The sequence below is a fragment of the Lyngbya sp. CCY1209 genome (assembly GCF_055795065.1).
Genome location: NZ_JAYFER010000540.1, coordinates 1 through 46,137, shown reverse-complemented (window position 1 = coordinate 46,137; position 46,137 = coordinate 1). Strand labels below are relative to the sequence as shown.

The 46,137-nt window shown below is 55.7% G+C and carries 42 protein-coding genes and 1 pseudogene; 20 read left to right on the top strand and 23 right to left on the bottom strand.

Annotated features, from left to right (window positions below; all coding sequences use genetic code 11):
* From AC0QHF_RS18440 to AC0QHF_RS18410, 7 genes and pseudogenes are all read left to right on the top strand, one after another.
* Positions 1-129, top strand: a pseudogene (locus tag AC0QHF_RS18440) (Uma2 family endonuclease); the annotation flags it as partial.
* A 183-nt stretch (positions 130-312) separates the two neighbouring features.
* Positions 313-510 (top strand): hypothetical protein, encoded by a 198-nt coding sequence (locus AC0QHF_RS18435; protein WP_324705702.1) that lies wholly within the window; start codon positions 313-315, stop codon positions 508-510.
* Positions 511-790: 280 nt separating this feature from the next.
* The gene (locus tag AC0QHF_RS18430; protein WP_324705701.1) at positions 791-1,849 is read left to right on the top strand and encodes an ABC transporter ATP-binding protein; all 1,059 of its coding nucleotides are present in this window, start codon (positions 791-793) and stop codon (positions 1,847-1,849) included.
* A gap of 122 nt (positions 1,850-1,971) precedes the next feature.
* Entirely contained in the window at positions 1,972-2,769 is a 798-nt protein-coding gene (locus AC0QHF_RS18425) for an ABC transporter permease (RefSeq protein ID WP_324705700.1), read from the top strand.
* A gap of 11 nt (positions 2,770-2,780) precedes the next feature.
* On the top strand, positions 2,781-4,457 hold the full coding sequence (locus tag AC0QHF_RS18420; protein WP_324705699.1) for a GldG family protein: 1,677 nt from the start codon (positions 2,781-2,783) through the stop codon (positions 4,455-4,457).
* Positions 4,458-4,598: 141 nt separating this feature from the next.
* Positions 4,599-5,273 (top strand): DUF4340 domain-containing protein, encoded by a 675-nt coding sequence (locus AC0QHF_RS18415; protein ID WP_324705698.1) that lies wholly within the window; start codon positions 4,599-4,601, stop codon positions 5,271-5,273.
* A 43-nt stretch (positions 5,274-5,316) separates the two neighbouring features.
* Positions 5,317-5,628 carry an MGMT family protein gene (locus tag AC0QHF_RS18410; protein ID WP_324705697.1) on the top strand — a complete coding sequence of 104 codons (312 nt, stop codon included), beginning with the start codon at positions 5,317-5,319 and terminating at the stop codon, positions 5,626-5,628.
* Between the two features lie 69 nt (positions 5,629-5,697).
* On the opposite strand, the gene AC0QHF_RS18405 is transcribed toward AC0QHF_RS18410, so the two are convergent.
* Genes AC0QHF_RS18405 through arsS form a run of 3 tightly spaced genes read right to left on the bottom strand, consistent with a single transcriptional unit; the run spans position 5,698 to position 8,177 of the window.
* Positions 5,698-6,417, bottom strand: a complete 720-nt coding sequence (locus tag AC0QHF_RS18405) for a TVP38/TMEM64 family protein (protein WP_324705696.1) — start codon at positions 6,415-6,417, stop codon at positions 5,698-5,700.
* Between the two features lie 24 nt (positions 6,418-6,441).
* Positions 6,442-7,179, bottom strand: coding sequence for a TVP38/TMEM64 family protein (locus tag AC0QHF_RS18400; protein ID WP_375341441.1), 738 nt, complete (start codon positions 7,177-7,179; stop codon positions 6,442-6,444).
* Between the two features lie 11 nt (positions 7,180-7,190).
* Positions 7,191-8,177 (bottom strand): arsenosugar biosynthesis radical SAM (seleno)protein ArsS, encoded by a 987-nt coding sequence (gene arsS, locus AC0QHF_RS18395; protein WP_324705695.1) that lies wholly within the window; start codon positions 8,175-8,177, stop codon positions 7,191-7,193.
* A 283-nt stretch (positions 8,178-8,460) separates the two neighbouring features.
* Between arsS and AC0QHF_RS18390 the strand changes: the two genes are divergently transcribed.
* Complete coding sequence (locus AC0QHF_RS18390) at positions 8,461-9,807, top strand: ion transporter (protein ID WP_324705694.1); 1,347 nt, start codon at positions 8,461-8,463, stop codon at positions 9,805-9,807.
* A 140-nt stretch (positions 9,808-9,947) separates the two neighbouring features.
* Here the strand turns inward: AC0QHF_RS18390 and AC0QHF_RS18385 are convergent, their stop codons facing one another.
* The 5 genes from AC0QHF_RS18385 to AC0QHF_RS18365 all read right to left on the bottom strand — a co-directional run bounded on the left by AC0QHF_RS18385 (position 9,948) and on the right by AC0QHF_RS18365 (position 15,760).
* Positions 9,948-10,226: a hypothetical protein gene (locus AC0QHF_RS18385; RefSeq protein ID WP_324705693.1), complete on the bottom strand. Its 279-nt coding sequence runs from the start codon at positions 10,224-10,226 to the stop codon at positions 9,948-9,950.
* Between the two features lie 357 nt (positions 10,227-10,583).
* The gene (locus AC0QHF_RS18380; protein WP_324705692.1) at positions 10,584-12,167 is read right to left on the bottom strand and encodes an NAD(P)H-quinone oxidoreductase subunit 4; all 1,584 of its coding nucleotides are present in this window, start codon (positions 12,165-12,167) and stop codon (positions 10,584-10,586) included.
* Between the two features lie 175 nt (positions 12,168-12,342).
* On the bottom strand, positions 12,343-14,409 hold the full coding sequence (locus tag AC0QHF_RS18375) for an NAD(P)H-quinone oxidoreductase subunit 5 (protein ID WP_324705691.1): 2,067 nt from the start codon (positions 14,407-14,409) through the stop codon (positions 12,343-12,345).
* A gap of 213 nt (positions 14,410-14,622) precedes the next feature.
* Positions 14,623-15,003: a thioredoxin family protein gene (locus AC0QHF_RS18370; RefSeq protein ID WP_324705690.1), complete on the bottom strand. Its 381-nt coding sequence runs from the start codon at positions 15,001-15,003 to the stop codon at positions 14,623-14,625.
* 43 nt (positions 15,004-15,046) lie between these two features.
* Positions 15,047-15,760, bottom strand: coding sequence for an NnrU family protein (locus AC0QHF_RS18365; protein ID WP_324705689.1), 714 nt, complete (start codon positions 15,758-15,760; stop codon positions 15,047-15,049).
* Between the two features lie 120 nt (positions 15,761-15,880).
* On the opposite strand from AC0QHF_RS18365, the gene AC0QHF_RS18360 reads away from it, so the two are divergent.
* The 3 genes from AC0QHF_RS18360 to AC0QHF_RS18350 all read left to right on the top strand — a co-directional run bounded on the left by AC0QHF_RS18360 (position 15,881) and on the right by AC0QHF_RS18350 (position 19,518).
* Positions 15,881-16,876, top strand: a complete 996-nt coding sequence (locus AC0QHF_RS18360; protein WP_324705688.1) for a LysR family transcriptional regulator — start codon at positions 15,881-15,883, stop codon at positions 16,874-16,876.
* 52 nt (positions 16,877-16,928) lie between these two features.
* A complete protein-coding gene (locus tag AC0QHF_RS18355; protein ID WP_324705687.1) occupies positions 16,929-17,933 on the top strand; it encodes a LysR family transcriptional regulator in 1,005 nt (334 codons plus the stop codon).
* Between the two features lie 193 nt (positions 17,934-18,126).
* Positions 18,127-19,518 carry a serine/threonine-protein kinase gene (locus AC0QHF_RS18350; protein WP_324705686.1) on the top strand — a complete coding sequence of 464 codons (1,392 nt, stop codon included), beginning with the start codon at positions 18,127-18,129 and terminating at the stop codon, positions 19,516-19,518.
* A gap of 194 nt (positions 19,519-19,712) precedes the next feature.
* Here AC0QHF_RS18350 and AC0QHF_RS18345 read toward each other — a convergent pair whose 3' ends face one another.
* The gene (locus tag AC0QHF_RS18345; protein WP_324705685.1) at positions 19,713-20,909 is read right to left on the bottom strand and encodes a HEAT repeat domain-containing protein; all 1,197 of its coding nucleotides are present in this window, start codon (positions 20,907-20,909) and stop codon (positions 19,713-19,715) included.
* Positions 20,910-20,943: 34 nt separating this feature from the next.
* On the bottom strand, positions 20,944-21,723 hold the full coding sequence (gene cobA, locus AC0QHF_RS18340; protein WP_324705684.1) for a uroporphyrinogen-III C-methyltransferase: 780 nt from the start codon (positions 21,721-21,723) through the stop codon (positions 20,944-20,946).
* 393 nt (positions 21,724-22,116) lie between these two features.
* Between cobA and AC0QHF_RS18335 the strand changes: the two genes are divergently transcribed.
* Both AC0QHF_RS18335 and AC0QHF_RS18330 read left to right on the top strand, forming a co-directional pair.
* A complete protein-coding gene (locus AC0QHF_RS18335) occupies positions 22,117-23,673 on the top strand; it encodes a ferredoxin--nitrite reductase (RefSeq protein WP_324705683.1) in 1,557 nt (518 codons plus the stop codon).
* Positions 23,674-23,738: 65 nt separating this feature from the next.
* The gene (locus AC0QHF_RS18330) at positions 23,739-24,581 is read left to right on the top strand and encodes a formate/nitrite transporter family protein (RefSeq protein ID WP_324705682.1); all 843 of its coding nucleotides are present in this window, start codon (positions 23,739-23,741) and stop codon (positions 24,579-24,581) included.
* Between the two features lie 62 nt (positions 24,582-24,643).
* Here the strand turns inward: AC0QHF_RS18330 and AC0QHF_RS18325 are convergent, their stop codons facing one another.
* The 5 genes from AC0QHF_RS18325 to AC0QHF_RS18305 all read right to left on the bottom strand — a co-directional run bounded on the left by AC0QHF_RS18325 (position 24,644) and on the right by AC0QHF_RS18305 (position 29,640).
* Complete coding sequence (locus AC0QHF_RS18325) at positions 24,644-25,084, bottom strand: hypothetical protein (RefSeq protein WP_324705681.1); 441 nt, start codon at positions 25,082-25,084, stop codon at positions 24,644-24,646.
* Between the two features lie 407 nt (positions 25,085-25,491).
* Positions 25,492-26,184 carry a manganese catalase family protein gene (locus AC0QHF_RS18320; RefSeq protein WP_324705680.1) on the bottom strand — a complete coding sequence of 231 codons (693 nt, stop codon included), beginning with the start codon at positions 26,182-26,184 and terminating at the stop codon, positions 25,492-25,494.
* A 112-nt stretch (positions 26,185-26,296) separates the two neighbouring features.
* Positions 26,297-26,968: a hypothetical protein gene (locus AC0QHF_RS18315; protein ID WP_324705679.1), complete on the bottom strand. Its 672-nt coding sequence runs from the start codon at positions 26,966-26,968 to the stop codon at positions 26,297-26,299.
* A gap of 50 nt (positions 26,969-27,018) precedes the next feature.
* Positions 27,019-28,494: a glycolate oxidase subunit GlcD gene (gene glcD / locus AC0QHF_RS18310; RefSeq protein ID WP_324705678.1), complete on the bottom strand. Its 1,476-nt coding sequence runs from the start codon at positions 28,492-28,494 to the stop codon at positions 27,019-27,021.
* 183 nt (positions 28,495-28,677) lie between these two features.
* Positions 28,678-29,640, bottom strand: coding sequence for a fatty acid desaturase (locus AC0QHF_RS18305; RefSeq protein WP_324705677.1), 963 nt, complete (start codon positions 29,638-29,640; stop codon positions 28,678-28,680).
* Positions 29,641-29,662: 22 nt separating this feature from the next.
* Here AC0QHF_RS18305 and AC0QHF_RS18300 point away from each other — a divergent pair, with 22 nt between their 5' ends.
* Entirely contained in the window at positions 29,663-29,791 is a 129-nt protein-coding gene (locus tag AC0QHF_RS18300; protein WP_324705676.1) for a hypothetical protein, read from the top strand.
* Positions 29,792-30,026: 235 nt separating this feature from the next.
* On the opposite strand, the gene AC0QHF_RS18295 is transcribed toward AC0QHF_RS18300, so the two are convergent.
* The gene (locus AC0QHF_RS18295) at positions 30,027-30,290 is read right to left on the bottom strand and encodes a hypothetical protein (RefSeq protein WP_324705675.1); all 264 of its coding nucleotides are present in this window, start codon (positions 30,288-30,290) and stop codon (positions 30,027-30,029) included.
* 275 nt (positions 30,291-30,565) lie between these two features.
* Here AC0QHF_RS18295 and thrC point away from each other — a divergent pair, with 275 nt between their 5' ends.
* Positions 30,566-31,657 carry a threonine synthase gene (thrC, locus tag AC0QHF_RS18290; RefSeq protein ID WP_324705674.1) on the top strand — a complete coding sequence of 364 codons (1,092 nt, stop codon included), beginning with the start codon at positions 30,566-30,568 and terminating at the stop codon, positions 31,655-31,657.
* 81 nt (positions 31,658-31,738) lie between these two features.
* On the opposite strand, the gene AC0QHF_RS18285 is transcribed toward thrC, so the two are convergent.
* Positions 31,739-32,278, bottom strand: coding sequence for a hypothetical protein (locus AC0QHF_RS18285; RefSeq protein ID WP_324705673.1), 540 nt, complete (start codon positions 32,276-32,278; stop codon positions 31,739-31,741).
* A 143-nt stretch (positions 32,279-32,421) separates the two neighbouring features.
* On the opposite strand from AC0QHF_RS18285, the gene AC0QHF_RS18280 reads away from it, so the two are divergent.
* Positions 32,422-33,717, top strand: a complete 1,296-nt coding sequence (locus tag AC0QHF_RS18280; RefSeq protein WP_324705672.1) for a YihY/virulence factor BrkB family protein — start codon at positions 32,422-32,424, stop codon at positions 33,715-33,717.
* Here AC0QHF_RS18280 and AC0QHF_RS18275 read toward each other — a convergent pair.
* The gene (locus AC0QHF_RS18275) at positions 33,697-34,296 is read right to left on the bottom strand and encodes a hypothetical protein (protein ID WP_324705671.1); all 600 of its coding nucleotides are present in this window, start codon (positions 34,294-34,296) and stop codon (positions 33,697-33,699) included. The genes AC0QHF_RS18280 and AC0QHF_RS18275 overlap by 21 nt on opposite strands.
* Positions 34,297-34,872: 576 nt before the next feature.
* On the opposite strand from AC0QHF_RS18275, the gene acs reads away from it, so the two are divergent.
* From acs to AC0QHF_RS18260, 3 genes are all read left to right on the top strand, one after another.
* Positions 34,873-36,837 (top strand): acetate--CoA ligase, encoded by a 1,965-nt coding sequence (acs, locus tag AC0QHF_RS18270; protein WP_324705670.1) that lies wholly within the window; start codon positions 34,873-34,875, stop codon positions 36,835-36,837.
* 273 nt (positions 36,838-37,110) lie between these two features.
* Positions 37,111-38,379 carry an L-lactate MFS transporter gene (locus tag AC0QHF_RS18265; RefSeq protein WP_324705669.1) on the top strand — a complete coding sequence of 423 codons (1,269 nt, stop codon included), beginning with the start codon at positions 37,111-37,113 and terminating at the stop codon, positions 38,377-38,379.
* A gap of 187 nt (positions 38,380-38,566) precedes the next feature.
* The gene (locus tag AC0QHF_RS18260) at positions 38,567-40,459 is read left to right on the top strand and encodes a GNAT family N-acetyltransferase (RefSeq protein ID WP_324705668.1); all 1,893 of its coding nucleotides are present in this window, start codon (positions 38,567-38,569) and stop codon (positions 40,457-40,459) included.
* Positions 40,460-40,550: 91 nt separating this feature from the next.
* On the opposite strand, the gene AC0QHF_RS18255 is transcribed toward AC0QHF_RS18260, so the two are convergent.
* Positions 40,551-41,648, bottom strand: a complete 1,098-nt coding sequence (locus tag AC0QHF_RS18255) for an acetoin utilization protein AcuC (protein WP_324705667.1) — start codon at positions 41,646-41,648, stop codon at positions 40,551-40,553.
* A gap of 486 nt (positions 41,649-42,134) precedes the next feature.
* On the opposite strand from AC0QHF_RS18255, the gene AC0QHF_RS18250 reads away from it, so the two are divergent.
* The gene (locus AC0QHF_RS18250; protein ID WP_324705666.1) at positions 42,135-43,403 is read left to right on the top strand and encodes an L-lactate MFS transporter; all 1,269 of its coding nucleotides are present in this window, start codon (positions 42,135-42,137) and stop codon (positions 43,401-43,403) included.
* Positions 43,404-43,670: 267 nt separating this feature from the next.
* On the opposite strand, the gene AC0QHF_RS18245 is transcribed toward AC0QHF_RS18250, so the two are convergent.
* The 4 genes from AC0QHF_RS18245 to AC0QHF_RS18230 all read right to left on the bottom strand — a co-directional run bounded on the left by AC0QHF_RS18245 (position 43,671) and on the right by AC0QHF_RS18230 (position 46,078).
* Positions 43,671-43,907, bottom strand: coding sequence for a hypothetical protein (locus AC0QHF_RS18245; protein WP_324705665.1), 237 nt, complete (start codon positions 43,905-43,907; stop codon positions 43,671-43,673).
* Complete coding sequence (locus tag AC0QHF_RS18240) at positions 43,885-44,904, bottom strand: hypothetical protein (protein WP_324705664.1); 1,020 nt, start codon at positions 44,902-44,904, stop codon at positions 43,885-43,887. Before AC0QHF_RS18240 ends, AC0QHF_RS18245 begins: the two co-directional genes overlap by 23 nt.
* A gap of 148 nt (positions 44,905-45,052) precedes the next feature.
* Entirely contained in the window at positions 45,053-45,367 is a 315-nt protein-coding gene (locus AC0QHF_RS18235; protein WP_324705663.1) for a hypothetical protein, read from the bottom strand.
* Positions 45,368-45,376: 9 nt separating this feature from the next.
* The gene (locus AC0QHF_RS18230) at positions 45,377-46,078 is read right to left on the bottom strand and encodes a hypothetical protein (protein WP_324705662.1); all 702 of its coding nucleotides are present in this window, start codon (positions 46,076-46,078) and stop codon (positions 45,377-45,379) included.
* Between the last annotated feature and the right edge of the window lie 59 nt (positions 46,079-46,137).

Sequence of the window (46,137 nt, the reverse complement as noted above, 5' to 3'; positions counted from 1 at the left end):
CCCCAAAATCGACGGGTAGAAATCTACCGCCCCGGACAAGAAGTCGAAGTTTTGGACAATCCAATAGAACTTCCCGGTGACGATGTATTGCCGGGATTTGTTTTGAGATTAAGTCGGGTTTGGGGATGAGAATTAACTGGCTTTCTAGCAGAGCGATCGCACCCCGATATGCACAAAAATCAAAATTTGTCAACCCCCACCCCGATTTTTGTAAAGTTCTGTAAACCAAACTCGTGCGTCGAAAGCGATGGCAAGACGCGGGGATATGGCTAATTTTGGGAAACTCGATCCGCCTCTCGGCTGCTATTTGGAATGGCGATAACTCGAAGTGCGATCGCGCCTTTTCCTGTTTTGGCGGGGATTTTGGCTTTTGTCGCGGGGGGAAATTCTGGAGGTGCCGGGAATCGCCGGGGCGGGGTGCGATCGCCGACCGACCGATTTCAGATACACCATTGGCAGTGTGAAAATACTACCACAGCCCTCAAAGCCTGTCAACTCGTTTTTAAATAAAAGTAATTCTCAATAAAATTTGAGATTGTGAAGTTTTGTTAAACTTTTGTGTTCGTAAATTTAAAACATTTTTCTTAAAATGATTAGTTTTATTTATATTCAATGTCTTTGGAGACTCGGAAAATTTCACCACAGAGGCACAGAGGACACGGAGAGGTTATTTGTTCTTAGCAACAGGGGGGCGGGCGGATCTGATATTATCTGTTGAGGAAAGTTCCGTCTTTGGGTACTCTCCAAACAGGAAAGCCAATTGGCACCGTCCCAAATTGAGCGACCAGCGATGATCGAAGTCGAGAACTTGTGCAAGGTTTACGGAACCACCCCCGCCCTTCAGGATGTTTCATTTTCCGTGAAAGCGGGGGAAATTTTGGGATTTTTGGGGCCGAATGGGGCCGGGAAGACCACGACGCTGCGGATATTGTCCGGCTACCTGCCCGCGACTTATGGAACTGCCCGCATCGCCGGATATGAAGTGCACGAACAATCGATGGCGGTGCGGGAGCGGATCGGGTACTTGCCGGAGACGCCGCCGCTTTACCCCGACATGACCGTTGAGGGGTTCCTGCATTTTGTCGCCCGGATCAAGCGGGTGGCGGCGGGCGATCGCAAAACCCGGGTGGAGGCGGCGATGCGGCGCTGCGGCATATTGGACCGGCGAAAAAGTTTGATCCGCAAGCTGTCGAAGGGATATCGGCAGCGGGTGGGAATCGCCCAGGCGATCGTCCACGATCCCCCGGTGATCGTCCTCGACGAGCCCACGGTGGGGCTGGACCCGCGGCAGATTATCGAGGTGCGGAACCTGATCAAAAGTCTGGCGGGGGACCATACCATTATCCTCTCGACCCACATCCTGCCGGAAGTGAGCATGACCTGTTCCCAGGTAGCGATCGTCAACCGGGGGCGGATCGTGGCGACGGGAACTCCCGATAACTTGATGGAACAGTTGACTTCGGGCGGGGGGTACGAGATCGAAGTTGCCGGACCGGTAGCCGAAGATGCGGTGCGATCGCTCTCGGAGGTGCCGGGGGTGCGATCGGTGGAACTGTTGTCGGAGTCGGCGGAAGAACCGCGGCAGCGGATACAGGTCATTTGCGAATCCCAACAGGAGCCCGGTCCGGAGTTGATCGCCGCCTGCGTCGCCCAGGGATTCAAAATTTACGAGATGCGGCGCACCCGGGCGAGTTTGGAGGATGTGTTCCTGACCCTCACCGCCCAACAGGAAGCCACCCTCGCCGCCTCCCCCCCCGAGGAGGAATCCGAGACGGCGGAATCAGTTCCCGTGGCGGAAGAGACTCCCGCCGAAGAATCCGAACCCGATGAGGAGAAAGAAACAACTTGAATTCGGAACAATGCCAAGAAACCGGGTTTCTAAGATCGATTCGGGTTTTCATGGCAGATGCGGGTAGAAACCCGGTTTCTCAACCCCACCGAACACACCCCACATCCCACACCCTATAAAAAATGCTTGTAATTTTCAGCAATATCCTCGCCATTTACCGCAAAGAACTGCAAGGTTATTTTGCCTCACCCCTCGCTTACACGATCGCGGGCATTTTTTGGCTGCTGACGGGATATTTTTTCGTCGCCATCCTCCTCGGACCCGAAGGGCTCATCCAACAAGTCGCCTACCGCGATCAGTTGGGACTGACAGATCCCATCGATCTGCCCTACGAATTCCTACAGGTCTTTTTGAGATTAATGGGTACCATGTCCCTGTTCGTGCTCCCGATGCTGTCGATGGGGCTCTATGCGGAGGAACGCAAACGCGGTACCCTGGAACTGCTGGCGACTTCCCCGATTACCAACTGGGGGGTGGCGACGGGGAAATTGTTGGGCGTCCTGACATTTTATATAACAATGGTATTGCCGCTGATGGCGTTGCAGGCGATCGCCCTGAGTGTGGCGACTCCTCCCATGTCCCCGGCGATTTTACTCGTCTCCCACCTGGGGTTAATTTTACTCGCCGCCGGGGTCCTCTCCTTGGGAATGTTCATTTCTTCCCTCACCGACAGCACCCTACTTTCGGCGATTCTCACCTTCGCTGTGGTGCTATTTTTGTGGGTGATGGATCTGATCGGTAGCGTGGTGGGGGGAGTGGTCGGGTCAGCCCTGACTCACCTATCCTTAATTTCCAATTACACCAATTTGGTGCAGGGGGTTATCGATCTGAGCAGTTTGGTGCTATTCGCGAGTTATGTCATTTTGGGGGTATTTTTAACCGCCCAGTCCATCGATGCGTTCCGCTTCCAGCGTTCCTAAGCAGCCGTCCTATGAAAAAAATTGCAAACAGTTGGAAGATCTTAAAATATCTGTTTTGGCTCGGTCCGATGTTGGCGATCGCGGGATTGTCGGCGGGGGTGGTGTCGGGAGTTTGGCAACCCGTGCCCCTGGCGCTGATTATCGCCGGGGCGGTGATCATCGGTCTGTGGTTTGTGCTACAAAATTACCTGCGATCGCAAACTTCGACACCGCTTCGCGATCGCACCCGGTCCGCCGAGGCGGGCACCAACGCCCTCACCGCCACGGTGTCGGTACTGGTGATTTTGGGACTGGTCAATTTTCTCGCCGTCCGCAACCCGGTCCGCATCGATTTGACAGAAAACCAGCAATTCACCCTCGCCCCCCAGACCCAGACGATTTTGGAGAATCTGAACCAACCTGTTAAAGTTTGGATTTTCGATCGCACTCAAAACCCCGAAACCAAAGCCCTCCTCGATCGCTACCGACAACAGGCGTCCGGCAATTTCATGTACGAATTTGTCGATCCGCAGTTGCAACCGGGGGTGGCGGAACAGTTCGGCATCCGGGACTTCGGGGAAATTTATCTGGAGGCGAACGATCGCCGCCAGTCAGTCCCCGTCGAAGGGTTGGAACCCCTGACGGAAGCCAAGCTGACCAACAGCATCGAACAAATTTTCAGCGATCGCACCCCCAAAGTTTACTTCCTGCAGGGGCACGGCGAACGTCCCCTCGGCGAGGGACAGGGGGGCCTGCAAGAGGCGATCGCGAGTTTGGAGGACAAAAACTTCATCGTCGAACCCCTCAACCTGGCAGAGGCGACGGAGGTCCCGGAGGATGCGGACGCGATCGCGATCGCCGGTCCGAGGCAGGAACTCTTCGAGGGGGAAGTCGAGGCATTAACCGCATATCTCAATAACGGCGGCAGCCTGTTTTTGATGATCGACCCGGACACGGACCCCGGCTTGGATAGCTTGCTCGAAGAGTGGGGCGTGAAATTGGACGATCGGGTTGCGATCGACGCCACCGGCAGCGGCCGGTTGGTGGGTTTGGGTCCGACGGTCCCCATCGTCCGCGAATACGGCGACCATCCCATCACCCGCGATTTCGGCAATAATATTTCCATCTATCCTTCCGCACGGCCGGTGGAAACTCGCCCGGTGGAGGGGGTGACGGAGAGCCCGCTGATTTGGACGGACCCGCAAAGCTGGGCGGAAGCTAATCTGGTGGAAGGACGGTTGGAATTCGACCCCCAAGCCGATCGCCAAGGTCCCCTTTCTTTGGGGGTGGCATTGACGCGATCGGTTGCAGAAACGGACACTTCCGAAACTCCGGAAGCCACAGAAACGGAAAATCCAGAAACTCCAGAAGCCGCCGCAACGGAAACTCCGGAATCAGAAACCGCCGACGAAGGGGAAACTTCGGAAACGGAAGAAACTCCGGAAGAAGCGAAATTGGTGGTATTGGGAAATTCTCAATTTGCCACAAACGGCTGGTTCGATCAGCAACTCAACCGGGATGTGTTTATCAATTCCATCACCTGGCTGAGTACGGATCAAGAAACCCTGTCCATCGGCGTCAAACCCGCCACCAGCCGCCGCATCCTGATGACTCCCCCGCTGAGTCGCTTCCTACAGTTGATGGCGATCTTTATTTTCCCCCTGGTTGCATTTGCGATCGCCGGCTTCCTCTGGTGGCGTCGGCGGTAATTGGGGAATCGGGAATCGGGAGTCGGGAATCGGAAATGGGTTATTTTTGACTTTCCCTACACCCTACACCCTACACCCTACACCCTACACCCTACACCCTACACCCTAATTAACAATGTTCAATTTCTCGGAGGTTTGCGTATGAAATTTCAGCGTTCGACGTTAATATTGGCGATCGCCGCCATCATTCTGGCGGGGGGAGTCTACATCTTTGAAATCCGGGGAAAAGCACGACAGGAAGAAATTCAGGCGAAACAGGATCAAATCTTTGATGTCTCCAAAGATGACATCCAATCTCTGACTATCCAAACCGAAGATAAAACCCTAAAAATCGAACGGGTGGGAGAAGACGAAACCGACGCGAAATCCCCCTGGAAATTGATCGAACCCGTCCAATCTCCGGCGAACTTGGCGAGGGTGGACGGGGTGTTAAACCAACTGGTGACGAGTCAAAGTAATCCATCCGATCCCGATTCCGGAGTCCGCAGTCTGACCCTCTCCAAATCCGAGTTATCCGATTACGGCTTAGAAGACTCCAAAAACATCATAGATATCCAACTAAAGGATAACACAAAACATCGATTAATTTTGGGAACATCCGACTTCACCGGCAATTCAATTTACGCGATCGCCGATCCCCCCGAAACCTTCCCCGAACAGGTTGCAATTTTGGTCATTTCCGAGGGTGCGATCGACGCCATCAGTCCCCCCTTAGAAGAGTGGCAACTCGCCGAAGAACCGGAAGAAACCCCCGAACCGGAAGCGGAACAACCCCAAGAATCATCTCCCTCTCCGACACCAGAAACCCCTCAATAAAATTCTCTCTGTGTTCTCTGTGCCTCTGTGGTAAAATTTCCCCATGTCCGCTTATACCGAAATATATGCGATCGTCCGCCAAATCCCCCCCGGAAAAGTCGCCACCTACGGACAAATTGCGGAACTGGCAAACCTAGCCGGAAAAGCCCGCGTAGTGGGATACGCCCTGCACAAAGTCGATTGGGAAACATCCGATATCCCCTGGCATCGCGTCATCAACGCCAAAGGCGAAATTTCCCATTCCCCATTCCGGCGGGGAACCGACTATTTGCAGCGATCGCTATTGGAATCGGAAGGCATCGCATTCAACGCCGAAAACCGAATTTCCCTGAGTCGCTACCGCTGGCAATCGTAACAATAAATCGGCGATCGGTGTTGGGATGGGAGCCCCAGAGTAAGAGGCGCCCAAGCGCTACAACTGATATTAAAACCATCGCTTCCGAAAAACCAGGGGAAACAGAAAGAACCCCAAAACGACGATCGCACTGAGGATAAACGACCAGCGATCGCCCCCCCGCAACGCCCGACTCCCGGCGATACCCAGCCAAGTGTAGGTCAGCGTACCCGGAATGATACCGAAAAACGTGCCGATCGCGTAGGGTTTGAGTCCGACGGGGGTCAAACCGAAGAGAAAATTGGCGAGGTTGAAGGGAAAAATCGGGGCCAGACGCACCGCCAACACGAATTGTAGCGGATTTTTGGCGATCGCCCGGTTGAACCGAATTAACGCCCGGTGGCGCCCGAATTTCCGTTCCGCCCAGTCCCGCATCAGATAGCGGGTTATCCAAAATGCCGCGATCGCCCCCAGCGTCGCCCCCACCACGGACCCAATCGCCCCCCAGGCGAAGCCGAACGCCAACCCCCCCGCCACCGTCAGGGGGACGCCGGGAACCCCCGCCACCGTCAACAGGACGTACACCGCCACGAACCAGACGATCGCCCAATTTCCCAGACTCTCCAACTGTCCCGCCAACGCCGCCCCGGTGAAACGGCCCCGCCAGGGACTCCCGTACACCAGCCACAGGAGGGCGATCGTGGCGAGGAGGAGCCAAAACCGACGTTTTGTCAAAATTCGCCAGAGCGCGTCTCCCAGCGCCATTAAAAGGCCGCTGATGCCCGATTTCCCTCCGATGTCTCTCCTCATCTCCCGACCTCCCCGACCTGCCGTTTACGACTCGCCGGACTCGGCGATTTTTTGGTCCAACGCTTGGCGGGCGATTTTGGTGACGTAGACGGTGACGGCAACCGTCGCCACCAGTCCCACCCCGTACAGGACCCACTCGGCGGGAGTGCGCGATCGCTCCCCGGTGCCCAATGTTGCCAAACTCCCCGCCAGAGAACCGATATAGACGTACATCACCGTCCCCGGCATCATGCCAATCCAGGAGGCGAAGAAATAGTCCCCCAGGGAAACTTGAGTCAAACCGAAGGCGTAGTTGAGTAAATTGAAGGGAAAGACGGGGGACAGGCGGGTGAGCCCGACGATTTTCCACCCTTCTTTGGCAACCGCATCGTCGATGGCTTTAAACCGTTCGTTTCCCGCGATTTTTTTCGCCACCCAATCCCGGGCAAAATATCGCCCCACCAAAAAGGCGGCGGTGGCGCCCAATGTGGAGGCGATGGAAACGTAAATCGAACCCCAAACCACGCCGAACAGAAATCCGGCGCCGAGGGTGAGGATCGAACCGGGGAGAAATAAAACCGTGGCGAGAATGTAAATGGCGATCAACACTCCCGGACCCCAGGCACCCAAACTGTCGATCCAGTCCAGGGCATTTTTGAGCAGATCTTGTATTCCGAGTAATTTTCCGAGCACGATTAAAACGGCGACTCCGATCGCAATTCCGACAAATTTGATGGCTTTCGATAAGCGCATTTTGGGTTTGATTGAAGGTGAGGCTTTCATGGCAGTCAAAATTAAATTAACGAACCGCCGCAACTCGACCCGCACCCCGCCGTGCAGCCGTAGCAGTAAGCTTCGGTGTGGACGGTTTGAATGAGATCTAAGCTGCCGGCATCCAACAGTTTTTTGACGGTCAAAGTTTCCCCCTCGGGGGTTTTGGCGGGTCGGTTTTCCATTTGGTTGAAATCGCAGTCGTAGACGTTGCCCAGATAGTCGATAGACAGCTCGTTCCGACACATCAAATTTTCGACGGTATCGGAATTGTAGTTTTGTTCGAGAAATTCCAGATAGGGGCGGTGGAGGTTCTGCCGTTCCAAAAATTGTTTGGTGCGGCCGATGGGGAGATTTGTGATCGTCAACAAATTGTTAAATTCGATGTCGAATTGATCCCGCAGGTAGACTTTATAATCCTCCTCCAATTGTTCTTGTCGGGGGGGGAGTGAAAAGTTGTTGGAAGTCGGCAAAGTGGGGTTGTAGACGAGATCTAAAATCAGGTTTTCGTCCCGTCCGTAGCCGAGTTGATTGAGTTTTTGGAGGGCGGCGATCGAGTCGTTGTAAACCCCCGAACCCCTCATGCGATCGACGTTATCTTCCAAGTAACAAGGGAGGGATGCGACGATGCGGAGTTGGTGGCGGGCGCAATAGTCGGGGATCTCTTCAAATCCGGCTACGAAATAGATCGTCAAATTCGATCGCACGATGACTTCTTTATGGTGCGATCGCGCCGCCTCCACCAAGGGTTTGAAACCGAAGTTCATTTCCGGCGCGCCCCCGGTCAAATCGACGGTTTTAATTTGCGGAAATCGGCGGATCAATTCGATCAGTTGGTCGCCAATTTCGGGGGTCAACTCCTCCGTCCGCTGCGGCCCCGCTTCCACGTGACAGTGGGTGCAGGCGAGGTTGCACCGCTTCCCCAGGTTGATCTGCAAAACGGTGACGGGACGTTTGGTTAAAGGAGAGCCGATTTTTCGGTGAAAGGGTGTAATGCTGGTTTGAATCATCGTTAAAATTGCGATCGTGTATTATCATTATCAATGATTGTATCAACTTACCTCCGAAAACCTCCCGCCGTCCGAGTCGAATCGGGGAAAATCTCTTTCCCGACTTTCGCCCTCTCCCGTCTATCCAAACTCAGCCAACTGAAATTCTCCTGAGAAGAGACTGAGGAGTTGCTGATGGTTGAGGACGGGGCAGAGGGCGACGGATGTCCGGTTCTTCGACATCGACCTGAAATGCAGTTGCACCTTGTTATTGTGCGGAATCGATCGCTTGTGAGAAGCCCAAATGCGCGTTTTACATCCCGAATCAAAACCGGTTACGCTGTGGGAATTTTTGCTAGTTTTGGCAATTTTATATAATTTCATCGTCGTCCCTTTCCGCATCGCCTTTCACGGAGTCTTGCATCGTTGGTGGATTGGGTTCGATTGTCTGGCGGACTTTATTTTTATTTTCGATATATTTTTGCGATTTCGGATCGCTTACATCGACCAAGGCGAGTGTATTACCGACCGAATACAAATTTCCAGACGTTACCGAAACGGAGATTTAAAATTGAGTTTGATTTCCAGCATTCCCCTGGATTTACTCGCTCAAATTCTTTTGCCCACCTTCTCCATCATGGCCCTGGGAATGTTGAGAATTCCCCGCCTGCTGAGGCTTCCACAATTTTTTAAGATCTTCCGGCGGTGGGAAACCAATGTCAGAGTCAACCCCGCGATCGTCCGCATGAGCGAGTTGGTTTTGATCATTTTTCTAATCGATCACTGGGTCGCCTGCATCTGGTTTTTGATCGGCAGTTCGGCGTTGATGTACGGGGATTCTTGGCTGTCCAATTCCAACTTGGAATCCGCATCGATCACCACCCAATACATGAAATCATTGTACTGGTCAATCACCACCCTGACCACCGTCGGATACGGCGACATCACCCCCACCAGCAATCTGGAAATTGCCTTCACTTTGGTGGTGATGATTTTGGGGGTGTCGATGTATGCGTTTATCATCGGCAACGTCGCCTCGGTGGTCAGCAATTTGGACGCGAGTCAGACCCGATTTCGGGAGAAACTCGACCAAGTGCAGTCCTATATGCGCGATCGCAAAATTCCCCCCAAGCTGCAATCCCGAGTCCGCGACTACTATCAATATCTGTGGGAATGCCACCGAGACACGTCCTTAGATCTCGGTTTTCTCGACGAAATTCCCAACTCCCTCAAAACCGAAATTTATCTGCATCTCTATTGCGAATTGTTGGAAAAAGTTCCCCTATTTAAAGATGCCGACCCCTGTTGTATCGAAGCCTTGGTCGTCAAATTGAAACCCCGCATCCTGCCCCCCGAGGATTACATCATCCGGGAAGAACAAATCGGACATGAGATGTATTTCATCAAGCGGGGGGAGGTGCAGGCCTTTTCCGAGAAGACCGGGAAGGTCTACCGCACCATGTCCGCCGGGACATTTTTCGGCGAAATCGCCCTCCTCTACTCCAGCCGTCGCACCGCCTCGGTGAAAACCCTGACTTACTGCGAATTGTTCGTGCTTTTAAAAGAAGATTTCGACAACGTTTTGGAAAACTACCCTCGCTTTGCTGAAAAGGTCAAGGAAATTGCCGAACAGCGGTACAACTCGAAATAATATCAGATCCAGTTATTGACCAAACAGACTGCGATCGGGTGTAGGGAGGGATTAAGGGAAAGGGGGAAAGGGTGAAAGAAAATTTTCCCGATCGCTGCGGCTACGGATGTTGTGTGGTTAATGATCAGGATTTGATAGAATTACTGCAGGTTTTCTAGGGGTGGATTGCCCGGTTGGGCGTTGATATCGAAACGATTTAAAATGTACAAAACTGCGGCGGCCACAAATAGTCCGACGACCAAACCGACGACGGTCAAAAACAGAAAAGAACGGCGGATTTGTTTGACGACCCGGGGATCTTGTTCCTGAAAGTATTCGTCTTCGATTTCCGAGTCGGAGGGGGCGTTGAGATTTTCCAGGCCGTTGGGGGATTGATAGTCGCGGCGGGAGTTGGGATTATTGTCGGGAAATGGATTCATGGAGTTTCGGGATGAGTTGGTTCTGCGAGTGATTTCATTTTAGCCAATTTTTCGCCTCGGGAAATCGACCGGAAGGCCGGAATTTTTGGAAAAAAAGGCCGCGATTCCCCGAACGCGATCGCATCCGGGCCAACCGGTGATGAAGGTCCAGAGTCTCCGAATCGGTGAGTGGTTGGATGGTTCCATCATCGTCAGATTTTCCGATGCAAGCTGTGACGGCCCGACGAAATTTCCGTGAATCTGGCGATGGATTCGGGTGCGAGCGGTTGGCGTTCCGAGGCGATCGCTTCATCCCCGCAAAAAAAATCCCCCCGGTCGCGGGGAGATTCAAAAATGAATTGAGAAAAACCCGAAATCTTACTCGCCGATTTTCGGGGCGACCATCGAAACGAAGGGGCGATCGCTTTTCGCGACCGGCGTCTCCTTCACCAGGGTCGGCATGGACTGCCGCATCAACGCCGTCAGTTGAGTCGTCGTCGAGTCATACATCTGCGTCACCACCTTCGGATAGAGCCCGATCCCGATCACCGGGACCAACAAACTGGCGATTACGAACACCTCCCGAGGTTCCGCGTCCACCAACTTCTCGTGGGAGACGAGTTCCTTGTTTTCCGGGCCGTAGAGGATTTCCCGCAGCATCGACAGCAGGTAAATCGGCGTCAGGATCACGCCCACCGCGGCCAGGAACACCACCAACACCTTAAACGTGGCGTTGTAGGCGTCGCTGGTGGCGATGCCGATGAACACCATCAACTCGGCCACGAAGCCACTCATCCCCGGCAGGGCCAGGGACGCCATGCTGCAGGTTGTCCACATGGCGAAGACCTTCTTCATCTTCTGGCCGACACCGCCCATCTCGTCGAGCATCAGGGTGTGGGTGCGGTCGTAGGTGCAGCCCACCAGGAAAAACAGACTCGCCCCGATCAGGCCGTGGGAGATCATCTGCAACATCGCGCCGCTGACGCCAATTTCCGTGAACGATCCCATGCCGATGAGCACGAAACCCATGTGGGAAATCGACGAGTAGGCGATTTTCCGCTTCAGGTTCCGCTGGGCGAAAGATGTCAACGCCGCGTAAACGATGTTGATCACCCCCAAAATCACCAAAATGGGGGCGAAGGTAGCGTGGGCATCCGGCAGCATCCCCACGTTCATCCGCAGCAGGGCGTAACCCCCCATTTTCAGAAGGATGCCCGCCAGCAACATATGGGCGGGGGCGGTAGCTTCGCCGTGGGCGTCCGGCAGCCAGGTGTGGAGGGGGAAGATGGGCAACTTCACCCCGTAGGCGATCAGGAAACCGCCGTAGAGCAGCAGTTGCAGCTTGATGGGAAAATCTTTGAGGGCGATCGTCGCCATGTCGAAGGTGACGACATCGCCGTAGAAGGCCATCGTCAGGGCACCGACCAAAATGAACAGCGATCCCCCCGCCGTGTACAGGATGAATTTCGTCGCCGCGTAGAGGCGCTTTTTACCGCCCCAAATGGATAGGATCAGGTAGACCGGGACCAGTTCCAATTCCCACACCAGGAAGAACAGCAGCATATCCTGGACTGCGAACACCGCGATCTGGCCGCCGTACATCACCAGCATCAGGAAGTAGAACAGTTTCGGCTTCAACGTCACCGGCCAGGCGGCTAAAATCGCCAGGGTGGTGATGAATCCGGTCAGGATGATCAGGGGCATCGACAGACCGTCGGCCCCCAGAGACCAACTCAGGCCCACTTGGGGGACCCAGGAATAGCGCTCCACCAACTGCAGGCCGGGGGTGCCGAGTTCGTAGCCGGTGCAGAAAGCGTAAATGATGATCGCAAAGTCGATCAGCCCCACGATCAGGGCGAACCAGCGCACGGTCCGGCCGTCCTTGTCGGGGATCAGCGGGACCAGCAGCGCGGCGACAATTGGAAACAGAATAATGATTGTCAGCCAAGGAAAATTAGCCATTGTCATCTATGTGATTGTCTTGTGTCCGTTGACAAGAGCCGGTTGGCGCGGGTCGGGGGCGAAGGGCGATCGCCGGTGCGATCGCGACCCTTGCCTGTGGGGGAATTAAGCTATATCTGGGACAAAAGGGAAAAACCGATTCCCCCCCGGTTCCAGAACGACCCGCGTCGGGCGATTAGCTGATGCCGGAGAAGACGACAAATCCCAGCACCGCCACGAAGACGATCAGGGCGTAGAACTGGGCGCGGCCGTTCTCTAAGTATTTCAGGCCTTCCCCCGTCACCAGCGTCACCAAACCCGTCAGGTTGACGGCGCCATCGACCACGCGATAGTCCACCTCCATCACCTGGCGGGCGAGACGGCGAGAGCCTTTGACGAATAGGAAATCGTTGATGTCGTCGAGATACCACTTGTTGAGGGAGAACTTGTAGAGGGGTTCGATCCGTTTGGCGATCGCCGCCGGGTCGATTTTCCGGGTCAGGTACATCATCGATGCCAGGGTGATGCCGATCAGGGCGATGCCCACCGAATTCCCCCCCATGATCAGAAATTCCGTCAACTCGAACTCGGACAACTGTTCCATCACCTCGGCTGTAGACTCGCCGGGGGCGTGGACGAACATCTCGAAATAGTTGCCGAAGGGGGTGCCGACGAGTCCGATGAACACCGAGGGGACGGCGAGGGCCATCAGGGCGAACGTCATCGTCCAGGGGGACTCGTGGGGGGTGTCGCTGTGGCCGTGGCCGTGGCTGTGACCGTGGTCTTCCCCTTCGAGTTCCTCGGGATTCATGGCGCCGGGGCCGAAGGCGTAGTTCGGGCCTTCAGCTTCGGCGAGTAACGCCTTCTGAATCGTCGTGTCAGCGCCCCGGAATTGGCCCTCGAAGGTGGTGAAATACATCCGGAACATATAAAAAGCCGTCATCCCGGCGGTGAGCCAGCCCACCAGCCACAGGGCGGGGTTGGCGGCGAAGGCGCTGCCGAGAATTTCGTCCTTGGACCAGAAGCCGGCGAAGGGGGGGATGCCAGAAATCGCCAAAGTCCCGATCAGAAAGCAGGTGCTCGTGATCGGCATATATTTCCGCAGTCCGCCCATCAGCCTCATGTCCTGGGCGAGGACGGGGTCGTGTCCCACCACCCCCTCCATGCCGTGGATGACGGAACCGGAACACAGAAACAGCATCGCCTTGAAGTAGGCGTGGGTCATCAGGTGGAACAGTCCGGCGCTGTAGGCCCCCACGCCCATCGCCATCACCATGTAGCCCAGTTGGGAGATGGTGGAGTAGGCGAGGCCTTTTTTGATGTCGTTTTGGGTGATGGCAATGGTGGCGCCCAAAAAGGCCGTGAAACAGCCCGTCCAGGCGATCGTGTCCATCGCCACGGGCAGGCCCTCGAAGACGGGGTACATCCTGGCGATCAGGAAGACACCGGCGGCCACCATCGTCGCCGCGTGGATGAGGGCGGAGATGGGTGTGGGGCCTTCCATCGCGTCCGGGAGCCAGACGTGGAGGGGGAACTGGGCGGATTTGGCCACCGGGCCGAGGAAGACCAGGACGGCGAACAGAGCCGCCAGGGGACCGGCGATGGAGCCGCTCTCCACGAGCTGTTCGAGGCGATCGCCCATGAGGCCGAAGTCGAAGGTGTTGGTGGCCCAGTAGAGTCCCAACATCCCCAACAGCAGGCCGAAGTCCCCGACGCGGTTGACGATGAAGGCCTTTTGGCAGGCGTCGGCGGAGGGTTTGCGATCGTACCAGAATCCGATCAGCAGGTAGGAACACATCCCCACCAGTTCCCAAAAAATATAGACCTGGATCAGGTTCGGACAGAGTACCAGACCCAGCATGGAGGAGCTAAATAGGCTCAGATAGGCATAAAAGCGAACATATCCCGGATCGTGAGCCATGTAGCCGTCGGTGTAGACCATCACCAACAGCGCGATCGTCGTCACGATCGCCAACATGACGGCGGTGAGGTGATCCACGGTGTAGCCCATGCTGATTTTGAAGTCGCCGGCCGCCGCCCACTCGATCATGCGGGTGTAGGGTTCGTGGCCGTTGATTTGACTCCAGAGCAGGGCGAAGGACAAAACCATCGACAGGCCGAGCAGGGAAATCAAAAAAATCGCGCTTCCCTGTCTGATGCGGTTCGTGGCTTTGTTGAACGTGATCAGCCCTATGCCCACCACCATTGCCCCGATTAAGGGCAACACTGGAATCAACCCGGCATATTGATAAAGGGGTTCCATAACTGATGAGAGCTTTATACTTCTTAACAAATGAGTCAAACGATCCCAATTGTGACACAGAGTCCGGCGCTTCTGATTAAAGTTCCATCTTTTTACAGACTTTTGGCCCGCGACGGGGGGGAGAAGGGGACTCGGGAGTCGGTATTAGGGAGTCGGGAGGCGACCGGAGGCGACCCCTGGAGCTCCAGGGAGCTTCCCCCACGCCCGCACACCCTAATTGACTTTCAGGTATTCGGGGGCCTCGATCGCCCGGACGTCGCCGCCGTTTTGGTAGTCGAGCATGAACGCATTGAGCGATCGCAACAGATCTTCGCGGCCGTGGAACTGTTCGAGTCGGTTCAGAACCCGTCCGTCGTCAAACAGGATCAAGGTGGGCAGCGTTTGCAGCCGGTAGGTGCTGGCCAATTTCAAACTTTGGTCGGCATTGATCCCCACCAACTTCACCTGACCTTTCCACTGGGCCTGAAATTGTCGCAGTTGGGGGACGATGAGTTTGCACAGCCCGCACCACGGCGCCCAGAAGTGAACCAGAACGGGCGTAGAAGCCCCCAAGACCTGTTTGGAAAACTGCTGCTCGCTGACCGATAAAAGCATGATGTGATTTTATTAACGAAGAATTTTATACCTTGGGATCATGCTACCAGCCTACGTTACCCGTGACACGAATTAATAGCGGATGAGCTTTCCAAAGCAGGAGGATGAAAATGGCGACCCCGAGGTAGGCGGGGCGCAAAAATTCCCCCAGGACGAAGGTTTGTCGCCCCTGGAGGATGGCCAAAAACGGAATCACCGAAGTTCGGGCTTTGAGGCGTTCAAAGGAGTCCCCAAACCGGGCCCGCAGCCGCCGGTCGCCGTGCCAGACGCCGAACAGGTGGTGCAGCACCAAACCCACGGATGTGAGCAATGTGAACGTCGTGCCGATCCAGAGGGTGTGAGCGACGCACCAGATCACCTGTCCGACCATTTGGGGGTGGCGGGTGATGCGGATGATGCCGGTTTCGTGCAGGTGGACTTCCGGCTTGGCGATCGCGGCAATTTCGAGCAAATTGAACGTGGAGGGATACAAAAATAAAAACGAGATCGCCGAGAGCACCCAGACGATGGGTTGGATGGCCGGGATGCCCTGGATCTGCCAAAGTTGCAGGCCGTCGTAGCGGTGGTTGAAAAAGTAAATAATCAGGGCTACCGCCAGGGACAGGCTGACGAGGGCGAAGAAAATGCGGTAGAGTCGGGCGCCGAAAACCTTTTCCAGCACGGGTCTGAGGGCGGCCAGACCGCTGTGGGCGATCGCGAAACACAGTAACAACCCCGCCATAATAAAATGGCTAGGACTCAGCCATTGATAAGACATTTTGACCTCTTCACCAGATAATGAAAGTTAACTCAAATACAGATCATCCCGCAGTATGCTGAAAGAAAGCGATCCCCGCTTGTTCGAGGGGCTTCTTTGCAGCCGATGAGGTTAAGCACCATGTCAGATCTTCCGTTCACGCTAGATCAATTACGCATCCTCCAAGCGATCGCGAGCGAAGGAAGCTTCAAGCGAGCAGCCGATCGCCTGTACGTTTCCCAACCGGCTGTCAGCTTGCAGGTGCAGAACCTAGAGCGACAGTTGAACGTGCCCCTGTTCGACCGGGGGGGGCGCCGCGCCCAACTAACGGAGGCCGGCCACCTGCTCCTCGGCTACGGCGAGAAAGTCCTCGCCCTGTGCCAGGAAACCTGCCGCGCCTTGGAAGACCTGCAAAATCTCCGGGGGGGGACGCTGATCGTCGGGGCGTCCCAAACCACCGGCACCTACCTCCTGCCCCCCATGATCGGGATGTTCCGGGCGAAATACCCGGACGTGGCCGTGCAACTCCACGTCCACTCCACCCGGCGCACCGCCTGGAGTGTGGTCAACGGACAGCTCGACCTGGCGATCGTCGGCGGTGAAGTCTCCTCGGAACTGGCCGGGTCCTTGGAGGTGCTCCCCTACGCTGAAGACGAACTGGCTTTGATCGTGGCGGTTTCCCATCCCCTCGCCGGGCGGGAGGTGATCGAACACGAGGATCTCTACGAGTTGCAGTTCATCAGCCTCGACGCCCAATCCACCATCCGCAAGGTGATCGACCAGGTACTCGGCCGCTCCGGGATCGACACCACCCGCCTCAAAATCGAGATGGAACTGAGTTCCATCGAAGCCATCAAGAACGCCGTCCAGTCGGGGTTGGGGGTGGCTTTCGTCTCCACCTCGGCGATCGAGAAGGAGTTGGCGATGGAAGTGCTGCGGACTCCCAAAATTGACCGGGTGACGATCAAGCGGATGCTCTCGGTCATCTACAACCCCAACCGCTACCGGTCGAAGGCGGCCGAAGCCTTTATGGAAGAGATTTTACCTCACTTCGCCAATCCGAAACCAGAGGCCCTCCCCGTGGAGATCGAGGCTTCGGAAGTCGGCGACCCCGCCTCAGAAGAGGTTCCCCTGTAGTCGGAATAGCCGTTCGACCTCTGTCCCCTATCGACGATTTTGTTTCCAACTCATGTCAGACGTTCCATTCACCTTAGATCAACTGCGAATTCTCAAGGCCATCGCCGCCGAGGGAAGTTTCAAACGGGCCGCGGACAGCCTCTATGTCTCCCAACCCGCCATCAGCCTGCAGGTCCAAAATTTGGAGCGACAACTCGACGTCCCCCTGTTCGATCGCGGCGGGAGGCGGGCCACCCTCACCGAGGCCGGACACCTGCTGCTGAGTTACGGCGAAAAGATCCTGTCCCTGTGCCAGGAAACCTGTCGGGCGATCGAAGATCTGCAAAACCTCCAGGGGGGGACGCTGATCGTCGGGGCTTCCCAAACCACGGGAACTTATTTGATGCCGCGCATGATCGGTCGGTTCCGGCAAAAGTATCCCGATGTCGCCGTGCAACTCCACGTCCACTCCACCCGCCGCACCGCCTGGAGCGTTGCCAACGGCCAGATCGACCTGGCCCTGATCGGGGGCGAGCTCCCGCCGGAACTGCAAGATTCTTTGACGGTGGAACCCTACATCGAAGACGAATTGGCTTTGATCTTGCCCAAATTTCACCCCCTGGCCGGCCGGGAGCAAATCGACCGGGAAGACCTCTACCAATTGCAGTTCATCGCCCTTGACTCCCAGTCCACCATCCGCAAGGTGATCGACCAAGTTCTGAGTCGCTACGATATCGATCCGCGGCGGTTGAAAATCGAAATGGAACTCAACTCGATCGAGGCGATCAAAAATACCGTGCAGTCCGGACTCGGGGCGGCGTTCGTCTCCACTTCGGCGATCGAAAAAGAACTCCAGATGGGGATGCTCCACCGGGCTAGAATTGAAGGGATGACGGTGAAGCGGATGTTGTCGGTGATCGTCAATCCCAACCGCTATCAATCCAAGGCGGCCGAAGCCTTCAGTCGCGACATTTTGCCCCGCTTTTCCAGTGCGGATGTCGGGCGGCATTCCGAAAATCCCAACCCGACGGCATCGGATCATTCCTTGCTGCCGACCCACCCATCCCCGGAGTCCTAGACGGTGCCCCGTCGGGTTTGTCGGTCAGAGAATCCCCACAAATGGATTTTGGCGATCGCTATTTTTGGATAAAATTCGGACAGCGCGATATCAAATCTTGCAACAAAAGACGGCAGACAAACTAGAGTTGGCTGGCAGAGCGGGGAGTGTCAAAAACGGCCTTTGAGATCCACTGACCCTATTCCCAAGTCGGATGAAAATTTACTGCACCCGCCCAAATTGTCCCCGGCCCGACAATTCCTACGCCGATCTCGACGATCGCACAACCTTGAAGACGGTCCAACAAAAATACTGTAGCGCCTGCGGGATGCCGCTGATTTTGGACGGGCGCTACCTGTGCGATCGCCTGCTGGGGCGGGGTGGCTTCGGAGCGGCATTTTTGGCCTGCGATCGCCGGTCGCCCACGATGCGGGCCTGCGTGGTGAAGCAGTTTCTCCCCGCCGGGGACCTCGACCCCCAACAACTGGCCACCGCCCAGGGGTTATTTGAACGGGAAGCCCTGGTCCTCGACCGCCTCGGCCACCAACATCCCCTCCTCCCCGACCTGCTGGCCTATTTTCCCCTGGAAGCCCCGGGCTGGCAATCTTCGATCCCCCAACAGTTTTTTTACATTGTCCAGGAATACATCGACGGCCGGGATCTGGAGGCGGAATTGGTCGATCGCGGGCCGTTTTCGGAAGCCGAAGTGGTGGAAGTCCTCGCAGAAATTCTCAAAATTCTGGAGTTCGTCCACGGCCAGGACGTGATCCACCGGGATATCAAACCCTCCAATATCATGCGCGATCGCTCCGGGAGGCTGCACCTGCTCGATTTCGGGGCGGTGAAAGAAGTCACCCAGGCTCCGGGGGGGCGATCGACGGGGATCTATTCGGCTGGGTTCGCCCCCCCCGAACAGATGCGGGGCCGCAGCGTCTACCCCTCGACGGACTTATACGCCCTCGCCGTCACCGCCGTCATGCTATTGACGGGAAAAAACCCCGAGGATCTGTTCGACAGCTACAGCGACACCTGGACTTGGAAAGACCAAGTTTCGATTTCCGACTCCCTGGCCCGAATCCTGGATCGGATGTTGCAGCCGACTCCGAGCGATCGCTTCGGTTCGGCTGCGGAAGTTTTGAGCGTCCTCTCCCCGAAAACGCCCCGTCCGGCCCCGCCCCCGCCCCCGACCCGACCTCCGACATCCGTCCGGCCCCCCCGGGCGGCGACCCAAGTGCAGCAGCAGACCACCCTGCGACGGCCGTTTTCGACTTTAGAAATTCTGAGCGGGGCAGCATTTGCCGGGTTTGAAGGGGGGTTGTTGGCGATCGCCCTCAGCACGATATTTGATTCGATCGCCCTCAGCGTTCTCGTCGGCGCGATCGCTTTGGGGGGATTGATCTATGCCCAACGGCAGCGGTGGATCGAACGGTTCGACCTGTTAATTATCGCCGGCGTTTCCTTCGCGATCGTCTTTTGGATCGCCACGACTCTAGCCGGCGTTCGTGTCGAAATCGCGATCGCCGTCCCCCTGTTCGCCGGTTTGGTGGGAGTCGCAATCACGGCCCTATTTCGATTGATCTACGCCACCCTCCGCCGCCTGCTTTAAACTGGGGTTGGAATTTGGGAAGTTTGTTGCAGCAAGTTCTGCGACGGGTGGAAAAAGCTTTCGTGTCCATGTGGAAAAACAGTCACGGTTTCCCCCGGTTCAAAAAACCCGGAAGGATGCGATCGCTATTGTTCCCCCAACGATGAGGGAAACCAAATAGTCGCGGCTCCCTGGCATTCGCCCTCTCCCGATTTTTATGATGCCACGATCGCCAACCGCTTCAAGGCTGCGATCGCGTGATACCGCACCCCCGGATCGAGATCTTCGACGAGCACTTCCAAAACGCCGACGGCCCTGACGTCCCCCAACTGCCCCAAAGCGTGGGCGAGGGATTGTTTGAGGACGGCGTTGGCTCCGGCGGGATGTCCCGACGCGAAGAAGTCCGCCAGCAAGTCGCCCGCCTGCTTTTTCAAATTCGGGGTTTCCACCCGCCCCACGACTCGAATGGTTTCCAAAATCGCCCTGTCGTCCAAATGGGGGAGGGATTCTCGGAGACAGTCCAGGGCCGGGGCCATTTCCATCCAGGCGAGGCAGCGGACGATCGCAATCTGGAGGGGAACTGGGGTGAACTGCGACCGCAACACCTCCGACAGAACCGCGATCGCATTGTCCGTCCGATATCGCCCGATCGCGATCGCCGTCTGTTTGCAAACGTCCCCGTTCACATCGTAGAGCAGGGGTTTCAGGCGATCAACCACGAATTCCGGATCGCGGACCTGTCCGGCCCGCAATCCCAAGCCGACGGCCGCTTCCTTCCGCACCGCCGCTGTATAATCCCCGAGGGCGTCAATCAATACGGCGAAAATCCGGGGGTCTCGGAAGCTGGCCAAGGCTTCGATCGCGATCGCCCGGATTCGCTCATCGGCATCTTTCGCCACGCCGAGGAGGGGTTCGACCGCGGCCTTTTGGCGAATTTGGGCCAGGGCGCGGACGGCGAAAAGGCGCTTTTCCGAGTCTTCCAGGAGGGTGCAGAGTCCCTCTACGGCCGACGCCCCCAAGTGAGCCAGGGCGCTGGCCGCAATCTCGCGGAGTTCTTCGTCTTCGCTATTGTCGAGCAATTCCAGCAAACTCGCGATCGCCTCCGGGGTGTCGAAATCGCCGAGAATCCGCCCCGCAAACCAGCGATATTCGAGATCCGCATCTTCATCCCGGATAATGTCCGTCAGAGGGAGGTAAGAGCGCGCGCCGAGTTTGGGCAACAGTTTCGCCACGTCCCAGCGGGCCTGAAAATCCCCCCCTTCCAAAACCGTCAAAGCTAAAGCGATCGCCCGTTCGACGGCCTCCGGGTGCGAGGGGGCATCGATCGAAAATTGTTGTAGCGCATCAATGGCATCCGCCCAATCTCTCCGACGGGTGGCGACGGTTGCCCGTTCCAAAAGTTGATTGATCATCGTTATCGTTGAACTTGTTATTGGGGTGACATCATCAGTGGGGGAGAATCGGGGCCGGACGACAACCGGACAAAATATCATTCAATTGCACCACATCGCCGATCACCGCGATCGCCGGGGCTTCAAATTGCGCCCGTTCCACCTGTTCGGCGATGGTTTCCAGGGTGCCGCGCAACTCCTCCTGGTCGGGGCGGGTCCCCCAGCGGATCAGGGCGATGGGCGTCTCCCCGCCGAGTCCCCCGAACCGCAGCGCCGCGACAATATTGGGCAAATTCTGGACGCCCATGTAAATGACGATGGTTTCCGAACCTTGCGCGATCGCTTTCCAGTTCACCTCCGGGCGGTACTTGCCCGTCGCTTCGTGTCCGGTGACGAAGGTGACGGAGGAACTGTAATTCCGGTGCGTCAGGGGAATTCCCGCGTAGGCGGGGGCCGCGATACCGGAGGTGATGCCGGGGACGACTTCCACCGGCACTCCCGCCGCCACCAGGGCCTCCATCTCCTCGCCCCCGCGACCGAACACGAACGGATCGCCGCCCTTCAAGCGGACGACCACGGCGTTAGTTTGCGCTTTTTCAATTAATAATTGGGTCGTTTCTGCCTGGGGAAGGGAATGGCGACCCGGCCGTTTTCCGGCGTGAATTTTTTCCGCCTGGGGGCCGATCATTTCTAAAATTTGGGGGCTGACGAGGGCATCGTAAATCACCACGTCCGCCGATTCGATCAGCACTTTTCCTTTCAATGTCAGCAAACCTGGATCGCCGGGACCCGCGCCAACTAAATAAACTTTACCGATACATCGACTCTGATTCATTTCACATTTCGGGGAAATTGAGGGGGAAAAATTCATGGCTTCATGACTTGTAAAATTGCGCTCCGACCGCCATTTCTTCGGCGACCGAAAAGGATATTTTATCCCGGTCGATATCGCTTCAGTTTGCGGAAATTGGAAGCGGTTCGGCAGGAAAATTTCCGCCTCCGTCAACTTTAACTATATTCGTAGTTTCGGGCATTTTCGTAGTCTCGAATACCAAAATTGACCTCTCATGCCATTTTTGAATATATGATATGCAATTTTATCAAAACAGGTCATTTTATGTATCTTCAATTACAAATCTTCCCGATGCCTGACCCTAACCTACAAAGCATGAGCTTGTTAAACCGGCCGGTGAGCGAGCCCCGTCAACCCGATCTACATCCACCACCCATGACTGTCGCCTCTGAATCTAAAGTCAAACTCAACAAAATCGAAAAAGCGAAGGCCGAAAAAGATGGACTAGCCGTCAAGGACGAGTTGGAGCACTTTGCCCGCATCGGCTGGGAAGCGATGGACAAGACCGATTTGGAGTTGCGTCTGAAATGGCTCGGCATTTTCTTCCGCCCCGTCACGCCCGGTCAATTCATGTTGCGGCTGCGGATGCCCAACGGCCACCTCGACAGCGACAAAATGCGGGTTTTGGCCGAAATCGTGCAGCGCTACGGAGATGACGGCAGCGCCGACATTACCACCCGGCAAAACATCCAACTGCGGGGTATCCGCCTCGAAGACATCCCTGACATTTTCCGCCGGTTGAAGGCGGTGGGTTTGACCACCATGCAATCGGGATTCGATAACGTCCGCAACCTGACGGGTTCTCCGGTGGCGGGTATCGACCCGGAGGAACTGTTCGACACCCGGGAACTGTTGCAAAAGTTGCAAGACGCGATCACCAATAACGGCGAGGGCAACTCCACCTTTAGCAACCTGCCCCGCAAGTTCAACATTGCGATCGAAGGGGGACGGGATAATTCCGTCCACGCCGAAATCAACGATATCGCCTTCGTCCCCGCCTACCGGGAGGGGGAATTGGGGTTCAACGTCCTCGTCGGCGGTTATCTATCGGCCCAACGTCAGGTCGAGGCCGTCCCCATGGATGTCTGGGTTCCGCCGAATGAGGATGTCATCCGCCTATCCCTGGCGATTCTAACAGTTTACACCGAAAACGGTCTGGCGGAAGGGCTGCGGGAAAGTCGCCAGCGGGCCCGGCTGATGTGGCTGATCGACAAGTGGGGGATCGATCGCTTCCGGGCCGAAGTGGAACAGGAATTCGGGGCCGAACTCCAAACCGCCGCCCCGGAAGATGAAATGACCCAGGATAAAAAAGATTATCTCGGCGTTCACCCCCAGAAGCAAGCCGGGTACAGTTTCGTGGGACTGCACGTCCCCGTTGGGCGGCTCTCGGCGGAGACAATGTTCGAGTTGGCGCGGCTGGCGGAGGTTTACGGCAATGGCGAGATCCGCGCCACCGTGGAGCAGAATATGATCATCCCCCACATCGCCGATGACAAGTTGGAGGCGTTTCTGGCCGAACCGCTGCTGGAGGAGTTTTCCGTCGCCCCCGCACCCCTGACGCGATCGCTCGTCTCCTGCACCGGAAGCCGCTACTGCAATTTCGCCCTGATCGAAACCAAACAGCGGGCCCTGGAATTGGCCCGGGAACTGGATGCCGAGTTGGACATCCCCTCCCGCGTCCGGGTGCACTGGACCGGATGCCCCAATTCCTGCGGACAGCCCCAGGTCGCCGATATCGGCCTGATCGGGACGAAGGCCCGCAAGGACGGCCAGGTGGTCGAGGGAGTCGATATTTACACCGGTGGCACAGTCGGCCATGAAGCCCGGTTGGGCACGCGCCTCGAAAAGGCTGTCCCCTGCGACGATCTCAAATCCGTGATGTGGAACCTGTTGATCGAAAAGTTCGGCGCGAGCCCCAAGGAAACCGTCTGATCGGCTTCCCCTTCTATCTGTCGGTCTGATTCAACACTGCATACGTTAAGGAGTCTTTAGCAACAATGGATTACGCGGCACCTCCCGAACTGGCGGCGACGATGATCGCGGCAGGCGAGTCCAAAACCCGCCTCTCGATCAAAGATATGGTGATCCGGGGTTTTTACTCCGGCGGTTTGCTGTCGATGGCGACCACGATGGCTGTGACGATGATGGTGCAGACCAAAATTCCGATTTTGGGTGCGATCATCTTCCCCTGGGGGTTCGTTTCGATCGTCATGTTCGGCATGGAGTTGGTGACGGGAAATTTCGCCCTGATGACCGCCGCGATGTTGGCCGGCCGGGTGCGGTTTTCGATGGCGTTGCGAAATTGGCTGTGGGTGTATTTTGCCAATTTCCTCGGCTGTCTCATCGTCGGCGGTTTGATCGCCTATTCCCTCACCGACGCGGGGACGATCGCCCCCAATGCCGTCGGCGAGAAAATTATGGCGATCGCTGTATCTAAATCCGTCGCCGTCCGGGAAATGGGCGCTAACGGCTTCCTGTTATTTATCGTCCGGGCCATCCTCTGCAACTGGCTGGTTTGCCTCGCCGTGATGTTCGGTTTGGTGAGCAAGTCGGTCCCCGGCAAGATCCTGGGCTGCTGGCTGCCGATTATGGCCTTCGTCGCCCTCGGACTCGAACACATCGTGGTCAATATGTTCTTCATCACCGTGGGCATGATGCTCGGCGCCCCCATCACCGGGGTGGATATGGTGCTGTGGGATTTCATCCCCGTCACCATCGGCAACCTGATCGGCGGCGGATTCTTCGTGGGGACGCTCATTTACTTCACCCACGCCCAAAAACAGCCGTCGCCACCTCAAAAACTTGAGGATATCGTCACCCGGACTCCGGTTCGCCGCTAAATGCCAACGTTGTTGCGCTTTAGCGCCTCTCAATGGGGGTCTAAAGCCGGACAACGGGTTTTTTAACTGAGATTTAGCAACAATTCGGGTTTTTCAAGATAGGCGGGGGTATTGGTTTGGCTCTCATCCATCCGCGTGGACAGGTTTTGAGAGCTAGACCAGGCGAGGAAGAAGCCCACAGCTATCAGCATCCCCCAAAATAGGGAATTGTTGTCGAGGTTTTTCGTCACCAGCCCATTTTGGGAAAAGGAGAAAACCTGTACCGGGCGGGGTTTGGGATTGAGCCTCACCCAGGTTCCCTCGATCGCGATCAGCCGCAGTTTGGCGAGTTGGGATAGGGAAGCGTTGATTTCCGCCCAACTCGCGGCTTTTTCCAGATATTCCCCCGTCCAAATCCGAAAGCTTTCTAAGTCCAGTTTGATGGCGCGATCGCCCCGGCTGACGTGCGCTCGAATCCACTCGTAGAGGAGGCTGGCGCAGGGGGACAATTTCGCTTTGAGCATCGATGATTACCTCCATCGGTCGATTTACAGACTCGGCGATCGCAATTCCGAAAATTTGTTTTGTGTATCATGATATACCCAATTTATTTTCTGTATTGCAAAATACACAATTTGTAAATGAATGGCGATCGGCCGACTGACATCTCGCCCCAACGGAAGAGATATCAGCACTTTCAACCCCCATCTGTTTGTGGATGGCGGACCCTGTACTGACCCGTATTATAGTCTTAAATAAAAGTAAAATTCAATATCGATTGACAAAAATCAATGCAACTGCCAGCCCGAGGGGCCGGGTCTTAAGAACCCAGCCCCGGCCCGTCAGTTCATATACGGCGATCGGCTTTCGGTCAACCGTCCGCCGTTGGGAGGTTTCGGGATTTTCGGATGTCCGGACTCTCCGTCGGGTTCTATCCTTTTTCCTGCATCGGATTGGCGACATAGCGGAAGTCGGAGTCGGAATTCCACGGCCCGCGCTGGTCTTTGCCGTCGCTCGACAAATTGTAGTAAATATCCACGGTTTCATCGGGCTGGATATTCCCGAAGAACGGGTCGGTCAATTTCCCCAGAGATTCCAGGGCTTTCATAAACATTTTGGTGTGGGACACTTCCCGGGTCAGCAGGTGAACCAGGGTTTGCTTCGACCCATCGTCGGGCGCTATTTTAATCAAATCTTCGTAAGTTTGCCGCGCCCCCGCTTCGGCGGCGATATCGGCGCGTAAATCCCGCACCACGTCGCCCCCTTCGTTCAGGTAGGCGGCGGTCCAGTTTTGTCCGTTGGAGTCCAAGAAATGGGGACCCTTTCCGCGCACGGCGAACAGCGTACTCTTGTAGGCTTCGTCCTGTTTGGGGGACTTGTCGGTATGCTGTTCGATGAGTTTGCCGATCATTTCCAGGTGGCCGAACTCTTCCACGGCAATATCTTGCAGCATATCTTTGATGCCGGGATGCTCGACGTGGAACGACTGCACCCAGTATTGCAGGGCGGCGGAGAGTTCTCCGGTGGCACCGCCGAATTGTTCCAGCAGCAGTTGGGCGAACCGGGGATTCGGAGCGTCGATACTAACGGGTTTTTCGATGAGTTCTTTTTTGTGAAAAAACATGGGCGATATTATTTTTCGAGCGTCAGTCTCACTAAGCTCCAGTGTAGAAATGCGATCGCCCCGTTTCCTCCGTCAAAAGTTGGAAGCGATCGCCCTCCGGATGGCTGAATTGTCATTCCGAGTTATTTCTCCTCGTTTGATCGGCCCTCTCCACCGCAGTCGGCCACTTCTTGCCTCGAGGATGGGTCGTTTCGATGATATCCGAAAGAATCCCAAATAACTCATCCAAATCTCCGATAAAATGTTCTCCCGCTTCAATATCCACTCGTTTTTCAACCAACCTCAAAAATTTCCAATTGCTTCCCGTCGTAATCGCGCCGTAGATGCAGGGAATTTGATTTTCCCTTCGCTCATTAAACACTTGAGCCGCCACCATCTCCGCAATACACTGGGCAATCCCCGACTTGATATTATCATTCTTGGCTTCCACCAACGCCACCACCGGAGCCGTCACCTCCAATTGTTTGGGCGAATAACTGATCAGAAAATCGCACCGACCCGCCAATCCCTTCGACTTGTCAACGCTAAAATCGATGCCCGAAAAAAAGCTGATTTGACGGTTAAAGTGTTTTCTCAGATCGACCATAATCGGCGCGATAATCAACTCCGATCGCGCCTTCTCCGTATCAATCTCCAATGCTAACGGTATATTTTCCTCCAAAATTTCCCTCAATAAAGGGCTTGGCGTGATGGGTTTGATGTCTGGAAATATTTCGACCCGCTCTCGCAGTAACAAGCCAAACTCGGACTCCAATTGTGAGAGAGTAAATTCGCCGTAAGACATCGTTGAAACCCCGCCCAAAGTATTTTTTATAGCCGATAGATGGCGATCGCTCAAAAAACTTCCGCCCCCTCAAACTGCTTCGCCTTTTGCAGGTTCGCGGATTCGCCGCAGGTGCGGGGCGTCGGGAACATTTTCCCCGGATTCGCCAATCCCTTGGTATTGAAAACCGATCGCACCCACTGCATGGTTTCCAAATCCGTCTCGTCAAACATCTGGTTCATGTAGCATTTTTTATCCTCCCCGATGCCGTGTTCCCCGGACAGACTGCCGCCAACTTTGACGCAAATCTTGAGGATTTCCCCGCCGATTTCCTCGACGGTTTCCAACGCCCCTTCCACAGAATTATCGTAAAGGATCAAAGGGTGCAAATTCCCGTCCCCCGCGTGGAAAACGTTGGCGATGCGGTAGCCGTATTTTTCACTCAACGCCTCGATTTCTTTCAAAACATAAGCCATCTGGGTGCGGGGAATCACCCCATCTTGGACGTAGTAATCGGGGCTGATGTGACCCGCCGCCGCGAACGCCGCCTTCCGGCCCTTCCACATTTTCAGGCGTTTTTCCGGGTCGCTGGCGGTGGTGATATTACGGGCGCCGTTTTGTTTGCACAGGTCCGCCACCCGCTGTTTATTCGTATCCACTTCCACTTGCAAACCGTCCAACTCCACCAACAAAATCGCCCCGGCATCGCGGGGATATAATCCGGTTTTCGCCACGTCTTCGACGGCGTTGATGCTGAGGTTGTCCATAATTTCCATACCGCCGGGGATGATTCCCGCCCCGATGATGTCGGACACCGACTGTCCGGCGGCTTCGATGGTGGGGAAGTCGGCGAGGAGGACGCAGATGGATTCCGGGGCCTTGAGGATTCGCAGGGTGATTTCCGTGGCGATGCCGAGGGTGCCTTCGGACCCGACGAATAACCCGGTCAGGTCGTATCCCGGCATTTCGGGGACGGAACCGCCCAAATCGACAATAGAACCCTCGGGGGTGACGACTTTTAAGCCGAGGACGTGGTTGGTGGTGACGCCGTATTTGAGGCAGTGGACGCCGCCGGAGTTTTCGGCGACGTTGCCGCCGATGGAACAGATGATCTGGCTGGAGGGGTCGGGGGCGTAGTAGAATCCGGAACCGCTGACGGTTTGCGTGACCCAGTTGTTGATGACGCCGGGTTGGACGACGACCCGCTGATTTTCGAGATCGACGTCGAGGATTTTCCGCATCAGGGCGGTGACGATGAGGACGCAATCTTCGACGGGGAGGGCGCCGCCGGAGAGTCCGGTTCCGGCGCCGCGGGCCACCCAGGGGATATGGTTGCGATCGCAGATTTTGACGGCTTCGGCGACTTCTTCGGTGGTGCGGGGGAGGACGACTAGGGCGGGGCGTTTGCGGTAGCTGGCGAGTCCGTCGCATTCGTAAACCAGCAATTCTTCTTTCCGCCGGACGACGCCGCGCCGCCCGACGACGGCTTCAAATTGTTTGATGATGGGTTTCCAGTTCCGGGTCTGGGTTCGCGGTTGAGTTGGCATGGGTCGTGCGATCGCTCTTCTTTAAGATTATGATATAGCGCTTGGGGGGGGTGTGGGGAGATCCGCAGATTTCGCAGATGATCGCAGATTTGAGAGAACAGGGCATTCTAATAAATTAAAAAGGAGGTCGGTTGTGGGATTTTCAACCGACCTCGATTCAAAAGATTGTGAAATTGAAGGGTGTCAGCGCGCGCCCGAACTTTTTTTGTATTCCGAAATGGACTGGTAGCAACGGTTTTCGTCGTACAGGTGGCAGCGATCGACGATTTCGGACATCATTCCCCAGGAAAAGTTGGATTCGGGGTAGAGGTATTCGCCCCAATTTTCCTGTAAGCTGGCGTAGGCTTTCCGCAGGTTGTACCAGGGGATGGCGCTGGAGATGTGGTGGGGGATGTGCACGTTGATATCGTGGCAGAGGAATTCCACCCAGCGGGGGTAGTTACAGTGGACGGTCCCGGTGAGTTGGGATTCGGCTTCGTGCCATGCCTCGGGTTCTTTGAACTGAATGTCGGGGGCGGTGTGGTGGACAATGGTGAAGGTGCTCATCCAGAAGTGATACACCAGCCAGGGCAGCAGCCAGAATTTGACGAATCCCCAAACGCCCAAAGTGGCGATTAAGGTGGGGAAGGCGATGGCGGCAAATGCGACGACCAACAGGGCGGAAAATCTCACTTGTTCCCGCTGTTTGCCCTGGAATTTTCGCCAGTCAAAGTGCAGGTTTGCCCAGTGGAGAATTGAGGCCATCCACCACATCCGACCCCGGACGAGGTGGTAGATCGATCGCATCACGGGGCCGAAGTTGTCGTATTCTTCTTTCCGCCAGGGTTCCCAGGCGTTATCGTCCCCCATTTTGTTGGTGTATTTGTGGTGTTGGTTGTGGCCGATACGCCAACTGTGGAAGGGATAAATGATGGGGAGGAAGCAGAGGTGACCGACCCAATCGTTGACCCACTTCTGGTTGGAAAATGAGCGGTGGCCGCAGTCGTGGCCGATGACGAAAAAGCCGGTGAGGGCGGTTCCGGTCCACACCCAAAAGATCGGGAGTAAAAATCCGGGGGCAAGTGCGATTCCCACGTAACCTAAAATGACCATCAAAACGTTGACGGCCACGGTCGTCCAAGCTTGGCGTCGATCTTGGACGAACACATCACGGGGGAGGGTATTTAAAATGTCCCTCAAGCGCAAGTCGGAGGGAATTGCGGATGAGGAGGAATCCTCGGGTTTTACAATTGATAATGTCATAGATAATGCGGCATGGGAAGCCCCCCGCCTGACGGTCGAGCTGGCTTCTGGGTAAGGTGCTTGTTAAACTTTCGAGGAACTCCGACGGCGGTCAACAGTTCCCGGAAATTTTTCAAACTTGACGGGTCAAAACTGCGCTTTCAACGGATCACTTTGGAATTGTTCTCCGGCTGCAAATGAACGGGAGATTTGCCGATTCAAGAAGGTAGAATCAGCCCGTCAAAAGCGTCGGTTTAGCCTTACCCTTTATAGCATACCGATGGAGTGGCGATCGCAAGTTTTAGATTTTTTTACGATTGCCCGAGGCGGGCAGAATTGGCCCCCGCAGGTTCCGAAAAAGCTGCGGTCATCCGCTGTTGCTTGAGGGTTTGCAACTGCAACAATAGGGTGTCCACCTCGGCTTGCAGGTGCAAAAATTTGACTTGCTGATCGACGTTGTAGGGGGACTTCATGTGGTCTCCCTTGAGAGATTGGGACGGGGACGAGTCCGATCGCGATCGCGGGGGGACTTCCGATTTTTGCGGGCGGGACAGGGTGGATGAATGAGTTGGCATCAGCAATTGACTGGATATCGAAACTGAACTCAACAAATCTTAACTTTATCGTAACCCAATGTTAAACGGTTTTGAAAAAAAACATCACAATTCACGAATTGACGTGACCCGATGTTGACAAAAGGAGTAAACTGAGTTAAGGGTTACTCTGCGCCACCGTTTCAACCGCCACCGGCTGCAACGGCACACTCAGCGATTAGCCCAGAGTTATTTACCACGAACACTCAACCAAGTCAAGCCACCCGAGCGAGACCTCACAAACTTTTAACATCGAAATGACCCTGACTGTCCCCCCAACTCAACGGAAACTGAACACCTGGCCCGGTTTGATCGAAGCTTATCGGGAATACCTTCCGGTCAGCGACGCGACCCCGGTCGTCACCCTCCAGGAAGGCAATACCCCCCTGATCCCGGTCCGGTCTGTCGCCGAACGGATCGGAAAACAGGTGCAGGTTTACGTCAAATACGACGGCCTCAACCCCACCGGATCGTTCAAAGACCGGGGAATGACAATGGCGATCTCCAAAGCCAAGGAAGAAGGGTCAAAAGCGGTGATTTGCGCGAGTACGGGCAACACCTCGGCGTCCGCCGCCGCCTACGCCCGCCGCGCCGGTTTGAAGGCCTTCGTGCTGATTCCCGAGGGGTACGTCGCCCTGGGCAAACTCGCCCAAGCCCTGGTCTACGGCGCGGAGGTTTTGGCGATCAAAGGCAACTTCGACGAGGCCCTGACCATCGTGCGGGATGTCTCGTCCCACTATCCCGTCACGCTGGTGAACTCCGTCAACCCCTACCGCCTCGAAGGCCAGAAAACCGGTGCCTTCGAGGTGGCCGATGCCCTGGGCGACGCCCCAGACTGGCTGTGCATCCCCGTGGGCAATGCGGGGAACATCACGGCCTACTGGATGGGATTTTGCCAGTACCACTCCCTGGGACGGTGCGATCGCCTGCCCCAAATGATGGGTTTCCAGGCCGCCGGGGCGTCCCCCCTGGTGAACGGCGCCCCCGTCGCCCACCCCGAAACCCTCGCCACGGCCATCCGCATCGGCAACCCCGCCAGTTGGAAAATGGCTGTAGCCGCCCAGGAAGCCAGCCAGGGCAGTTTCACCGCTGTCACCGACGAAGAGATCCTGGAGGCCTACCGGCTGCTGGCGTCCCAAGAGGGCGTCTTCTGCGAACCCGCCAGCGCCTCCTCTGTGGCCGGCCTGCTGAAAGTCAAAGACCAGGTTCCGGCCGGGGCAACGGTCGTCTGCGTGTTGACGGGTAACGGTTTGAAAGATCCGGGGGTGGCGATCGACCACTGCAACAACCCCTGCCAAGAAGGGATCGAGGCCAACCTGGAGGCCGTCGCCCGGGCGATGGGGTTTTGATAATTGATAATTGATAATTGATAATTGATAATTATCAATTGATTGTCTTCCCCGACTCCCGACTCCCGACTCCCGACTCCCTCAATTCGGCGGTAGGGGGGGGAGTTGGCTTTGGGGTTGAGATTCTGGGGAGTCCCGTTTCGGTGCCCCGGTTTTTCCGGCGCCTTGGGCTTTAGCCAGCAGGTCCATCGTGTCCCCGAGGGCGGTGGTGAGGCTGTTGCGGGTTTCGAGGTGGGCGGCTTTTTCGGTTTCCAGGGCTTCCGTGAGTTGCCGGAGCTGTTCCCGGGCGCGATCGCGCTCCAGGGTGACATCCACCACCCGGGCTCTCAATTCTTCGGCGGTGTGCAGTCCTTCCACCTCCCGCCGCGCCGTCACCCGAGTCACGATCTCGTTTTTGGGGAGTCCGAATTTTTCCTGTAGCCGTTCGAGTTCGGCTTTCAGTTGGGCGATGGTTTCCCGGTTGCGGCGGGCGTCCTCCCGACGCTGCTGGGCTTCGGTGTTGTAGCGTTCCCGCCACTGGTCCGCGCTCTCGATCGCCGTGTCGCGATCGCGCTGCAGTTGCCCCAACTCCTCCCGGAGCCGTTTGATTTCATCCAACCATTGCCTGACGTTTCCGGTCATATCAATTGGGTTCGCGATTTTTAAAATAGAAGACGGTTCAATTTCCGATTTTAGCGGTTCGATGGGTCAGTTCCCGTTTGGGTGGTGTCGCCCCCGTACTTGTTATAACGGAAAGTATCAACCCACCCCACCACAATAGGATAATGCTACTCGCCCGCCCCTTTAAATTTTTATCTCATCTCCACAGGGCGGTATTACACCACCTGTTCGACTGGCGAAATCTGGAGCGGCTGATTGAAGATGCCTCCGAAGGACTCGCCACCCTTTTATTTAATGTGCTTCGATTTTTGTGGGGGAGCGTGCAAACCCTGTTCCGGGGAGCGAAACTCGGACAGATTTTGCATCCCGAACGGCTGTACCGCCGGTTCGAGTGGGGTGCTGAAAAAGTCGCCGACGGAGTGGTTATACTTCTCAAAAGCCTGTGGTGGATCGGCCGCCAGATCAAAAAGCGAATTGTCCATTTCTTTTTATTCTTTACTTACCTGAACTGGACAACGATTCACCGCCTGGGAGTTTACGTTCTCCGGCATCGCTTGCCCGGTTTGTCGGCGGAAATGGCGTTCAATTCGACCCTGGCATTGGTGCCGGCAGTCCTGGCTGTTTTTGCGGCGATCGGTGCCTACGAATCCCTACAATCGACGCTGTTGGAAATGGCGAGTTTGTTGGGAGAAGTCGTCCCCGAAGAGGTGCAGAAACTGATCGGAACCACCCTGGATCAGGCGGGGACGGGCATGAGTTCCAAAGCGTTTTCCTTTAGTTTTATCATTTCGGTTTGGCTATTTTCCGGGGTGATCGGTTCGGCGATGGCGGCTTTGAATCAGATCCACCAAGTCCCCCCCAATCGCCGCCGGCCGTTTTGGAAAGCGAAACTGATCGCGATCGCCCTGACATTCGGCACGTTATTTTTATTAATTATGGCCTGTGCGGCGATATTTATCAGCGACGCAATGATGGAAATTTTGGCTCGCAAAAGCTGCATTTTGGAGACGGTGGGAAACTGTCCCCTCGACCAAATTAACACCTGTCTCTACAAGCCGCCCGTCCAAGATTGTCTGTTGCGATCGACCTTGCTCGACACCTGGAAGCGCCTCCGGTGGCCGATCACCCTCGGCATCGTCTCCACCAACTTCGCCCTCATTTACCGCTACGGCCCGAGTTTCCGAAAACCCAACACCCCATTAATTCCCGGTGCGATTCTCGCCGCCATTTTTTGGGCGTTAATTTCCAATTTATTTCGATGGTACGTCTATCAAACGGAATACTATAATATCTACGGGGCACTCGGCACGTTTATCGTTCTTTTGTTGTGGTTGAATATCAGTTGTTTGGTGATGCTCTTCGGCGCCCAACTGAATTTCACCGTGGGAGAAGAAATCCGCCATAAAGAGGCGTTGCTACTCGCCGAACGGGTCGAAAAATCACGCTTGGGTAATTCTTGATCGCCTTTGAATTCGCCGCCAGATTTGATAACCGTAACCCAGACAATAGAATCCGTTGACGAGTACCATCAATCCCTGTCCGACGGGCGATCGCACTTGGGAAAAGATGGAAACCGTCGCGAATAATACTAAAAGAATTTCGACGAATGCCACGATCGCGCCGTATTGTCTGGGGTTCCAGTAAGAAACGGGGCTGATCAATCGGTAATTGCTCACGGGGAAAAAATGCCGGTGTGCGTCGTCGTTGTGAACGGGAAGATCGAATAAAGAATGCAGGATCAGGCTGAGACACAATAACTGGGGAATTTGCCATTCAAATTGGAACGCGATCGCCCATCCCAAAGCCGCGATGGGGATGGAATGAAACGCGGCGACGACGGTTTGCATCGGCGGAGAATAGTAAGCCTCCGACCAAATTTGACGTTCGGGCATTTTGGCGATCACCTTCGTCCACCCGTAGAAAATAAAGATGGGAATGTCGGGTACCATTGCCCCGAAAACGATCATTAAATTTGCCTCGGGTCGCCCCGAACCGGCGAGGAGGGCGAGGTTGATGATGGCGTGGCTGGGAGTATTCATGGCGATCGAGTTTATCACACAATCCGGCGGATTTTCAATCTCCCGAATGGCAGGGCCGCAAGCCACCAGCTTTCGGGGGCTAGGTTCTGTCAAATTCCTACCCATCAGAGTTGGGGGAGTTCGGCTCCGTCCGAACCGACTCTCGCAGTGCTACAAATGCCCCTCCATTATTTCGAGTTTGACAACCAACGGTGGCACTTGATAAACTAAAATTAGGCGGTACTTTTGCGACAAATAAGATATCCCAAAAATCTTAAAAAAAATCAAGATTTTATACATTTTGTAAATCTTATCATCGGTAAGCAAATATACTTACTATCGTGTGAAATGCTTTCATATCAGACAATAGAGGGTGAATTAACCCAAAAAATTGTTGGTTTTCTTGCCCGCGTCCAATATCGGCTTGGAGTATAATATGGCTGATGACAGGGTCATGGTTTTTTAACAATTAAAATTTTTGCGAACGTTCGACCGACCGGCGGCATCGAGGCGCCGGGTTTGTCGGCCCGATTGCCGTCGCGGCCGGACGGGACTTTCCATCCATTCAATCCATTTAAAATCGGGGAGAAACTTCTGATGTCACAAGCAACCATCGAGTCGATCCTGCACGAGAAGCGGCTGTTCCATCCGTCCGAGGACTTTTCCAACCGGGCTCACATCAAGAATTTGGACGAATATCGCCAATTGTACGACCGGGCAAAAACCGACCCGGAGGGATTTTGGGAAGAACTGGCCGAGACGGAATTGCACTGGTTCAAAAAGTGGGAGCGGGTGTTGGACTGGCAGCCGCCCTTCGCTCAGTGGTTCGCGGGGGGAAAAATTAACATTTCTTACAACTGCCTCGATCGCCACCTGAACGGCGATCGCAAAGACAAACCCGCCCTGATTTGGGAGGGGGAACCGGGGGATTCTCGGATTTTCACCTACGCCGAATTGCACCGGGAAGTCTGCCAGATGGCGAACGCCATCAAAGAGTTGGGGGTGAAAAAAGGCGATCGCGTCGGGATTTATATGCCCATGATTCCGTCCGCGGCGATCGCGATGTTGGCCTGCGCCCGCATCGGCGCGCCCCACACGGTGGTATTTGGTGGCTTCAGCGCCGAGGCCCTCAAAGATCGCCTGGAAGACGCGGAAGCCAAACTGGTGATTACCGCTGACGGCGGGTGGCGAAAAGATGCGATCGTCCCCCTCAAAGATCAGGTGGATAAAGCCCTGGAAGCCGGCGCCCCCGGGGTGGAAAACGTGTTGGTCGTCAAACGCACCCAACAGGAGATCTCGATGCAACCGGGGCGGGATCACTGGTGGCACGACCTGCAAACCCGAGTCTCCGCCGACTGCCCCGCCGAAGAAATGGACAGCGAGGATATGCTGTTCATCCTCTACACCAGTGGCACCACCGGCAAACCCAAGGGCGTCGTCCACACCACGGGGGGTTACAACCTCTACACCCACGTCACCAGCAAATGGATTTTCGACCTCCGGGATGATGACGTCTACTGGTGTACCGCCGATGTGGGCTGGATCACGGGCCACAGCTATATCGTCTACGGCCCCCTGTCCAACGGCGCCACGACCCTGATGTACGAGGGCGCGCCCCGGGCGTCCAACCCGGGCTGTCTGTGGGACGTGGTGCAAAAATACGGGGTGACGATCTTTTATACCGCCCCCACCGCCATCCGCGCTTTGATGAAACTGGGGGAACAGCACCCCGACGCCCGCGACCTCTCGTCCCTGCGGCTGTTGGGCACGGTGGGCGAACCCATCAACCCCGAGGCGTGGATGTGGTATCACCGCGTCATCGGCGGCGGGAAATGCCCCATCGTCGATACCTGGTGGCAGACGGAAACCGGCGGGGTGATGATTACGCCCCTCCCCGGCGCGACGCCCACCAAACCGGGGTCTTGCACCCTGCCCTTTCCCGGCATCGTCGCCGACGTGGTGGATGCGGAGGGGGAACCCGTCACGGACGAAAGTGGCGGCTATCTGGTGGTGCGGCAGCCCTGGCCGGGAATGATGCGGACGGTGTACGGCGACCCCGATCGCTTCCGTCGCACCTATTGGGAATATTTGCGCCCGCAGGATGGGAATCCCATCTATTTTGCCGGGGACGGCGCCCGCAAAGATGAGGAGGGCTATTTTTGGGTGATGGGCCGGGTCGATGACGTGATCAACGTGGCCGGACACCGCCTGGGGACGATGGAGGTGGAGTCGGCGTTGGTATCCCACCCGGCGGTTGCCGAGGCGGCGGTGGTGGGCTGTCCCCACGAAGTTAAGGGCGAGGAGATCGTGGCTTTTGTCACGCTGAAAGAGGATCTCGACGCCAGCGAGGAGTTGGAAAATGAATTGAAGCAGCACGTCGTCAACGAGATCGGTGCCCTGGCCCGCCCGAAGGAAATTCGGTTCACGGAGGAATTGCCGAAAACCCGTTCCGGCAAGATTATGCGCCGCCTGCTGCGATCGCTCGCTTCCGGCGAGGAGATTTCCGGCGACACGTCCACGCTGCAAGATCGCGGCGTGTTGGAGAAATTGCGCGGCGGGTGAAGGGTGAAGGGTGTGGGGAGTCGGGAGTCGGGAGTCGGGAGTCGGGAATTTTAGATTTTAGATTTTAGATTTTAGATTTGTTCCCACTCCTTCGCTCCCCTGCCTCCTCCGCCCGCGTTTCTCGGCATTCGTTGAAGAGAATGAAATCGCCCTTGAATTTTGGCGGATTTTAACCATTTGCCTTTTGGATTCGTTTCGGGCAACAATACAGATGAGTTGGCCGATCGCCTCTCAGTTTTTGCATTGGTGCATTGCCGAATTTGGGTCTGCAAAATGAACGAGACTACACCTTTTAAACTCTTCGGACTGCCGCCGTCTCAAGGTCGGTGGCTGTTCGTCCCCCTGGGAATTGCGGTCATGTTGTGTTTGGGGACCGTTTATTCCTGGAGTATTTTTAGAAAGCCGTTGGAACAATTGTTTGACTTGAGCGCCACCCAAAGCCTGCTGCCGTTTACAATTTTGTTGGTGACGTTCGCCGTTTTGATGCCGATCGCCGGGTTTTACCTGCGCCGGTTCGGGGTGCGGCGGGTCGTCGCCTGTGGCGGTGTGGTGATGGGAATCGGCTACATTTTGTCGGGGTTCGCCCCCAACCTGTTCGTCCTGATTTTGGCTTACGGGATTATCGCCGGGGCTGGTGTGGGCATCGCCTACGGGGTGCCGCTGGCGGTCTGCGCGAGTTGGTTCCCCGATCGCAAAGGGTTGGCCGTGGGGCTGACGGTGGTGGGATTCGGGCTGTCTCCCCTGGTGACGGCGCCGCTGGCGACCCGCCTGATTGCGGCTTACGGGGTTTTGCCGACGTTCATCATTTTGGGGGTGGTTTTTACTGTCATTGTGGCGGCGATCGCGACCCAGTTGAAATTGGCGCCCGAGGGGTGGAATCCTTCCCAACCGAATGTTAAAAAGCCGGAATTCACGACAGCAATTTCGGAAACGCCGATGCTGCGATCGCCCTCTTTTTACGGCCTGTGGCTGTGCTACACCATCGGCACGTTCGTGGGGCTCTCGGCGATCGGGATCGGTGCCCCTGTCGGCCAGGAAATTATCAAACTCGACGCCGGGACGGCGGCGATCGCGGTTTCGATTTTCGCCATTTTTAACGGCGTCGGACGGCCGCTATTCGGGTGGCTGACCGATCGCTTGAAGCCGAAAGGGGCGGCGATGGTTTCCTACGTCGCGATCTTGATCGGCTCGATTTTGATGTTGAATGCCTCCGAAGGTCAAGTCCTGACTTACATGGTCGCCTTCGCCCTGTTTTGGATGTCGTTGGGCGGCTGGCTGGCGATCGCGCCCACGGCAACTTTGACGTTTTTTAAACCGGAAAATTACGCCCAGAATTACGGCATCGTCTTCACCGCCTACGGCGTGGGGGCGCTGCTGGGAACCCTGGTCGCCGGACGAATTCGCGACATTTTCGGCAGCTACACCTACGCTTTTTATCCGATGGCGGGGTTGGCGATCGTCGGGATTATTTTAGCTCAATTTATGTTGCGTCCGACCCGTTCAAAAGTTACCGAAACTGCCAGTCCATCCGAAAACGGATAGCCGAAAAATATCCCGCCCCCGGGGCGGGATACCGTCCCAAAGAGCGATCGCGAAAATCGTGTTTTCTGATACACCATAGAAATCGCGGGGCGTTTATGGTGGTCGCCGGGACAGTCAAAACGGTTTTCACCGATTGTCCGCCATAAACCCCCGACGAATCTGATTGAAACTGACGGATCTGGCGATTATGAACTCACCCGCTCTGAATGCCAACCTCGATCGTCTGAAAGCAGAATATCGCAAAAAGTTCGCCACCCAGGAGCAAATTTTCGGCCACATCCACCGGGGCGATCGCATCTTTATCGGGACGGGTTGTGGCGAACCGCAATATTTGGTTGACGCTTTGAGTCAATATGTCAAATCCCACCCCAAAGCCTTTTTTGATGCGGAAGTGTTCCAGGTGTGGACCCTGGGAGTCGCCCCCTACGCCGACGAAAAATTGAAAGACAATTTCCGCCATAATTCGTTTTTCGTCGGACACAATACCCGGGCATCTGTCAACCAAGGTTTGGCCGACTATACCCCAATTTTTCTATCGCAAATTCCCGGCATTTTCGAGCGGGGACTCGTCCCCATCGATGTCGCACTGATCCAGACTTCTCTACCGGATATGCACGGTTACATGAGTTTGGGAATTAGCGTCGATATCGTCAAAATGGCGACTGAAAAAGCCAAGTTGGTCATCGCCCAAGTCAATTCTCATATGCCCCGGGTTCACGGGGATGGATTCATTCACATCGAGGATGTGGACTTTATCATTCACCACGACGAACCGATTTTAGAATATGATGCCGGAGGCGACAGCGAAATTGCCGAGCGGACTGGAAAATATGTCGCCCGCCTCATCGGTGACGGGGATACGATTCAGGTGGGATACGGCAGCATCCCCAATGCCATCTTGTCGAATTTGAAGGACAAAAAAAATTTAGGTGTCCACACCGAATTGCTCTCCGATGGCATCGTCGATTTGATGAGAATCGGCGTAATTAATAACAGCAAAAAGACGATCAACCGGGGCAAAACGGTGGCGACGTTCTGCATGGGAAAAACATCGACCTACGACTTTATACACGATAATCCCGCTATCCAATTTAGAAGCGTTGACTATACGAATAATCCCCTGAATATCGCCCAGCACGATCGCATGGTTGCCATCAACAGTGCCCTGGAAATTGACCTGACGGGACAGGCGACGGCGGAATCCCTGGGGCGAGTTTTTTACAGCGGCATCGGCGGACAGGCGGACTTCATGCGGGGGGCCGTTTTGTCCCGCCACGGCAAAACGATTTTGACGCTACAGGCGACGGCGGAAAATGGGCAAGTGTCCCGCATCGTCCCCTTTTTGACGGAGGGTTCGGGGGTGACTTTGAACCGGGGAGATTTGCACTATGTCGTCACCGAATACGGCATCGCCTATTTGGCTGGAAAAAATATCCGGGAACGGGCGATGGCTCTGATCGCGATCGCCCACCCCAAGTTTCAGCCCTGGTTGATTGAGGAGGCGAAAAAACTGAATCTGATTTACAAAGATCAGGCGTTTATTTCAGGGGAAAAAGGGGCATATCCGGAAGAGTTGGAAACCTACAGAACCACGGAAACCGGGCTGGAAATTTTGCTGCGTCCCGTCAAAATCAGCGACGAACCTTTGTTGAAAGATTTCTTCTATTCCCTCTCCGACGAAAGCCTCTATCGGCGGTTCATGTCGGCCCGCAAAGATATGCCCCACGAACGGTTGCAGAAATTTGCGATCGTCGATTTTAGCCAGGAAATGATCGTTCTCGCCCTCCGCCAGGATGAACAAAAGGAAGAAATTTTGGGCTTGGGACAGTATGGAATTGACGAAACGAGTCACACGGCGGAAGCGGCGTTTGTCGTCCGCGACGAGTATCACAATCAGGGCATCGGGATGCAGTTGCTTTCTTACCTGACTTATTTGGCAAAAAAACGCGGTCTGCTGGGATTTACGGCGGAGGTTTTGTTTGAAAATAAACCGATGTTGCACCTATTTGAAAAGATGGGTTTCGAGTTGGACAAAAAGATTGAGGAAGGGGTTTACGAATTGAAAATGGCTTTTAAATAATATCGAATCCGCTTGTTTAACCGTCTCTCCCTCGCCCTCCCAGCAACCCGTGGGGGCAACCGTCTCGGGTTGCCCGTGGGGGGGACTCGAACTACAGATAATGCAAGGTTTTGACGGCTTCGACCATTTTTTCGACGCGATCGCGGAGGCGTTCTGATTCCAGTTTTGGGGGCATCATATCCCGCAGAAATTCGCCGCCGTATTTGAGTTTGTAGTTGAGGGGCAAGTGGTTGTCAAAGTTTTGGCCGGACATCGCCCCAAAAGCCAGGGTCCAAGCCCGGGGGACGACATCCAAATTGTAGCCACCGCCGCCCAATGCCAGCCAGGGTATCGACAATTCCGATAGTTTTTGATAGAGTTTTTCGTAGGCTCTCGTCGTTAGTGACAGTTCCGCCAGCGGATCGCTGTAGTGGGTATCGACCCCCAGTTGGGTGACGATGAGATCGGCTTGAAAGCGTTCTAATAAAGGCGGTACGATTTCGGAAAATGCCCACAGATAAGAGCGGTTCGTTGTCCCCGGCGGGAAGGGCAAATTGACGCTGTATCCGATGCCTTTTTCCCGGCCAATTTCGGCGATCGCCCCGGTTCCGGGAAATAGGGTGCGTCCGTCTTGGTGGAGGGAAATGGTCAGGACGCGATCGCTCTCATAAAAGGCTTGCTGCACGCCGTCCCCGTGGTGTACGTCGAGGTCGAGATAGGCGACTTTCAAGTTTTTTTCGACCAGCCATTGGATGGCGATCGCTGCATCGTTGAAAATGCAAAAACCGGAGGCAAAATTGGGGAAGCCGTGGTGCATTCCGCCGCCGTAGCTAAAGGCGATCTCGGCTTCTTTTTTCCACAGCAGTTCCGCCGCCTGCAACGCACCGCCCACCTTCAACGATTCCGCCTCTTTCATCCCCTCGAAAATCGGGTTGTCCGTCGTCCCCAAACCGAATTGTATGGCATCGGGAACGGCTTTCCCCCAACTCAATTGGTTCACCACCTCGATATAAACTGAGGTGTGAAATTGGGCGATTTCTTCGTCAGTGGCGACTCTGGGGGGAATCACCTCAATATTGGCAGCATCAAACGCCCCGTAGTCAGACAGCAACTCAAAAGTTTGCCGCAACCGTTGAGGCTTCAGGGGATGTCCGATGTCGGGTTGAACCGACCAGAGTTCGGGGGAGGAGAGAAAAATAACAGTTCCCATGACACCGGGGGCAACAGATTATTTCTCAGCGGAACTGCCTGATAAGTTTTTTAAATCATAATTTGCAGCATTTAGGGAAATAACCCATCGTCTTAAACGATGAAATAATTATAACATAAAACGAGGCGAAAAATACGAATTTAATCAAAAATTTAATTCCCGAGAGGTCATGCTGTGGGGGTTGGCGATTTATATTCAGATCCGCTTGTCGAACCGCCATCCCTGACCCCCGGTGGTGGCAACCGTCTCGGGTTGCCTGTCAGGGGGGAGTTCGATTTTTGAGTATTGAATCGGATGTGATATTGCGATCGATACGATCGCCCAATCATTTATCAAGATTTGCTCATATTTGAGAGCGATCGGGATCTTTTAAGGATTAACTGAGGAGGCAAAATATTTGACAAGACTCAACCAATTCGCTAATAGTTATGAAAAAGATTGCCTCGTACATCCAAGGTCGTCGCATTGCCACATGGGGTCTCAAAAATGAACGAAACCACACCATTTAAACTGTTCGGACTGCCCCCGTCTCGCGGGAGGTGGCTGTTTATCCCTCTGGGAATTACGATCATGCTGTGTTTGGGAACGGTTTATTCCTGGAGTATTTTTAGGAAGCCACTAGAAGAGTTGTTCGATCTGAATGCCACCCAAAGTTTATTGCCATTCACATTTTTGTTGGTGATGTACGCCGTCGGGATGCCCATTACCGGGTTTTATCTGCATCGCTTCGGCGTTCGGCGGGTCGCAACTTTCGGGGGTGCGGTGATGGGAATCGGCTACATTTTGTCGGGATTTGCCGTCAATTTGCCGATGTTGATTTTAACTTACGGAGTCATCGCCGGGGCGGGGGTGGGCATCGCCTACGGGGTGCCGCTGGCGGTCTGTGCGAAGTGGTTTCCGGACCGCAAAGGATTAGCCGTGGGGTTGACGGTGATCGGGTTCGGTTTATCTCCTTTAATTACGGCACCGCTGGCAACTTACCTGCTTTCGATTTACGGAGTTTTAACCACTTTCATTATTTTAGGAGTTCTTTTTACCGTCATTGTGGCGATCCTCGCCACTCAATTGAAATGGCCCCCCGAGGGGTGGACGCCTCCGATACCGAATGCAAACGCGCCCGAATTGGCGAGGGCATATGCGGAGACGCCGATGCTGCGATCGCGCTCATTTTACGGCCTGTGGCTGTGCTACGTTATCGGCACATTTGTCGGACTTTCTGCGATCGGAATCGGTTCCCCGGTCGGCCAAGAAATTATTCAACTCGAACCCGAAACGGCGGCGATCGCGGTTTCTATCTTCGCCATTTTTAACGGCCTCGGACGGCCGTTATTCGGGTGGCTGACCGACCGATTGAAGCCGAAAGGGGCGGCATTTGTCTCCTACATTTTAATCCTGATCGGCTCGATTTTAATGTTGAACGCCTCCGAAGGTCAAGTCCTCACTTACATGGTCGCCTTCGCCCTATTTTGGATGTCTCTGGGGGGCTGGCTGGCGATCGCGCCCACGACAACATTGACATTTTTCAACCCGGACAATTACGCCCAAAATTACGGCTTGGTATTCACCGCCTACGGCACCGGGGCATTACTGGGAACCCTCGTCGCCGGACAAATTCGCGACATTTTCGGCAGCTACACCTACGCCTTTTATCCGATGGCGGGGTTGGCGATCGTCGGGATTATCATCGCCCAATTTATGTTGCGTCCAGCCCGTCCCAAAGTTCCCGAAACTTTGAGTCAATCCGAAAGCGGATAATCGAAAATATCCCGTCCCGGGACGGAAAAATTGGGACAGGGGCGGGATAGCAGGATCATTATCAGCTCCGCTTATTTGACCGGATTTGCCGGGGAATATTCCTCGAACTCCCACCGCATCGGACAGGCGTGGGAGATTTCTAATACGCGATCGATTTTTGGAAAATTCAACCACAGAGGCACAGAGAACACGGAGAGTTTTTTTGTCATTCAAAAAAGTGGGGAGGGAGATGCTCCCACTGGATTGAGATGCGCCCTGATTCTGAGCTTAGAAGATGAAATTTTCGGGATTTTCTAACTCCTCGGGAGTGACATTTTCCACCATCAGCAGCGGTTGCAGTCCGCTGCCGCCGTCCGGGCCGTCGCGATCGATTTCCACCATCGTGCCGGCGTCCATTTCCGCCAGAACAACGATGCCGTCGGCGATCGCATCCTCCCCGGACAGAGAACCGCCGCCCAAAGCCTCCAAGTCCGCCGCCACGTCACCTTGGGCGACAAATTGCACCCGGGTGATTTCCGTGGCCCGTTCCTCCAGGGACAGATCCCCCGCGGCGATGGCATCGATTCGCCGGTTGCCCTCGGCGATGATGGTGGCGGCAGTCTCGGCCGTTTCGCCCAAATCCGCCGCGACTGCCTCCAAAACTGCCCGCAATTGGTTCGGATCGGCTAGATCCACGGAACCGGACCCGATCCGGCCCGCGATCGCTCAAAAAGAACCCGTCCAGAACCCGGAACGCCTCGGAGGCGGCAAAATCGTTATTTGCCCACTGGGTCAGGCCGGAGGTATCGTAGCCGAATCCGTCGAACCCTTCCAAGACATAAGAACCGCGCTCGATGACGATATTTTCCCCCTCCTGCAATTGTGCCGCCAATTGGATCACTTCGTCGATCGCCACCACCGCATCGAAAAAGGCCGTGTTGAAACTTCCCACCCCGCTCAATTCCAATTCCCCTTGGGTGAGGTCGCGGGCGGTGACGATGCGGTTGACGACGGTGTTGCGGAACCGTTCGATAAAGGCGGGGGCGAAGTCGTCGATTTCCCCCACAATCGGCAGGGCGATCGCGTGCAGTTCCCGTTCCAGAACCTCTTGCAGCCGGTCGAAGGCGACTCCCAAACCCTCGGCGGTGGTGCGGGGGTCGAAACTGCGATCGCGGATATTGGCGGTGAAGTCGCGGATTTCGATGCCCTCGTAGTCGGCATCGGCGCTGGCGGCGGCGTGGGTTATAAAACTGGAATGAACGTCTTCCACAATCCCATCGTCCACCGCAGACACCGTGATCGCGTCATTGACCGGATTGACAAATACATTCGCCCCGAATTCCCCCTCCGGAATTAATACCGTCCCCGATAGCGGCCTGTAGTCCGCCACCGGTTGGGCCTCCCCGTCCAGGCTGTAGGCCACTTCCACGCCCCCCGCCGGGGCCCGATCGCTCAAAAACAGGCTGAAAATGCCCGGAATCGCGCTCTGTTCGCTGCCGTCGCCGCCGGAGGCCACCGTCACCGTCGGCCTGTCGTCGTCGGCAATTTGGACGGCAATTTCGGCGATCGCGATCCCGTCGTAGTCGGCATCGGCACTGTCGGCGGCGTGGGTGATGAAGTCGATGCGGTATTGTCGGCCGCGATCGCGTAATTTTCCCCCGCTTCCAGGGTCAATTCGACGGTTTCCTCCCCTTCCGCCAAAAAATCACGGTTTCATCGGGGTCGATAAATACGTCGTCGAAGGTGGCGACCTCGATGGTGCCCCGGTTCGCCCCGGCGGGAATCAAAATATTGCCCGTCAGGGGTTCGTCATCGTCTCCGGGTGTCGCCGTCCTCTCCACTTCGTAATCCACCACCAGTCCCCCGGCGGGGGCGGGTTGTGTCAGCGTCAGATCGAAGGTTCCGGGAATTTCCCCCTCTTCCTGGGGGGTCACACCCGGCGCGATCGCGACCAGGGGCTCGTTGTCGGCGATCGGGGTTGTCACACTGCGGGTTCAAAAAGTCGTCCGATAATTGCGGCCCGAATTGAGGGTGACGATAACCGTTTCGTCGGGATCGTAAATCGTATCGTCGAGCACCCCCAGATCGAGGATCGCCGAAGTCTGACCCGCCGGGATCGCGATCGTACCGCCGAAGAGGGCGTGATCTTGGCCGGGAGTCGCCGTCCCGCCCACACTATAATTGACCTCGATATCCACGGGGAAGGAATTGGACAAATTGACGACAAACTGACCCGATCCGGGCCGACTTTCTTGGAGAGTTTGGCGGGGTGCGATCGTGGCCAGGGGAATGGTGAGATTGCCCAAAGTTCCGGAAACATCGCGATCGCCGTTAAAGGCAATATTGCTGTTGAAACTCAATCCCGTCCCCGCCGCCGTCGCCCCACCGAGGACAAAAATCGCCCCGCCGCCACCCTGGGCACCGCCGCCGTTGGCGGTGGCAAAGTTGTTGTTGAAACGGCTGTCAATTAAAGCCAAATTGCCGCCGGAGTTGACGAAAATCGCGCCGCCCAAACCCGCACCATTGCCACCGTCGCCGCCGATACCGCCGTTGCCGGGACTGTTGCCCGAAAACGTCGATCGCCCGTCCGTTCCGGACGCCCCCGACTGACCGAACCCGCCGAATACACCGGGAAAACCGGGCGATCGGCCCACACCGCCGTCACCCGTAGAACCCAAGCAGTATCGATCCCCCATTATCCCCCTTGCCAAGGGGGAGTTTGAGAAATTCTCCCCCCTTACAAAGGGGGGCTGGG

What these genes read in the sequence shown, in the direction of transcription:
- AC0QHF_RS18335 (WP_324705683.1), top strand. Translation starts at nt 22,117, where the DNA reads ATGACTGTCGCCTCTGAATCTAAAGTCAAACTCAACAAAATCGAAAAA.
- arsS (WP_324705695.1), bottom strand. Translation starts at nt 8,177, where the DNA reads ATGATTCAAACCAGCATTACACCCTTTCACCGAAAAATCGGCTCTCCT.
- cobA (WP_324705684.1), bottom strand. Translation starts at nt 21,723, where the DNA reads ATGAATCAGAGTCGATGTATCGGTAAAGTTTATTTAGTTGGCGCGGGT.
- AC0QHF_RS18385 (WP_324705693.1), bottom strand. Translation starts at nt 10,226, where the DNA reads ATGAATCCATTTCCCGACAATAATCCCAACTCCCGCCGCGACTATCAA.
- AC0QHF_RS18295 (WP_324705675.1), bottom strand. Translation starts at nt 30,290, where the DNA reads ATGCCAACTCATTCATCCACCCTGTCCCGCCCGCAAAAATCGGAAGTC.
- AC0QHF_RS18315 (WP_324705679.1), bottom strand. Translation starts at nt 26,968, where the DNA reads ATGTCTTACGGCGAATTTACTCTCTCACAATTGGAGTCCGAGTTTGGC.
- AC0QHF_RS18300 (WP_324705676.1), top strand. Translation starts at nt 29,663, where the DNA reads ATGTCCCTCAAGCGCAAGTCGGAGGGAATTGCGGATGAGGAGGAATCC.
- AC0QHF_RS18400 (WP_375341441.1), bottom strand. Translation starts at nt 7,179, where the DNA reads ATGAAAGCCTCACCTTCAATCAAACCCAAAATGCGCTTATCGAAAGCC.
- AC0QHF_RS18370 (WP_324705690.1), bottom strand. Translation starts at nt 15,003, where the DNA reads ATGCTTTTATCGGTCAGCGAGCAGCAGTTTTCCAAACAGGTCTTGGGG.
- AC0QHF_RS18280 (WP_324705672.1), top strand. Translation starts at nt 32,422, where the DNA reads ATGCTACTCGCCCGCCCCTTTAAATTTTTATCTCATCTCCACAGGGCG.
- glcD (WP_324705678.1), bottom strand. Translation starts at nt 28,494, where the DNA reads ATGCCAACTCAACCGCGAACCCAGACCCGGAACTGGAAACCCATCATC.
- AC0QHF_RS18255 (WP_324705667.1), bottom strand. Translation starts at nt 41,648, where the DNA reads ATGGGAACTGTTATTTTTCTCTCCTCCCCCGAACTCTGGTCGGTTCAA.
- acs (WP_324705670.1), top strand. Translation starts at nt 34,873, where the DNA reads ATGTCACAAGCAACCATCGAGTCGATCCTGCACGAGAAGCGGCTGTTC.
- AC0QHF_RS18350 (WP_324705686.1), top strand. Translation starts at nt 18,127, where the DNA reads ATGAAAATTTACTGCACCCGCCCAAATTGTCCCCGGCCCGACAATTCC.
- AC0QHF_RS18330 (WP_324705682.1), top strand. Translation starts at nt 23,739, where the DNA reads ATGGATTACGCGGCACCTCCCGAACTGGCGGCGACGATGATCGCGGCA.
- AC0QHF_RS18415 (WP_324705698.1), top strand. Translation starts at nt 4,599, where the DNA reads ATGAAATTTCAGCGTTCGACGTTAATATTGGCGATCGCCGCCATCATT.
- AC0QHF_RS18275 (WP_324705671.1), bottom strand. Translation starts at nt 34,296, where the DNA reads ATGAATACTCCCAGCCACGCCATCATCAACCTCGCCCTCCTCGCCGGT.
- AC0QHF_RS18405 (WP_324705696.1), bottom strand. Translation starts at nt 6,417, where the DNA reads ATGAGGAGAGACATCGGAGGGAAATCGGGCATCAGCGGCCTTTTAATG.
- AC0QHF_RS18430 (WP_324705701.1), top strand. Translation starts at nt 791, where the DNA reads ATGATCGAAGTCGAGAACTTGTGCAAGGTTTACGGAACCACCCCCGCC.
- AC0QHF_RS18365 (WP_324705689.1), bottom strand. Translation starts at nt 15,760, where the DNA reads ATGTCTTATCAATGGCTGAGTCCTAGCCATTTTATTATGGCGGGGTTG.
- AC0QHF_RS18285 (WP_324705673.1), bottom strand. Translation starts at nt 32,278, where the DNA reads ATGACCGGAAACGTCAGGCAATGGTTGGATGAAATCAAACGGCTCCGG.
- AC0QHF_RS18425 (WP_324705700.1), top strand. Translation starts at nt 1,972, where the DNA reads ATGCTTGTAATTTTCAGCAATATCCTCGCCATTTACCGCAAAGAACTG.
- AC0QHF_RS18325 (WP_324705681.1), bottom strand. Translation starts at nt 25,084, where the DNA reads ATGCTCAAAGCGAAATTGTCCCCCTGCGCCAGCCTCCTCTACGAGTGG.
- AC0QHF_RS18375 (WP_324705691.1), bottom strand. Translation starts at nt 14,409, where the DNA reads ATGGAACCCCTTTATCAATATGCCGGGTTGATTCCAGTGTTGCCCTTA.
- AC0QHF_RS18435 (WP_324705702.1), top strand. Translation starts at nt 313, where the DNA reads ATGGCGATAACTCGAAGTGCGATCGCGCCTTTTCCTGTTTTGGCGGGG.
- AC0QHF_RS18360 (WP_324705688.1), top strand. Translation starts at nt 15,881, where the DNA reads ATGTCAGATCTTCCGTTCACGCTAGATCAATTACGCATCCTCCAAGCG.
- AC0QHF_RS18320 (WP_324705680.1), bottom strand. Translation starts at nt 26,184, where the DNA reads ATGTTTTTTCACAAAAAAGAACTCATCGAAAAACCCGTTAGTATCGAC.
- AC0QHF_RS18355 (WP_324705687.1), top strand. Translation starts at nt 16,929, where the DNA reads ATGTCAGACGTTCCATTCACCTTAGATCAACTGCGAATTCTCAAGGCC.
- AC0QHF_RS18410 (WP_324705697.1), top strand. Translation starts at nt 5,317, where the DNA reads ATGTCCGCTTATACCGAAATATATGCGATCGTCCGCCAAATCCCCCCC.
- AC0QHF_RS18390 (WP_324705694.1), top strand. Translation starts at nt 8,461, where the DNA reads ATGCGCGTTTTACATCCCGAATCAAAACCGGTTACGCTGTGGGAATTT.
- thrC (WP_324705674.1), top strand. Translation starts at nt 30,566, where the DNA reads ATGACCCTGACTGTCCCCCCAACTCAACGGAAACTGAACACCTGGCCC.
- AC0QHF_RS18380 (WP_324705692.1), bottom strand. Translation starts at nt 12,167, where the DNA reads ATGGCTAATTTTCCTTGGCTGACAATCATTATTCTGTTTCCAATTGTC.
- AC0QHF_RS18250 (WP_324705666.1), top strand. Translation starts at nt 42,135, where the DNA reads ATGAACGAAACCACACCATTTAAACTGTTCGGACTGCCCCCGTCTCGC.
- AC0QHF_RS18265 (WP_324705669.1), top strand. Translation starts at nt 37,111, where the DNA reads ATGAACGAGACTACACCTTTTAAACTCTTCGGACTGCCGCCGTCTCAA.
- AC0QHF_RS18230 (WP_324705662.1), bottom strand. Translation starts at nt 46,078, where the DNA reads ATGGGGGATCGATACTGCTTGGGTTCTACGGGTGACGGCGGTGTGGGC.
- AC0QHF_RS18260 (WP_324705668.1), top strand. Translation starts at nt 38,567, where the DNA reads ATGAACTCACCCGCTCTGAATGCCAACCTCGATCGTCTGAAAGCAGAA.
- AC0QHF_RS18420 (WP_324705699.1), top strand. Translation starts at nt 2,781, where the DNA reads ATGAAAAAAATTGCAAACAGTTGGAAGATCTTAAAATATCTGTTTTGG.
- AC0QHF_RS18345 (WP_324705685.1), bottom strand. Translation starts at nt 20,909, where the DNA reads ATGATCAATCAACTTTTGGAACGGGCAACCGTCGCCACCCGTCGGAGA.